The organism is Martelella mediterranea (assembly GCF_021021415.1).
GTDB lineage: Bacteria > Pseudomonadota > Alphaproteobacteria > Rhizobiales > Rhizobiaceae > Martelella > Martelella mediterranea_C.
In genome coordinates this window covers 1-56592 of sequence record NZ_JAINWJ010000030.1, presented here as the reverse complement: position 1 = coordinate 56592, position 56592 = coordinate 1, and the positions used below count along the sequence as shown (strand labels likewise).

The window sequence follows — 56592 nt, the reverse complement described above, 5'->3', positions numbered from 1 at the left end:
GACCCGAGCGTCCTGATCTTCGCCCCTCAGCAGGGGCCAAACATGACCACCGTGAATTTCAAGGTCGTTCCAGCCGATGCCCGAACATCGGATGAAGGTCTCTATATTCACTTCGTGATCGACACCGAGCACTTCGTGGCAATCTGCCTCGATGGCAGAGCGCCCGACGGACCGGTCGCGGCAGTTACGCTCGTCGACCAGTTCATGCAGGATCGAGTCGATGCAATTGTTCGGTTCCGCGATGCTGTCCTCCATCACCGGAGTTCGCCTGACACGCGATTGACGCCGCAACGCAGGCAACGACTCATCGAAAGCCTCCGCGCAATCGACGCACGCCAAGCAGGCGCCACCTATCAGGAGATCGCCGAGGCCGTCTTCGGCGCCGCTCCAGTCAACGCCATCACCTGGAAGTCCACTCCTTTGCGCGACACCGTGATGCGTCGCACCGCCTCTGGTCTCGATCTCGTGGCGGGCGGCTATCGCCGCCTTCTTCTCGGCCACCGACCCGATCAGGGCTAGCGACCGACGAGGGTGCGAATTTTCTTTAGAATCTTCGCACTCCCCCACGCCCTTTCTTCTCCGCCACCGTGACCCTGACGCCCCGCCGATATCCGGCGGCGCCAACAAGGATCACGGAGGCACGATCATGTCCGCAGCCACCGCCGGCATCCCGCCGCGCTATCTGAGAACGCCCGAGGCGGCCCGTTTTCTCAGCCTTTCCGCCCGAACCCTCGAAAAGCACCGCACCTACGGGACCGGTCCTGCCTACCGCAAACTCGGTGGTCGTGTCGTCTATTCCGTCGACGACCTGCAGGCCTGGGCGGAACGTGGCGCCAAGCGATCCACCTCCGACCCCGGCGTCGGCACGGTCCTTCCGGCCAAACGTCATGACGATCCGTCGTCTGCCGAGAACCGCTGATTACTCCCATGACGGCGCGCCCTCGCAGATCGGAACGGGAGCAGCTTGAGCTGTTCCGCGCTCTGCCAAGCGATCTCGCGCCGCGCGATGCGCAGGACCTCATGGCCTATCCATTTTTCTCTCTATCCAAATCCCACCGCGTCGAGCCGATCGACTTCCGCACCGGCGAGATCGCCATCCGCGTGGAAGCCGTGCCCGAGCACGGCATGGCCACGATCTGGGATGCGGACATCCTGATCTGGGCGGCTAGCCAGATCGTCGAGGCGCGCGACAACGGCTTTCGCACGTCGCGCCTGATCGCAACCACCCCATACCAAATCCTGACCTTCATCGGACGTGGCACCGGCGCGCGCGACTATCGCCGGCTGAGGGCCGCGCTCGACCGCCTTCAATCGACCACGGTCGCGACCACCTTGCGGCAACCTCCGGCGAATCCTCGAAGCCGCAATGAGCCCAACTCTGTTGCACCAGCGACCGGTCGGCGCACGCATCGCTTCTCCTGGATCAACGAATGGACCGAGCGCGCCGATGCATTCGGCAATCCCGACGGGATCGAGCTCATCGTGCCGGATTGGTTCTATAAAGCGGTGCTGGACGAGGCGCTCGTCCTCACCATCGACCGCGCCTATTTCGGCCTCACGGGCGGTATCGAACGCTGGCTCTACCGGATCGTGCGCAAGCATGGCGGCAGGCAGAAGCGCGGATGGCGGTTCGACTTCCAGCACCTCTACGTCAAATCCGGAAGCCTCTCGCCGTTCAAGCGCTTCGCCTTCGAACTCCGCGCGATCATCCAGCGCCAGCCGCTGCCAGGCTACTCCCTGTTTCTCGAAATCGAGGCGGGCGGCCGTACGCTGCTCGCCTTCGAGCCGGCGCCCTGTGGACAGGCTGTGGAAGCCGTCGTGCTATCGGGAACCCGCACTATCGTGCCATCGGGAACCGACCCATCGTGCTATCGGGAACCCAAACCGCATCTAACCTCTTCCGCAGAAAGCGGAAATCGACCCCTTAACTTAGAATCTAACAAAGAATCTAACTTTTGTAGGGGCGGGCATTCTGGGGAGAACCACTCTCCGACACACCGAAAAGAGGATGAACGCAGGCAGCAGACGGCGGTCTCCGAACGCGATGACGATGCTGTCTCCAAGAGCGGTCCGGCCCGTACTGGTGCGGGAGACGCTTCATGATTGCGGCGTTCCTCAATCAGAAGGGCGGTGTCGGCAAGACGACGCTCGCCTTGCACCTCGCCGGCGAATGGGCACGAGGCGGACGCACTGTCACCCTGATCGATGCTGACCCGCAGGGATCGGCACTCGACTGGTCGGAAAGGCGCAGCCACGAGAGTCTGCCGCGACGTTTCGGCGTCATTGGCCTGGCGCGGGATACGCTCCACCACGAAGCGCCTGAACTCGCCCGCACTGCCGACAATGTCGTCATCGACGGTCCGCCGCGCGTCGCGGGGCTGATGCGCTCGGCGCTGCTTGCCGCCGACGTCATCCTCATTCCGGTGCAGCCGTCACCTCTCGATGGCTGGGCCTCGGCGGAGATCCTGCGCCTGATCGAGGAGGCGCGGATATTCCGTCCGCAGCTCGCCGTGCGCTTCGTCCTCAACCGTTGTCCGGCACGAACCATCATCGCGCGCGAGACCGGTGATGCGCTCGCCGACCAGGACCCTCCCGCGCTGCGCGCGACGATCGGCCAGCGCGTCATCTTTGCGTCGGCCGCGCGGTCCGGCCGCCTCGTTTGCGAGTGCGATGCAGACAGCATCGCCGCGCGGGAAGTGTCGGCGCTCGCGGCCGAGATCGGAAGGCTCGCACCATGAGCGACCGTCCAAACCGCCGCGCCTTCGCCACGAGACCAGGCGATCCCGAGCAGTGGATCAGGTCCGACGATGCCGCTCCCCGTGACGGCAAGCGGTCCGGGTTCACCGCCCGCCTGACCATCGACATCACGCCCGAGCTGCGCGGGCGCATCAAGATCGCCGCGTTCCAGCGCGGCGTCACCGTCGCCGACATGCTGCGCGAGTTGCTCGAACGCGAATTCCCCAAGCGCGAAGGAGACCCCTCATGACCGGCGCCACAGCCGCAGGTGTCGGCGCCGGCCCGATGCCGTCCGCCCACACTTCCGACGCACTCACGCATGTCGAACTGACCTGGATCGAGGGCGGGATCGAATATTGGATTCGCTTTGGCCGCGAGGCCGGTGAGCGAATCATCGACCGCCGCCGACGGGTCGTCTCCTTCCGGCCGGGCGCCGTCTTCGCCTTCGTGCGTTGGGCGGCGAACGACTACGGCACCGTCATCTCGCGCATCGACATCCTGCGCGCGGTCGCTCCGGGCTCCGCCTATCAGACGCTTCCCTTCGTGCGCCCCGGCGCCGAAATCCTGCTCAAGATCGAAGGCTGGCCGAAGGTCGAGAAGGTGCTCCAGCACATCGACGCGGTGGAAGCCTCGGACGTCGATCCCTGCGACGCCGCCCCCGATCACTGGCGCCATGTGGCGCACCGGATGAGCGCCGGCCACGAGCCGCGTCCCTACACGCAGGAGCGCCACCAGGCCTGGCTCAAGCGGCGGGAGATCGAACGATGACCCGCTTCGGCTACGTCATGCTGACCTACTTCACCGCCATGGGCGTAACCGCGGCCGCCATCGTTCCGACCTCGCTCAAGCTCGTCTGGAATGTGTCGGCCAGCGCACCGATCGGGCTCTACCGCATCGAACCCGCCGCGCATCTCGACGTCCCCGATCTGGTCGCCGTGATGCCGCCCGAGCCGCTCGAGGACTTCATGGTCGAGCGCGGTTATATCGGCCGCGACTTGCCGATCCTGAAGCGCGTCCTCGGGCTGCCGGGACAGCGCATATGCCGGATCGGCCGCACCATCACGGTCGACGGAATCGCGATGGGCGAGGCCCGCGACCGCGATCGCCTGGACCGCCCACTGCCGGTCTGGAGCGGCTGCCGCACCGTCGCCGCCGACGAACTTTTTCTCATGAACTGGCAAGTCTCCGACAGCCTTGATGGGCGGTATTTCGGACCGCTTCCGGCGACGACCGTCATTGGCCGGGCCGTCCCTCTTTACACCGACGAAGACGGCGATGGCCGCTTCGTGTGGCGCGCGCCGACGCGGTGACGACGCACGCCTTCCCGCAATCCCACCGCATTCAAACAGGTGTTCACCATGCCCCAAATCGGACAATTCACGCGCACGGAAAGCGGCTATAGCGGTCGCATGCGCTCGCTGTCCTTCGACTGCGCACTCACCTTCGTCACGGCCGAGAATGCCGACAGCGAGAACGCGCCGGCCTACCGCGTTCATCTCGGCGACGAGACCGGACCCGAGGTCGGCGCCGGCTGGAAACATACCGGCGACCGCGCCGGCACGTTCATCTCCGTCGTCCTCGATGACCCGGCATTCGCGTTTCCAGTGCGTGCCCGGCTGTTCCAGTCGGACGAGGATGGACATGACTGGGGTCTGCACTGGACCCGTCCGAAGAAGCGTGACGAGCAGGACTGATCGATGCCGCTCATCGGTCCGTCAGCAACATTGCGGCGGTGCGGTCCCTGCGGCCGCATCGTGCTCTTTCTCCTTTCCGGCTTGGTCGTCACCACGCTCGACACCGGCAACGCATCCGCACAGCCGGCGCCCGCCGGGCGACCCGAATTCCGCGATCCCATTGCCGCCCATATCGCCAAGGCGGCGCAGCGGTTCGGCATTCCCGAACGCTGGATTGTCGCCGTCATGGGCGCAGAGAGCGCAGGCGATGCGCGCGCGGTCTCCCATGCCGGCGCTCAAGGGTTGATGCAGGTCATGCCGGCGACATGGGATGATCTGCGGATTCGACATCGTCTCGGCTCCGATCCCTTCGACCCGCGCGACAACATCCTGGCGGGCGCCGCCTATTTGCGCGAGATGTACGACCGTTACGGCACGATCCCGGCGATGCTGGCGGCCTACAATGCGGGGCCGGATCGCTATGACGAATACCTCGCGACCGGCCGCCCATTGCCAGCCGAAACGCGCGCCTATGTCGATCTGCTTGCACCGGCGCTGGGCGCAACGGTGCCGTCGCCCGGCGCTCCGGCTGCGCCATCACCGCCGCCCGACTGGCGCGAGGCGCCGCTGTTCGTCCCGCGCTCAGTTGACCGCCGGACAGTCGCGGACCGCGCCATAGTCAAGCAGACGGATGGCACCTCTGCTTCCGTGCCGGTGCAGCGCGATATCGAGGATCATTCCCACCCGAAGACCATCGTCATTGCGCAGGATGATACGGGGGCTGACCCATGACGCGTTGCAGTCCTCATCGCAGGATCTCGGGCTCTGGCGTGTCATGGACTACGCGAGCGGTAGCGGCAGGAATCACAACCGACCGATGGCAGGATAAAAGGGCGCACATTGCGCGCCGGTCGGTCGGTTGTTTTTGTGGGATTTTCTTGGACGCTCCGCACATTGTCCGGCTCTGCCGCAATGTGCGCCGAGCGTTCAACATCCTAGATTTACTGGGTTTTCCGCACATTGCGGAGCGATGCCATGGCCGATGATCGCGAGTTCCGCATTCGGCCTGGCCGTATCCGTTCGACCCGTGCGCAGGCGGCGCGTCCCTTCATCGCCCAGGCGCTGGCGGCCGCGAAGAAGGCAGGCGGCGGCGTCTCGCGATCCGGGCGCATCACGTCCGGCAACCGCTCGCGCTTCGGCCACGGCCAGCGCGCCAGTATCCAGGCCAATCGTCTCATCACCGCGCGCTCGCGCGGCGCGGTCATCAAGGCGCGCGTGGTTCGCCATTCCGGCCGGACGGCGTCGCTCGGCACCCATCTCGACTATCTGCGCCGCGACGGCGTCACCCGAGACGGGGAGAAGGCGCGCCTGTTCGGGCCGGGAGAGGAAGAAGCAGACGGCAGGGCCTTCGCCGAGCGCTGCGAGGACGACAGGCACCATTTCCGCTTCATCGTCTCGCCCGACGATGCTCTGGAGATGTCGGACCTGCGATCCTTAACCAGCGATCTCGTAGGACAGATGGAGAAGGATCTCGGCACCGAACTCGACTGGGTCGCCGTCGATCACTGGAACACCGAATACCCGCATATCCATCTGATCGTGCGCGGCAAACGCGACGACGGCGAGGACCTCGTGATATCGCGGGACTATATCAAGGAAGGCATGCGTGACCGCGCACGCGATCTCATCACCCAGGAACTCGGCCCGCGCACCGATCTCGATATCCGACGGACCCTCGAAAACCAGATCGAGACCGAGCGCTGGACCCAGCTCGACCGTCAGCTTGTGCGCGATGGCCGGCGCACCGGAGTGATCGACCTCGCTCCGCCGCCGGGCGAACAACCGGATGAATTCCATGCGCTGAAGGTCGGGCGCCTGCGCAAGCTGGAAACACTCGGCTTGGCCGAGCAGGTCGGCCCCGGTCAATGGATGATCGGCGACAAGGCCGAGGCGATGCTGCGTGAACTCGGGGAGCGCGGCGACATCATCAGGCGCATGCACCGCGCGTTGACCGAGCGCGGCATTGAGCGTGGATCGGCGGACTACGTGTTGGCAGCCGAAAGCCTCGACGCGCCCATCGTCGGGCGTCTGGTCGAGCGCGGCCTCGATGATGAGATCAAGGGCACGGCCTATGCCGTGGTCGACGGCATCGACGGTCGATCCCATCACTTCAAGCTCGCCGATCTCAGCGCCGCCGGCGATAGCGCGCCGGGCTCGATCGTCGAGCTGCGCGCCTATGACGATTCCCGCGGCCAGCGGCGGATCGCGCTCGCGGTGCGCTCCGATCTCGACATCGAACGGCAGGTGACGGCATCGGGTGCGACCTGGCTCGACCGGCAGAACATCGCGCGCGAGCCGGCCGCGCTGTCAGAAAACGGGTTTGGCGGGGAAGTACGCGACGCTCTCGACAGGCGGGCCGACCACCTCATCGGGGAAGGCTTGGCCCAGCGGCAGGGGCGGCGCATCGTCTTCAGCCGCAATCTCATCGACACGCTCCGCCGGCGCGAGTTGGACGAAATCGGCGAGAAACTAGCGGCGAAGACCGGACAACCGTTCCAGCGTGCAGGTGCCGGCGAGCATGTCGCCGGCGCCTATCGCCAGCGCCTGACGCTCGCCTCTGGTCGCTTCGCGATGATCGACGACGGGCTCGGCTTCCAGCTCGTGCCCTGGACGCCATCGATGGAGAAACATCTCGGCCGCCATATCTCCGGCGTCGCGCGCGGCGACGGTGGTGTAGATTGGAGCTTCGGCCGCAAGCGGGGGCTGGGGCGGTAGTACTCGCAGACGCGCCGACGCTTGTCAGGTCGCCATCAGTCTCACGTTTCGCTGAGCGCCTCGATGATGCGACAATTCGAAATGTGGGTCGCACCGTCGCAGCTTGCGCTGATGCGACGAAGCTGGTCGGCAAGAGATTTGAGATCGGCGATCTTGCGCTCGATCTCGTCGAGATGCTCTCGGGTCAAGGCGTCAACTTCCGCGCAAGGGCGTTCCTCGTCCGAGGACAGAGCGACAAGTTCCTTCACCTGATCCAGAGAGAAGCCCAGCGCCCGGCATCGACGAATGAAGCGAAGCCGGTCCAATTCAGCTTGACCATAGACGCGGTAGTTTCCAGCGCTGCGCCCGGCTTCGGGCAAGAGGCCGATTTTCTCGTAGTAGCGGATCGTCACGACCTTCGTGCCCGTGTGCCGCGCAAGATCGCCAATTTGATAGCCGTCGTCACGCATCGCTTGACCCTATAGTTACTATAGACGCTAGAGAATAGCGCAAAATCGAAAATATAGGACTCGCCTATGGCCTGCTGCTCATCCGAAACCTGTGCCTCGTCGTCCAACAACGGCTCACCGCGCTTTCGCCGTGTGCTCTGGATCGTCCTCGCCATCAATGCCGGGATGTTTATCGCCGAGATCGTGGCTGGCCTTGTCGCCGGCTCCGCGGCGCTTCAGGCCGATGCGCTGGATTTCTTTGCAGACGCCGCGAACTACGCCATCAGCCTGGCTGTTTTCGGGTCAAGCCTGCGTTGGCGCGCTGGAGCGGCATGGGTGAAGGGAGCGTCGATGTGGATCTTCGGGCTCTGGGTACTAGCGACCGTTGTCTGGCACTTGGCCAACGGCTCGGTGCCTCATGCGGCTACGATGGGGATAATCGGCACGCTTGCATTGGTGATGAATGTCGCATGTCTGTTCCTGTTGACGGCCTTTCGAGAAGGGGATGCCAACATGCGCTCTGTGTGGATCTGTTCCCGAAACGACGTGGTCGCTAATGTGGCCGTTCTGCTCGCAGCTCTGGGCGTGTTCGGCACCGGAACAGGCTGGCCGGATTTCGTCGTAGCCAGCCTCATGGCAGTGCTCGCGATCCACGGCGCCGCCACCATCCTCCGAGACGCCTCGCGCGAGTGGCGGGAGGCCGGGCGCGTTCATGGCGTCCACATGTTGCGGTAAAAAGCCGTCTCGTTGATCCGTGGAGACCCTAGTACGCGCTGCAGGTCCCACGCTGCGATCACCTGACCAATTTCGCAGCCAATAATCGGTGCCCCATTTCAACTGACGAATTGTTTTCTTAAGTTTCCGTCCCTCCCGCCGTTGTTTATCCGTTGGTCGCCGTTCTTACGATCCGTGAGAAAATGGACTTGTTGTCCCTGATCTTGCCGCTCAGCGTTCCGATATTTGCGCGAGACTGGAACCATGTCAGGTACGAAAATTCTCTGGGGGCAAATCCTCGTCGTTTTCACCATCGTCCTCACCACTACCTGGGCGGCGACAGAGTGGACCGCCTGGCGCCTAGGCTTTCAGGCGCAACTCGGCGCGCCCTGGTTCGAAGTCGGAGGGTGGCCGATTTACTATCCACCCGCGTTCTTCTGGTGGTGGTATTTCTACGATGCCTATGCCCCTCCGATCTTCATTGAGGGAGCCATCATTGCTGCCTCGGGCGGCTTCCTGGCAATTGCTGTAGCCATTCTTATGTCGGTCTGGCGTGCTCGCGAGGCGCCGAACGTTTTCACCTATGGATCGGCAAGATGGGCGAAAGCTGATGAGATCAAGTCTGCCGGTCTGCTTGGCCCCGATGGCGTCGTCCTGGGTAAGCTCAAGGACGACTATCTTCGGCATGAGGGACCGGAGCATGTGTTGTGCTTCGCGCCGACCCGCTCGGGCAAGGGCGTCGGTCTGGTCATTCCGTCGCTTCTGACCTGGCCGGGCTCGGCCATCGTCCACGACATCAAGGGGGAGAACTGGCAGCTCACGGCAGGCTTTCGCGTCCGGCACGGCCGCGTGCTCCTGTTCGATCCAACCAACCCCGAGTCCTCCGCCTACAATCCTTTGCTCGAAGTTCGACGCGGCGAATGGGAGGTGCGCGACGTTCAGAACATAGCCGACATCCTCGTCGATCCCGAGGGTTCGCTGGAAAAGCGCAATCACTGGGAGAAGACCAGCCACGCACTTTTGGTCGGCGCCATCCTCCATGTCCTTTATGCGGAAAAGGACAAGACACTCGCCGGCGTCGCCGCTCTCCTGTCCGATCCGAAACGCCCCATTGAATCCACGCTCGCCGCCATGATGAAGACGGCGCATCTTGGCGAAGCCGGGCCGCATCCGGTTATCGCCAGCGCGGCCCGCGAACTCCTTAACAAGTCCGACAATGAACGCAGCGGCGTCCTTTCTACCGCCATGTCGTTCCTCGGGCTCTACCGCGATCCTGTCGTCGCGAAGGTGACGCGCCGCTGCGACTGGCGCATCACTGATTTGGTAGGCGGCAAGCGCCCGGCGACACTCTACCTTGTCGTACCGCCCTCCGACATCAATCGGACCAAACCGCTCATCCGCCTCATCCTTAATCAGATCGGCCGGCGGCTGACCGAAGACCTGCAGGCCAGAACCGCGCGGCACAAATTGCTGCTGATGCTGGACGAGTTTCCAGCACTCGGCCGCCTCGACTTCTTCGAGAGCGCGCTCGCCTTCATGGCAGGCTACGGGCTCAAGAGTTTCCTGATAGCGCAGTCGCTGAACCAGATCGAGAAGGCCTACGGGCCGAACAACTCGATCCTCGACAATTGCCACGTCCGGGTGAGCTTCGCCACCAATGACGAGCGAACCGCGAAACGGGTGAGTGATGCGCTCGGTACAGCGACTGAGATGCGGGCGATGAAGAACTATGCGGGGCACAGGCTTTCACCCTGGCTCGGCCATCTGATGGTGTCGCGGCAGGAAACCGCAAGGCCGCTGCTAACGCCAGGTGAGGTCATGCAACTCCCGCCAGCGGACGAAATCGTCATGGTCGCTGGCATATCGCCGATCCGCGCGAAGAAGGTTCGCTACTTTGAGGACCGCCGTTTCGAGGAGCGCATTCTGCCACCGCCATCCATAGCGGACCCTGCCGAAGCCGAAAAAGACGAATGGAGCGCGTTGCCACTACCGCCCAAGCCGACGCTTCACACCGACCGATCTGGCAACGCTGGCAACGACGAGGATACCACCGATTCCGAACGGCGCCGCCAGCCGGAGCTCGGCCGCGCCCAGCCCGTCGAGAAAAAGGAGCCAATCGAAAACGAATTCGAGATCGACCCCTTCGATGATGATCAGGAAGAAGTCGCGCGCAATAGTCGAATGAACCGCACGATGCAGCGCGTGGCGCGACAGGTTTCGCTCGACCCCAACGATGGGATGGATCTCTAGCCCATGTCTGCTCGAAAGAAAAAGACGCAGATCTCAGTCTATCTTGACCCGGACATCATGGCGATGCTGTCGGACTATGCAGCGCGGCGCGAGCAATCGCAGTCGATGATCGCGGAGGCGGCGATCGCCTCCTTTCTTTCACCCGACGATGCTGAAAGGCGCGAGGCCGTCATTGCCAACCGGCTGGATCAGATCGACAGGCGCATCTCCCGTCTGGAACGAGATCTCGGTATCTCTATCGAAACGCTGGCCGTCTTCGTTAGATTCTGGCTCACCACAACGCCGGCACTTCCGGAACCGGCCGCCCAGGCAGCTCGCGCCAGGGCCGCAGAGCGCTACGAGTCTTTCATCACCGCGCTCGGCCGCCGTATCGCCAAGGGACCGAAGCTTCGGCAGGAGATACCGGAAGACGTGGAGAGAGAGGCCAGGTGAGGCCAAAACGAACTCGTGTGAAATGGCCGGACGGGAACGCCTTGGCAATTTCCTATCATGCCAATGAGGCCATCACAGGATTTCTGCCGACCGTCGGGTATCCATGTTAGGGGCTACCTTTAGGCAAGGACGCTACCCTCGCCTCGCAGACCATCAGCAAAGTCATCAATCCCGCGGATTTCTTCCAGATGATGGATGCCGGTCTGCGGCGGCTCATCAAGCATGAGCACGATTGTTTGAGATGCCATCAGCGCAGTGATCTCCGCTTCCTTCCTGGCCTCGAATGACATGAAACGTCGAAACGGCTTTCCTTGCGTTCGACCAACGGCGGTGACCGACAATCCCACCCGGTCCGATCCGACCCGAAACTTTGAAAACAGCCATCTCATAACGCCGCGCATCCCCTGGATCCGACCAAGGTGACCGAGAAGACGCAATCCCCCTGCCGTCACAAGCGGCGTATCGAACGCAAGGCGCGTCGTCACGCGCTCATAGCCGTGGCGCCGCATCAGGACGTGCTGGTCCGCGAAATCGAACGGGACAGATGCTCGTTGAACAGATCGGCTTCCGAACGCGATCCTGCGGATTGCGGATGAGGGATACGGACGCAAGTTCTCCAATGTCCAATTCAACGCGGCCGTTCCATGAGCATCCCCGAGACCGAGGAGGATACCGATCTCTATTTTCTCGACCTGATCCATGCCGTCTGCACAGGCCTGCGCCATGAGATTTGTCAGGCCAGGCGCGAGGCCCACGGAAAGCACGGCCCATCCACCGCTCGCAATCGCAAAGGCCTCGAGCGCCTCAATCCGCCGGAAAAGGTCGTCAGAAGCCGTGATATCGATATAGCCAAGACCCCGCTCCAGAACCGCTTCGGCGAAGGCCGGCCCATCCTGGTCCATGCAAACGACGACAACGTCTATTCCTTCAAGCGCTCCTGACCAGGTTCGCCCGTCGTTCAGGTCGATCGTCGTCCAGCGATAGCCCAGCTTCTCCGCGACGCCTTGGGCGGGCGCACGTCTCCGCCCGCCGATGGTCACGGCAGTGCAGCCCATCTGCCGCAACCGAGCCGCCATGGCGCGTCCGACCTGGCCGTAGCCTCCGACGATCAAGACACTCCGTTTACTCATCGTCAGCGCCTGATCCGATCGAAGGCCGCGCGCGCATCAGGCCGACCGGACATCGAGTTCGCTCATCATGCCGGCGGCCATGTGCGCCATGTGATGACAATGGAGCATCCAAGGCGCGACCTCACCGGCATCGAAGGCAATCGTCACCATCCCCATCGGCGGAACATGCACCGTATCACGGACGGCGCCGGCGATCCGCTGACCATTGACGTCCACGACCTGGAAAGCGTGTCCGTGGAGATGCATCGGGTGCGCCATCATCGACATGTTGTGGAACATCATCTCGACACGCTCGCCCGACATGACCGCGACCGGCGTATGGCTGCCCCAGAGTTGCCCGTTGAGCGACCACACATAAGGGCTCATCTGGCCGCCCAGCATGACCATATGCGTCCGGTCCACCGGCCGATCCGGGAGAGGATTGAGGGCACGGAGCGCCAACTCCGTCGTCATGTCGCCGGAATAGGCCGGATGCTCGGCGTCCGCCGTGGAAGAGATGCGTCGCACCTCGGCGCCGCGCGGGGCAAGCACGATACCGGTCCTTTGCGTTGCGCCTTCGCGCAAGGCCAGGACAGGCAAGACCGATCCGTCTGCTGGCATATCAATCTCGATGTCGAGCCGTTGCCCTTGAGCGAAGCCGAAGCGCGTTCCTTCCATGGGCTCTACGGCATCTCCGTCGACGGCAACCAGGCGACCGACCACCGATCCGAGATCGATCCAGAATGCCGTCATCGACGCCGCGTTGATGGCACGCAGGAGAACGCGTCCACCCCGCTCGACCGCTATCACCTCGGGATCGTCCAGGGTCCGGTCATTGGCGAGATAGGCATCGAATTCGAAGTCGTTGAGATCCATCTCCATTCCGGAGTCGTGGCCCATCCCCGCCATGCCGCCCGACATCGCGTTCGGCATTGGCATGGACATCGGATCGGATTCGTGATGCCCGACGATCCGCCGCGGGAATTCTCCCATGGAGTGGCTACCTTCCTGCACCTCGCCATGCGGCATCGCGCGGCCGGACGTGATCTCCTCAAGGACCTCTTCGCCGGAGCGGAAGGAAAAGTCATGCAGGAAGAGAACGACCTCCTGCCTGTCAGCAGCCAGATCTTCGGCACTTCGAACGATCAGGGGCGCTGCGAGCTGATCGACCTCCTGGGCCGGGACATGGCTGTGCATCCAGAACGTTCCGGTACGGGGCGCAAAATCAAAGGATCGGCTGCCGCCCACCGGAATCATCGGGCTCGTGTTCGACACGCCGTCCTGGGCGTTCGGCGGGATCTGACCATGCCAGTGCACGATGGTCTCGACATCGAGATCGTTCGTGAGGTCGACACGAAAGCGCTGACCGGGATCGAGAATCAGTCCGGGCCTTCCGGAGCCGTCGACAAGACCCAGGACCGAGGCGGCACGGCCGTCGACTTCGATCGTGCGACGCACGGCGCGCAATGTGAGCGCATTGGCCTTGGTGGAAGCTTGCGCGTACACGGTGCCGGGAAGCGACGCCATGATGCCGGCGGCAGCGCCGGATGCCAGGAAACTGCGACGTGAGAGTGGAGCCATTTTGACACCTTGAGCAAAAACGCGTTCAATTCCGAATTCAGAGGTCCAGCCGCCGCAGTCTGAGCGCGTTGGCGATCACCGAGACCGATGACAGCGACATGGCGGCGGCCGCGATCATCGGCGAGAGCAACAGGCCGAAGACGGGGTAGAGCACACCGGCTGCGATCGGCACGCCGGCCGTGTTGTAGACGAAGGCAAAGAACAGGTTCTGCTTGATGTTGCGCAGGGTCGCCTTGGCGAGCTTTCGCGCCCGTACGATCCCTGTGAGATCGCCGCCCAGCAATGTTAGCCCTGCACTTTCCACGGCAACATCGGCGCCCGTGCCCATGGCAATGCCGACATCGGCAGCGGCGAGCGCCGGCGCGTCGTTGACGCCGTCGCCCGCCATGGCCACCGAACGGCCCGCCGCGCGCAACTCGTCGACAAAGGCTTTCTTGCCTTCCGGCAGAACGCCGGCGCGCACGTCGTCGATGCCGAGCTTTGCCGCCACCGCCTCGGCGGTGCGCTGATTGTCGCCGGTCGCCATGATGACGCGCAATCCCTGCGCATGCAGGTCACGGATCGCGGCCGCGGTCGTTTCCTTGATGGGGTCCGCCACGGCGACGATACCGGCAAGGGTGCCGTCTACGGCGACGAACATCGCGGTCTTGCCCTCGGTCCTGAGAGCGTCGGCCTTTTCCTCACCGCTAGCGGCGTCACCGCCGATTGCCTGCATTAGCGCGGTGTTGCCGAGCGCGATGGAGCGGCCGCCCACTGTTCCCGTCACGCCCTTGCCGGTGACGGCTTCAAAGTCCGTGGCCTTGTCGAGTGGCACGCCCCGCTCCCGCGCGCCCTCGAGAATGGCTTCGGCCAATGGATGTTCGGAACCGCGCTCCAAGGCTGCCGCCAATGCGAGAACGTCGTCCTCCGGAATATCCCCAAGGGCGACCACATCGGTCAGCTTCGGCCGTCCCTCGGTCAGCGTTCCGGTCTTGTCGACGATCAGCGTGTCGACGCGCGCCATGCGCTCCAGCGCCTCGGCGTCCTTGATGAGAACGCCTGCCTGCGCGCCGCGTCCCGCCGCCGTGGTGATCGAGATCGGCGTTGCAAGCCCGAGCGCGCAGGGACAGGCGATGATCAGGACCGACACTGCCGCCGCGATTGCGAAGACGAAGGCGGGACTCGGTCCGGCAAAAAGCCAGACGACAAAGGCGAGGATGGCGATGCCGACGACCGTCGGCACGAAGACTTCCGAGACCCGATCGGCCAGGCCTTGAATGGGCGCGCGCGAACGGCGCGCCCCGGCCACCATGTCGACGATCTGCGCAAGCACCGTGTCTGAGCCGACCGCCGTCGCGCGAATCGCCAGCGTGCCGTTCTTGTTGATCGTTCCGCCGGTCACCCGGTCGCCCTCGGTTTTCTCGATGGGGACGGCCTCGCCGGTGATCATACTCTCGTCGATCGAAGACCGGCCCTCGGCCACTTCACCGTCGACCGGCACGCTGTCGCCGGGGCGTACGCGTAGCAGGTCGCCTTCGACAATGTTCTCCAGCGGCGCGTCATATTCGGAGCCGTCGGACAGGATGCGTCGCGCGGTCTTGGGCGCAAGGTCCATCAGCGCCCGGATGGCGTCGCCGGTGCGCTCGCGGGCGCGCAACTCCAGCACCTGACCGACGAAGATCAGCGCGATGATGACGACCGCGGCCTCGTAGTAGGTGCCGACCATGCCCCCCATCCGGTACTGCTCGGGAAAGACGCCGGGCAGGAAGGTCGCGACGAGGGAGTAGAGATAGGCCGCGCCGACACCGAGCGATATGAGCGTCCACATGTTGGGCGATCGGTTCTTTACGGAGTCCCAGCCGCGCTGGAAAAACGGCAGCGCCGCCCACAGCACGATCGGCGTGGCGAGGAGAAACTCTAGGTAGATCGCGATCTGATGGCCGATCCAGTCGCGGACGGGAAGACCGACCAGTTCACCCATCGTCAGGATCACCAGGGGCACCGCAGCGGCGGCGCTGATCCACATCCGCCGCGTGAAATCGGTCAGTTCCTCGCTTGGCTCGTCGGACGGCACCATCGGCTCGAGCGCCATGCCGCATTTCGGGCAGGCGCCGGGTTCGTCACGGACGATCTCCGGATGCATGGGACAGGTCCACTGCGTGCCCTGCGGCGCACGCTTGCCGACCTTCGCCGCGTTGCCCGAGGCGTAAAAATACGGATCGGCATCGAACTTCGTCCGGCAGCCATCGGAGCAAAAGTAGAAGGTGTCACCCCCGAAGTCGCGCATGCGCGCCTCCGGCTTGATCGTCACCGTCATCCCGCAAACGGGATCGGTTGCCGTTTCGCCGGCTTTCGGATCCGGGTGATCATGGCCGGCATGATCGTGGCCATCGTGATTGTGCGACGTTTGGTCGTGATGCTGGTGAGAATGCTGCGCCATTTCGAATGCTTCCTGACTGACTTGGCACACAAGGTAGTGCTTCCAGTAACTGGAAGGTCAAGAGCCTGATTGTCCTTTTATCTTCCAGCTCAGCCCGAATGATGCATGTGACCGGTCGACGGCGGACGAAGCCGCAGGAATACCGCCTCGAAGGCAAAGACGACGGCAATCCCGCCGACGGCAATGACGACGATCGCCGGGTCCGCCTGCCACTTCATCAGTCCAAAGGCTGCGAGCACCACCGCGTCGAGCGTGATCGCCGTCAGCAGGATCCATGACCGGGCGCCGATGACATGCCTGAGGTTCCGGTACACACCCCAGTGGATGACCATGTCCATCACCAGATAGAAGAACGCGCCGAGCGAGGCGATCCGGCCGAGATCGAAGAAGATGGTCAGAAGGCTGGCGATCACCACAGTGTAGACGAGCGTATGATCACGGATCGCCCCTGGCATACCGAAATGGCTGTGCGGCACGAGCTTCATGTCGGTCAGCATGGCCAGCATGCGCGAGACCGCGAAAACGCTGGCGATCAGGCCGGACGCCGTAGCAATCAGGGCCAGAGCCACCGTCAGATAGAAACCAACCTGCCCGAAGGCCGGTGCCGCCGCCTCGGCCAGCGCATAATCCTTGGCGGCGATGATACGATCGAGCGGCAGGCTAGAGCCGACCGCGAAAGCCACAAGGAGATAGACGACGACGCAGATCGCGATCGAGACCACGATGGCGCGGCCGACATTGCGGTGCGGCTCGGTGATCTCGGCGCCGCTGTTGGTGATCGTCGTAAACCCCTTGAAGGCGAGGATAGCGAGCGCAGCTGAAGCCAGAAACCCTCCCGCCCCGGTCTCGCCGCCCGTCGCCTCGAAGGAAAAACCACCGGCCCAAAGCGCCGCAACGCCGAACAATGCGATCCCGAAAACCTTCAGGAACGCCATCACAATAGACAGCAACCCGACCGACCGGTTTCCCGACACGTTCACAAGCCAGGCGAAGACGATGACGGCGACGCCGATGGTCGGCACCAGCCAGCCTGTGGGCTCAATCCCCAATCCCCGCAGCGCATAGGCGGCGAAGGTTCGCGCGACGAGGCTCTCGTTGATGACCATCGACAGCGCCATCAAAAGCGCCGCGCCTGCCGCGACGGTCGTCGGCCCGTAGGCCTTGACCAGGATCATGCCGATGCCACCGGCCGAGGGATAGGCGTTCGACATTTTGACATAGGTGTAGGCACTGAAGGCCGTGACGATGGCGCCGGCAATAAAGGAGAGCGGAAACAGAGGTCCGGCCAGTTCCGCCATCTGCCCGGTCAGAGCGAGGATCCCCGCCCCGATCATGACCCCGGTGCCCATGGCGATGGCGCCAGGCAAAGTGATGCTGTCTTTTTTGTAGTCCGTCATGATCGTCCGCTCGAAATCGCTTTTCCCAGTGTCGGCGAGTGACGCCGAGTCGCTGATCTATTTAAAGGTTCCAGCAACTGGAGGGTCAAGGGTCGGCGGACGGATCAGATCAGGAAGGCCTTGAGCGGCATCCAGATGCCCATGGCCATCATCATGAGGCTTTCGGTCAGGGAGACGAAGCCGAGCGGCACCGAAGAGCTGCCCCCGACACAGGCGCATTTAAGCTCGCGCTTGTCGATGTAGACCGCCTTGAAGATGCTGACAGCCCCGACCGAGCCGATGAACAGCGCCACCGGCGCCGATATCCACACGAGGATGCCGGCCGTCATCAGGATACCGGCCAGCGCCTCGCCAAACGGATAGATCGTGCCATAGGGCACCCACTGGCGCGCCAGCAGGTCGTAGTTGAGGAACATGGTCGAGAAGCTCTCGACATCCTGGAGTTTCTGGATCGCCAGGATGGTCATCGACAGCGAGATGAACCACTCAAGCGCCCGCAGCGTCAGAACCGTGCCGTACTGGTGCCAGGACAGCCCCAGCGCCAGCAGGGCGGCGACCGCGAAAATGGCGATAACCGGCCTGTAGGAGGTGTCGCTTTGCTCCTCCGGCGGCGGATCGATCTCGAAATAGACCCGCAGACCGTCGTAACCACCGACCCGTTCGCCACCGATGAAGGTCTGCGGCGTCGTCTCCACACCTTGGTCCTCCATGAAGGCGTCGGTCTCTTCGCGCGTGGTCAAGTGATGGTCATCAACCTCAAAGCCCCGACGCTTGAGAAGATCCTTCGACTTCAGGCCATAGGGGCAGAGGTGATCGCGCATCACCATGCGATAGAGTCGCGCGGTCCGGGTTCCGTCCTTCGCCATCACCGCCTCCTAGGAGCCCGCGCAGGTGTACTGGCCGCGGAAGCCGGCCTCGTACTCCGCGCCGGCCGTCACTACCAGATCGTAAAGATCGCCGCTGTCGGTCTCATGCAGTTCAGCCGAGAGCGGCTCGGCGGTGAACGTGCCCCCTTCGGGGCCGGTTTCGCTTACGTCAAGGCGAACGAGGTCGCCGCTGATCTTGACCAAAGCAGCCGTTCCTTGCGCGCTCTCGCCCGCGACCATCACGGGCGGGCTGCCCTCGGTATAGGTGAAGCGGCAGGCTGCGCCATCCGGGAAAACCCGAGCGATCTCATCCTCGGTCAGGAACTCCGGATCGACCTTGGAAAGTTCTTCACTGGCGAGCGCTTCCTCAGCGCCGACAAGCTCCGCCGGAGTCGTCGCCGCGCGCTGCGTGGCCTTCCCGTTGGCGTCGATGTCGGCGATCAGATAGCGCATCTCGGCGATCTCCTTGTCCTGGGCGTAGATGATGTCGTCGGCCAGGGTGCGCACCCGCGGATCGGTTATGTTGGCGCGACTCGACGTCATGATCGCGATCGAATGGTGCGGGATCATTGCGCTCATATAGCTGCGGTCCTCGACGGTAACCTGGCTGCGCACGAGCGATAGTGCAGCAGCGAAGACGACAACCGAACCGGCGAAAATGGCGATGTTTGCGGTACGGTTCGCGTACATGGACAGCATGAAGGCGAGCATGATGACCGCCATGGACGCGCCCATCACAAGGGCCATGTAGGCCCGGGTCTCCGACCAGAAGACGTGGCTGAGAAGATAGGTGTTCAGATACATCAATCCGAACATCATCACGGTCGATGTGGCGATCATCGCGAAGAAGCGGCCGTAATGCATGCTTCGTCTCCATGTTTTGTTCGTTTCCCCAATTAACGACCTTCCAGCGCAGGAAGGTTCCAAAGTCGCAAGGGGGCTTGACCTTCCAGTAGCTGGAATCCCTATGTTGCCGTGCATCAGGAGGATGCGCCCATGAACATTGGAGACGTCGCCGAAGCGAGCGGCCTGCCCGCCAAGACGATCCGCTACTATGAGGACATAGGTCTCGTTCGGCCGAAGCGCGGCCAGAACGGCTACCGCGCCTTCAGCGAGGCCGACGTGTACAAACTGGCGTTCCTGTCGCGCGCGCGATCGTTGGGCTTCTCGATCGAAGACTGTCGCTCCCTCATGTCGCTCTACGAGGATCGTGACCGGGCAAGCGCCGACGTGAGAAACATCGCCAGCGATCACCTGGACCGGATCACGTCCAAGATCGCCGAGCTTGAATCGCTCCGCCGCACGCTCGAAACGCTGATCCATCGCTGCCACGGCGACGATCGTCCCGATTGCCCCATACTCGACGATCTTTCGGGAAGCGAGGCGACGCAGTGAACAAGAAAATCGTGGCAGTGGGAGCCATCGCCGTGATCGTGGCTGGTGTTGGAGCCTGGTTCCTGCCCGCGCAGGACGAGCCGGCCCGATCGTCGCAAGCCAGTACGATCGTGCGCCTGCCCGATCTGGAAGGCGCCGCCGCCGATGGCGCGGACCTGTTTGCAGCCAACTGCGCCGTCTGCCATGGCGAGAACGCCACGGGCACGGATCAAGGCCCACCATTCGTCCATCGCATCTATGAACCGAACCACCATGCCGACATCGCCTTCCAAATGGCGGTACAGAATGGCGTGCGCGCCCATCATTGGCGGTTCGGAAATATGCCGCCCGTCGATGGGGTGAACCGAGCCGAGGTCGAAAAGATCGTTGCCTATGTCCGCGCGCTGCAGCGGGCAAACGGCATCGAGTAGTGGAGACAGTGACGACATGCATCTAACAAGACGAACCATGATCTCCGGCCTGGTCGCCACTGCGGCGGCATCGGCTCTTCCGCGCCCGTTGCATGCGCAGACGGAGGCGGCCGAAACACTCACGGCGCGTGCGGCGACTGCGCGCATCGCGCCAGCCGACTATCCGGACACGGCGGTTTGGTCCTATAACGGCGCCGTTCCCGGTGCTCCGATCCGGCTTCGTCAGGGCGAGCGTCTGCGCCGGCTGTTCCGCAACGATCTCGACCAGCCTGGAACCGTTCATTGGCATGGGATTCGAATCGACAATGCCATGGACGGCGTCCCCGGTCTCACCCAGTCCGTCGTCGCGCCTGGCGACAGCTACCTCTACGACTTCGAGCTGCCGGATGCCGGCACCTACTGGTTCCATCCGCATAACCGGGCCTGGGAGCAGATGGCGCGCGGCCTGTCTGGCGCCTTGATTGTGGAAGAGACCAACGGTGCGCCGGAGGTCGATCTCGATGAGGTCTTGCTGATCGACGACTGGCGCCTCTCCGAAGACGGGCAGATCGCCGGCGGCTTCAACGACATGCATGACTGGGCCCATGCGGGCCGCATCGGCAACTGGGTGACCGTCAATGGCACGGGCGGCTGGCGCCGCATGGTCGCACGCAATGCGCGGGTACGCCTTCGCCTCATCAATGCGGCCAATGCCAGAATTTTCAATGTCGCCGCTCAGGGTCTAGAAGGCTGGATCGTCGCGCTCGACGGCATGCCGCTGGACGCGCCCCTGCGCTTCGACCAACTCACTCTCGCCCCGGCGCAGCGCGCTGATCTCGTTGTCGACGTGACCGCAACCGTTGACGAGAAGGCCTATCTCGTAGGGCTTGAGGGCAATTCCGGCTATGCACTGGCGACCTTCGATGTCGACGGCGAAGCGCATGCCGAACGATTGCCTGCACCCAACGCCCTGCCAGCCAATCCGGTGTCTGCTCTCGGTGCGGTCAATGAGGCGCGCCGCATCGAATTGCGAATGGAAGGAGGCGCCATGGGATCAATGCGAGGCGCGACGATGTCCGGCCGTATGATGGGCATGTCCGAACTGGTGAATGCCGGCAAGGTCTGGGCATTCAACGGCATGGCGGACATGCCCGATAATCCTCTTTTCGAAGCGCGCGCAGGAGAGACAGTCAAGGTCGCCATCGTCAATGATACGGCTTGGCCGCATGCCATGCATTTGCACGGACACCATTTCAGACAGGTCTTGCGCGACGGCACGACAGGTCCGCTGAGGGATACGCTGCTGATGGACCGTGACGAGAGTGTCGAGATTGCCTTCGTCGCCGATAATCCCGGTGATTGGCTGCTTCACTGCCACATGCTGGAACATTCCGCCGGCGGAATGATGACATGGCTTCGTGTGACATGAGGTAAATCCAGCCGCACCCTGCAACGGCAGTCAATCGAAGAACCGAGCAACTCGCAAATCTTCCGCAATTTCCGGAAGCAGCCGGGCAGGAACGGATCGCCGTTCTCCTGTTTTCACACGCTACACTACGACGCCGCTAATCCCTTGTTGAATCAACCATAGCTCAGGCTCTTTTAATCATCCCCGCATGGGGATCGTCCGTTTGTCCCCGCTGGAATCGGGGATCGGATGGCAGCCTCACATCACAATTCGGAAGGGATCGCACGCGGCGCACGGATGCTGCGCACCGCGCTCGGTCCGGCCATCGCGACGTTCCTGGAAGATCCCGGCGTCGTCGAGGTGATGCTGAACCCTGACGGGCGGTTGTGGATCGACCGTCTCTCCGAGGGTCTATCCGATACGGGCGAGCGCTTGGCACCGGAAGACGGCGAACGCATCATCCGTCTCGTCGCCCACCACGTCGGCGCCGAGGTTCATACCGGAAGCCCGCGCGTCTCGGCGGAGCTGCCAGGAACGGGGGAGCGGTTCGAGGGGCTTCTGCCGCCGGTCGTTGCTGCGCCAGCTTTCGCGATCCGCAAGCCGGCCGTGGCTGTTTTCTCCCTCGACGACTATGTCGCCGCCGGCATCATGACGGCCGAGCAGGCCTCGGCCCTGCGGGCTGGCGTCGCCGCGCGGGCAAACATCCTCGTCGCCGGCGGCACCTCGACCGGCAAGACCACGCTCACCAATGCGCTGCTGGCCGAGGTCGCGAAGACAGCCGACCGCGTCGTCATCATCGAGGATACGCGCGAACTGCAATGCGCCGCGCCGAACCTCGTCGCCATGCGGACGAAGGACGGCGTTGCCTCGCTCTCCGACCTCGTCCGCTCGTCCCTTCGCCTGCGGCCCGACCGCATCCCCATCGGCGAGGTTCGCGGCAGCGAGGCCCTCGATCTCCTCAAGGCCTGGGGCACCGGCCATCCGGGCGGCGTCGGCACGATCCACGCGGGATCGGGACTCGGCGCGCTGCGCCGGCTCGAGCAACTCATCCAGGAAGCCGTCGTCACCGTCCCCCGCGCATTGATCGCGGAGACCATCGATCTCGTCGCCGTGCTGTCGGGACGCGGCTCCGCGCGCCGGCTCGCAGAGCTCGCCCGCGTCGAGGGCCTCTCGCCCGACGGCGATTATCGCGTCGTTCGAGCGATCGAGACTCCGGACGCACCTCTTCCCACAGCAACCACGAAGGAAAGCTCCCATGAACCAGATCCTGCATAACGTCCGCCAGAGACTGACGACCGCCGCGTCGGCCGCGGTCATCGCCGTTATGATGACGCCTGCCGCGCACGCCTCCGGCTCCTCCATGCCCTGGGAGGCGCCGCTCCAGTCGATCCTCGAATCCATCGAGGGGCCGGTCGCCAAGATCATCGCCGTCATCATCATTATCATCACCGGCCTGACGCTTGCCTTCGGCGACACCTCCGGCGGGTTCCGGCGCCTGATCCAGATTGTCTTCGGCCTCTCGATTGCCTTCGCGGCGAGCTCCTTCTTCCTGTCCTTCTTCTCCTTCGGCGGCGGGGCGCTGATCTGATGGCAGCCGACGAAGGGCACAGCGGGGAACTGCTCGGCTTCTCAGTTCCCGTTCACCGTGCGCTGACCGAGCCAATCCTGCTGGGCGGTGCGCCGCGCGCCATCGCCATCATGAACGGCACGCTGGCCGGTGCGGTCGGTCTCGGTCTGCGGCTCTGGCTGGTCGGCATTGCAATCTGGGCGATCGGACACATTGCGGCGGTCTGGGCCGCCAAGCGCGATCCGCTCTTCGTCGAGGTCGGCCGCCGCCATCTGCGCATTCCCGCGCATCTGACGGTCTGAAGGGGAAGGCGCAGCGATGATGAACCTAGCCGAGTACCGCAACCGCAACACCCGGCTTGCCGATTATCTGCCCTGGGTGGCGCTAGCTGGCAGCGGTATTGTCCTCAACAAAGACGGGAGTTTCCAGCGCACCGCACGGTTCCGCGGCCCGGATCTCGATTCGGCGGTGCCGGCGGAACTGATCGCCGTGGCGGGGCGGCTCAACAACGCGTTCCGCCGTCTCGGCTCCGGCTGGGCGATCTTCGTCGAAGCGCAGCGCCACCCCTCGAACGTCTATCCCGACAGCCGCTTTCCCGATGCGGCCTCCGCGCTGGTCGACGCCGAGCGCAAGGCGAGCTTCGAAGAAGCGGGTGCGCATTTCGAGTCGAGCTATTTCCTCACCTTTACCTACCTGCCACCGGCCGAGGACGCCGCACGCGCCGAGAGCTGGCTTTATGAAGGCCGTGAGACCAAGGGCATCGATCCGCATGAGGTCCTGACCGGCTTCGCCGACCGCACCGACCGCGTGCTCCGCCTCGTCGACGCCTTCATGCCCGAATGCCGCTGGCTCGATGACGCCGAGACCCTAACCTATTTGCACGGCTGCGTCTCGACCAAACGCCATCGTGTCCGCGTCCCCGAGACGCCCATATACCTGGACGCGCTGCTCGCGGACCAGCCGCTCGCCGGCGGGCTGGAGCCCCGTCTCGGTGACGAGCATCTGCGCGTGTTGACGATCACCGGATTTCCGACGGCGACCACGCCCGGCCTGCTCGACGAGCTCAACCGGCTCGCCTTTCCCTATCGCTGGTCGACCCGCGCCATCCTGATGGACAAGACGGATGCGACGAAGCTCCTGACCCGCATCCGCCGGCAATGGTTCGCCAAGCGCAAGTCGATTGCCGCGATCCTCAAGGAGGTGATGACCAACGAGGCTTCGGTCCTGGTCGACACCGACGCGTCGAACAAGGCGGCCGATGCCGATCTCGCCCTGCAGGAGCTCGGCGCGGACTATGCCGGTGTCGCCTATGTCACCGCGACGATGACGGTGTGGGACGCCGACCCGCGCGTTGCCGACGAGAAGCTGCGTCTGGTCGAGAAGGTCATCCAGGGCCGCGACTTCACCGCGATGCCCGAGACCATCAACGCCGTCGATGCGTGGCTCGGCTCGCTGCCCGGACATGTCTACGCCAATGTCCGCCAGCCGCCGATCTCCACGCTCAATCTCGCCCACATGATCCCCCTCAGTGCCGTGTGGGCGGGGCCGGAACGGGATGAGCACCTTGCAGCGCCCCCACTGCTGTTCGGCAAGACCGAGGGCTCGACCCCGTTCCGGTTTTCCCTTCATGTTGGCGATGTCGGGCATACGCTCGTCGTCGGCCCGACAGGCGCGGGCAAGTCCGTGCTGCTGGCGCTCATGGCGCTTCAGTTCCGCCGCTATGCCGGTTCCCAGGTCTTCGCCTTCGACTTCGGAGGCTCGATCCGCGCCGCCGCGCTCGCCATGGGCGGTGACTGGCATGATCTGGGCGGTGGCCTGACCGAAGGCGATGACCAGAGTGTCTCGCTGCAGCCGCTCTCGCGCCTCGAAGAGACGGCGGAGCGGGCTTGGGCGGCCGACTGGCTAGTGGCGATCCTGATGCGCGAAGGCGTCGAGATCACGCCCGAGGTGAAGGAGCATCTCTGGACGGCGCTGACTTCGCTCGCATCCGCGCCTGCTGGGGAACGGACGATCACAGGCCTGGCCGTGCTGCTCCAGTCCAATGACCTGAAGCAGGCGCTCAGGCCCTATTGCGTCGGCGGCGCCTACGGTCGGTTGCTCGATGCCGAGTCCGAGCATCTCGGTGAAGCGACCGTGCAGGCCTTCGAGACCGAGGGTCTGATCGGCACCGGCGCGGCGCCAGCGGTGCTGGCCTATCTCTTCCACCGCATCGAGGACCGGCTCGATGGTTCGCCTACCCTCATCATCATCGACGAGGGCTGGCTGGCGCTCGACGACGAGGGTTTCGCCGGCCAGCTCCGCGAGTGGCTGAAGACGCTCCGGAAGAAGAACGCTTCAGTCGTCTTTGCCACGCAAAGCCTCAGCGATATCGACGGTTCGGCCATCGCGCCGGCCATCATCGAGAGCTGCCAGACACGGTTGCTCCTCCCGAACGAACGCGCGATCGAGCCGCAGATCACCGCGATCTATCGACGCTTCGGCCTCAATGACCGCCAGATCGAGATCCTCGCGCGGGCCACGCCCAAGCGCGACTATTACTGCCAATCGCGGCGCGGCAACCGGCTCTTCGAACTGGGCCTCAGCGAAGTGGCGCTCGCGCTCTGCGCCACCTCCGCCAAGACCGATCAGACCGCAATAGCGCGCATCCTTGCCGAACATGGCCGCACGGATTTCCTCGCCGCCTGGCTGCGGGAGCGCGGCGTCGACTGGGCGGCCGATCTCATTCCCGATCTCAGCAATCTCACCCCCCAGCCCAAGAAGGAGACTGATCATGAAGACACGTAACTCCCGTTCGCGCGCGGCCCGCTTTGCAGCCGCGCTCATCGGCGCGCCAATCGCGACCCTGCCGATGGTGTTGGCGCCACCGGCCTCGGCGGCATGGATCGTCTACGATCCGACAAACTATGCACAGAACGTGCTGCAGGCAGCCCGCGCCCTCGAGCAGATCAACAACCAGATCACACAGCTTCAGAACGAAGCGCAGATGCTGATCAACCAGGCGCGCAACCTGACGAGCCTCCCTTACTCCTCGTTGCAGCAATTGCAGCAGGCGGTCGGGCGCACGCAGTCCCTGCTTCAGCAAGCACAGAACATTGCCTTCGACGTCCAGCAGATCGACCAGGCCTTCCAGCAGAAATACGCCAATATCGGCATGAGCGCTTCCGAGCAGCAGCTCGTCGCCGATGCCCGCTCGCGCTGGGAGAACACCGTCGGCGGCCTGCAGGATGCGATGCGGGTCCAGGCTGGCGTCGTCGGCAATATCGAGACCAACCGCGCCCAGATGGAAGCGCTGGTGGACCAAAGCCAGGGCGCGACCGGCGCGCTGCAGGCGACCCAGGCCGGCAACCAGCTTCTCGCATTGCAGGCACAGCAACTCGCCGATCTCACGGCCGTCATCGCCGCCAATGGCCGCGCCCAGGCACTGACCGACGCCGAACGTGCTGCCGCGGCCGAACAGGGGCGTGTGCAGCGCGAGCGCTTCCTGACGCCCGGCAGCGGCTATCAGCCCGGCAACGCGCAGATGTTCAACAACGGCAACAACTGATCTGGGCCGATGGCCGGAAAGGAGGAAGCGATGGAGGGAAAGACGCTGGCGCGGATCGGGGCGATCGTCTTCGTCGCCTTCGCCATGACGGCGACGGTGATCGAGTTGACGCGCGATGTTGAGCCCGCACGACTGACGCCCGCGCCAGCGCTTGCACCCTCTGTCGATCCGCTGCGCGCTGAGCAGCGCCGCTGCCAGCAACTCGGTGAGCCCGCCGTTCGCGACGCCGAGTGTCTCGCGGTCTGGGCCGAGACCCGCGACCGTTTCCTCGGCCGCGCACCGTCCGACGCTGCATCCAGAGACGAGGAATAAAGTTCCATGGACGATACCGGCGTCATTGACGAATTCCTCGGGGTCTTCACCAGCTATATCGACAGCGGTTTCGGCCTGCTCGGCGGCGAGGTGGCCTTCATCGCCACCACGTTGATTGTGATCGACGTGACGCTCGCCGCGCTCTTCTGGTCCTGGGGCGCCGACGACGACATCATCGCGCGGCTCGTCAAGAAGACCCTGTTCGTTGGCGTCTTCGCCTACATCATCGGCAACTGGAACAATCTCGCCCGCATCGTCTTCGAAAGCTTCGCCGGCCTCGGCCTGATGGCGTCAGGCACTGGCTTCACGGCGGCCGATCTGATGCGGCCGGGCCGTGTCGCCCAAACCGGGCTCGATGCGGCGCGGCCACTGCTCGAATCCATTTCCGACCTGATGGGCTGGGTCGCCTTCTTCGAAAACTTCATCCAGATCGCCTGCCTGCTCTTTGCCTGGGCGCTCGTCCTGCTCGCCTTCTTCATTCTGTCGATCCAACTCTTCATCACACTGATCGAGTTCAAGCTGACGACGCTCGCCGGCTTCGTCCTCATTCCCTTCGGCCTATTCGGCAAGACCGCCTTCATGGCCGAACGGGTGCTCGGCAACGTCATCTCCTCGGGCATCAAGGTGCTGGTGCTGGCCGTCATCATCGGCATCGGCTCGACGCTGTTCTCGCAGTTCACCGCCGGCTTCGGCGGCGTTGCCCCCACAATCGACGAGGCCATGGCCGTGGTGCTCGCGGCACTGTCACTGCTTGGCCTCGGCATCTTCGGGCCGGGCATCGCCAACGGCATCGTCTCGGGCGGCCCGCAACTCGGCGCGGGTGCAGCCGTCGGAACCGGACTTGCCGTGGGCGGCGCTGCCTTGGCTGGCGCGGGTGCTGCGGGTCTCGCCGCCAGAGGCGGTGGCATGGCGCTCTCGGGCACGGCCGCCGCTGCACGCGGCGGTGTTGCAGCAGCCGGTGGTGCCTCAACCGCCTACAGCCTCGGGTCGGCCGGGCAATCCGGTGTGGCCGGCGTTGCCTCCGGTCTCGGCGCGGTGGCGAGCACAGGCGCGAGGGCCGCGACGTCCCCGTTGCGGAGCGCCGCGGCCAGAGCGTCCGGCAGCATGAAACAAAGTTTCCAGTCGGGCGCTCGATCGGCCTTCGAGACGACCGGCGGATCCTTGGGCAGTACCTCCAGCGCCGTAGGTTCCGCCGCAGCTCCATCCTCGCCAACGGACGGTCCGCCTGACTGGGCAAAGCGCATGAAGCGCTCGCAGCGTCTCTCCCACGGCGTCCAGGCCGCCGCGCACGCCGTCCGTTCCGGCGACAGCCACGGCGGCGCCAGTTCTGTCAATCTTTCCGAGGGGAATCGCTCATGAGCTTCTTCAAACGATCCACCACCCATTACGGCAAAGCCCCCGAACCGGAGACGCCATATCAACGCGCGGCCCAGGTCTGGGACGAACGCATCGGTTCCGCCCGCGTGCAGGCCCGCAACTGGCGTCTGATGGCGTTCGGCTGCCTGATCCTCTCCGGCGGCTTCGCAAGCGCCCTGGTCTGGCAGTCCACGACCGGCACCGTCGTGCCCTGGGTCGTCGAAGTCGACAATCTCGGCGAGGCGCATGCTGTCGGCCCCGCGGAGGCCAGCTTCGAGCCAAGCGATCCGCAGATCGCCTTCCATCTCGCACACTTTATCGAGCAGGTGCGCGCGATCCCCGCTGACGCAATCATCGTGCGCCAGAACTGGCTGCGCGCTTACGAGTTCACCACCGATCGCGGAGCGCTGGCGCTCAACGACTATGCCCGCGCCAACGACCCGTTCACGCGGGTCGGACGTCAGCAGATCGCCGTGGAGGTCTCCAGCGTCATTCGTGCCTCGCCGAATTCCTTCCGCGTGGCCTGGACGGAGCGGCACTACGAGAACGGCCAGCTCTCGACGACTGAGAGATGGACAGCGATCCTGACCATCGTCATCCAGCCCCCGCGCGACGCCGAGAGGCTTCGCGCCAATCCGCTCGGCATCTACGTCAACGCCATCAACTGGTCGCGGGAGATGGGTCAATGAGCACGATTGTCCGCAGACCCGCAAACTCGATTTTCCGTAAAGCCGCATTGCCGTTTGTGCTGATTTCCGCATCGGCGCTCGCCGGATGCGCCACCTATCGCCCGCCGGAGATCAGCTACGATGACAGCGTGCCGCCGCAGCCCACGGTCGAGCGACCCGCGGTCGATGAACGGCCGAGACCGCTCCACACGCCGCCGGCCTGGACGGTCGCGCGAGGTGGACAGGCATCTTCCACACCAACGGGACAAGTCGAGAATGCCAATGTGGCCGCCCGAGTCGAGCCTCGCCGGGAGGGCTATTACAACGCCATCCAGATTTACCCCTGGAGCGAGGGGGCGCTGTATCAGGTCTATGCCGCACCGGGCCAAATCACCAACATCGCGCTCGAACCGGGCGAAGCGTTGACCGGCGCCGGGCCGATCGCCGCCGGCGATACCGCCCGCTGGATCATCGGCGATACGGAGAGCGGCTCAGGAACTTCGCGCCGCGTCCATATCCTCGTCAAGCCGACGCGGCCCGACATCGTGACCAACCTGGTCATCACCACCGACCGGCGCACCTACATGATCGAGTTGCGGTCGCGCGACGATCCCTACATGCCCGCCGTCGCCTGGGCCTATCCGCAGCCGCCCGCCACACAGCGCGCCACGCCGACAACTCCGAGGATTCCGGCGGCATCCGCCCGCCACTATCGCTACGGACTGCAGGGCGACAGCCCGCCCTGGCGGCCGGTCTCGGTCTTCGACGACGGGCGACGGGTCTACATCGTCTTCCCAGCCGGGATCGTGCAGGGCGAGATGCCGCCGCTCTTCGTCCTCGGCTCCAACGGCGAGCCGGAGATCGTCAACAGCCGCATCTACCGAAACATCCTGATCGTGGACCGCATTTTCGCGGCGGCCGAGTTGCGGCTTGGCAGTGGCGACCGCCAGCAGACCGTCAGGATCGTGCGAACCGACGGGAGGCCAGGATCATGAGCGACATCGACAACACCAGGGCGGACGATGTGCCGCTCGAAGCACCGTCCGCCGACATCGCCGAACCAATGCGCCTCCGGGGAACCCCGCCGCGCGTCACGCGGCTCTCGCGCCGCGTTCTCGCCGGCCTCGGTCTGGTAGGAGCGCTCGGGGTCGGTGGCGCGCTGATCTACGCGCTTCAGACACCCGACAATGGCGCTGGCAGCGACGAACTTTATTCGACCGAGAACCGCAATACCGCCGACGGATTGAACGAGCTGCCCAGCGACTACACCGGTCCGGTGCTCGGTCCGCCACTTCCCGGCGATCTCGGCCGACCGATCCTCGACGCCCAGGAGCGTGGACAGCCGGTTCCGCCGCCGGCGATCAACGCGCCAGCCGTCGATCCAGAGGAACAACGACGGCTTGCCGAAGAAGAAGCGGCGCGCACCAGCCGGGTGTTCTTCCAGACCGCACCTGGGGCGGCGCGGGAAACATCAGCGCCAAACATCGCAGGGCTCAATCTCGGCAACCAACCGGGCGTCGCACAGAACAACGATCTCGCCTTCCTCAACGCCCCGGTGGACCGACGCACCGTGGCGCTCGACCGCGTCATGCCACCGGCCTCACCCTTTGTGCTGCAAGCCGGGTCCGTCATTCCGGCGGCGCTGATTACCGGCATCCGCTCCGATCTCCCCGGTCAGATCACGGCGCAGGTCACCCAGCACATCTATGACAGTCCGACCGGCAGCATGGTGCTGATCCCGCAGGGCGCACGCATCATCGGTGAGTACAGCAATGACGTCGGCTTCGAGGACCGCCGCGTGCTGCTCGTCTGGAACCGACTAATCTTTCCCAACGGTCGCTCGATAGTGCTCGAACGCCAGCCCGGTGCCGATCCGCAAGGCTATGCGGGACTCGAGGATGGGGTCGATTATCACTGGTGGGATCTGGCTAAGGCCGCCGGCCTTTCGACGCTACTGGCTGTCGGGGCTGAACTTACCATGGATGATGACGAACGCCTTATCCAGGCGATCCGCAACGGTGCCCAGGACACGATCAACGACGCAGGCCAGCAGATCGTCCAGCGCCAGTTGCAGGTCGCACCGACACTGACGATCCGACCGGGCTTCCCCGTGCGCGTCATCGTTACCCGCGATCTCGTCCTCGAACCCTATGGAGGCTGAGTCATGACCACCAAACTGAAGCTCTCATCCGTTCCAGATGACAAACCCGTCAAGCTGACTGTGGAGCTTGCACCGGACGTGTATCGCGATTTGCTCGACTATGCCGCCGTGATGGCGCGCGAGACCGGACAGGCGACACCCGAACCAGCGAAGCTGATTGCGCCTATGCTGCAACGGTTCATGGCGACGGATCGTGCCTTTGCCCGCTTGCGGAAAATCCAGATTCGATCGTCGTGAGCCCAAGTGCTTCCTCAGACCAATCGGAAGAGCCACGACGAACGCGTCCGGCCAGCGTGTGCGCAACGCTGATAAAGCGCCGTAGCGCGGGATTGTCGTTATGGCGGGACCAGACGGCACTGAACGGAACAATGTCGGCAGGATCTGTTAACGGACGCAGTACGAGATGGGGGAGCTTCACATCCACCCAAGCCGCAGACACCAATGTGATGCCCTGTCGAAGGGCAACCAGATTCATCAGAGTCTCCTGCACCACCGCTTTAAACATAACTTCCGGATAGGTGCTGTAGTCGGCAGCCCGACGGATGATATAGTCATGCACCTCGGGTCCGGGTGCACGCCGAGTTACTATAAAGCGCTCGCTTCGCAAGTCAGACCAGTCGAGCTGCCGTCTGTCAGCCAGTTCATGTCCCTCAGCAAGTGCGACGTGTACACGCTCTTTCCAAAGCGGAGAGATTTCACAATCAGCAAGACCGCCTTCGCCGGATAGAAACGCCACATCCAAATCTCGCCTCCTGATCGCATAGACATGCTCGTCACGACCGCCATCCCGGATATCGACCTCGATTTCAGGATGCCGCGCGGCATAGCGACAAACAAGTTCCCGTAGAAACCCTCCAGCGAGCGAGGTGAGAATTCCCACACGCAGCACCCCGATCTCTCCGCGGCCAGCGGCAGTCGCTGCCTTGCGCGCAAGCTCGAGCTGTTCCAGCGCCGGTCGCACATCCCTAAGCAGGCGATGTCCAGCATCAGTCAGCTGTGCACCTGAGACACGACGTTCGAACAACGATACGCCCAGCGCATCTTCAAGCTGCCGAACTGCGCGGCTGACGCTGGACTGTTGCATATGCAGGACGTTTGCAGCCCTGCGGAAACTCCCGTTCTCGGCGGTTGCGACAAAGTGACGAAGATTTCTCAAGTCAATAGCCATTCGCCGCTCTCGCTTTTACTCTAGATATTCCAGTAAAGATGGCGCACTCCGGTTCATTCCCAGTTCGTCGCGTGGCGACGATGGAAGGACGGTTCGCTGCGATGTTCGCCAGCAAGTTGCCCTGGGTCTGGCCTTGGCCGCACGGTTGATCAAACAGGTCGAACTTAGAGACGCTGAATGTGCTGCCGTCCTTACAGTCGAGAGACCAAAGCGTTGCCCGGCAATTGGCCGCGGTACCCCACATCCGAAACGAATGCTTCGCACCTGGCTGAGCCTGTCGTCAGCGAAATATGCACTGCGGGCGTCGGCGATAGCTTCGTCGCGGTCTTGGCGCTTGGCTTGGCCAAGGAAGTGTCCCAGAAGATGCATTGACCTCCGAGATGGCTGCCCGTGATGTCGCCGTCTTGTCGGCTAAGGCGGATCTGCTTCAGGGAATGAGATTGAACGGCCGTATGATGGAATGCGTAGCCAGATGTGCGCGATTGGATCAGAATCCCCACAGGCTGACAGACCAAGATTCGGAAAATCTCTTCGCCTACTCCATGAGCTCCATTCCCAGACGGAGAACTTGATCTCGATCAAGCACGATGCCACCTTCGCAGTATAAGCTTATGGCATGATGGATGATCTGCGCGAAATACGATGAAACACGACATTCAAGAGATAGGAAGGATTGCGCCCAGAGTTTGGGCGTTGTTCTTCATACTCTTACTGATCGTAGCCGGTTTGAGTTCGCACACTGTCCAATCCCATCCTTCGACCGCCCAGACAGAGACCGCTGTAACAAGCGAAATGCTCAACATGTCTGATCTGCTCAGTGATGCAACGCTTAGCGTCTCATCTACGGCAGTCCACTGCCACTCGGCGGCTTCCTGCGCTTTCTTACCGGTGGGCTCTTACACTGTCTTCCATACGGCAAGATCCGGTAAATGGATTCCTAGGCCGCCTCTGTACCACCGATCCACGATTAGCGATCGTCAATTCCGCCCGCCCCGCCTCCCTGCGCACGTCTGATCGACGCGTATGAGGGCTGCGATGCTCTCCGCGCGTCAACACCTATTGACCTCCTTTTGCGCATGGAGCCACCTAAAATGACAGCCCTTTCACGTCCGGATTCCGCCCCCCGCCAAAGCGTCGCTCCCGACGTTGCTACTGTTCAGCGTTTGAATGAGCGCCGCTTCGAGTTCATGCGCTTCTTGCGACGGCGTCTGAGCCATCAAGAGGATGCCGAAGACGCCTTCCAGGACTTCTGCCTAAAGGTGGTGCGTGCCGCGGAAAAGCCTCAGACCACCGCCAAGATCGACGCTTGGCTCAGCCGAGTCTTACGGAATACGCTAACCGATTATTATCGGCGCCGGGCGACACGCCAACGGACCGAGGCGGCTTACGAAGCCGAGACTCATAGTCAAGCGGCACCACCGGAGATGATGCAGTTTCAAAATCCTTGTAGCTGCATCCGGAACCTCGTTCCGACACTCCGGCCAGACTATGCAGAGATTATTCGCCGGGCCGATCTCGACTCGGAATCTCGCGATCGCATCGCACTCGATCTGGGTCTCACTACCAACAATATCGGTGTCCGCCTGCATCGTGCGCGCCGGGTTCTGAAAGAGAGGATCGAGCAGTGCTGTGGCGCGTGCTGTGTAGGCGGGTTCGGGGACTGCGATTGCGCTCCAGAACCGCACGGGAGCCGTCGGAGCAGATGAAATGCGTCAGCGTGTAATGTCGCCTTGGCTGAAGCGTCTCATTGATTGAGATCTGGTGCTGGACGTATCAATCCAACGATACGGCCAGCGCCGTGTTACCGAGCCACGGAGCTTCGCCCATGAGCAAGAAAAACATCCGGAGCGCATCGCCGAATGTGCCGCCGGCTACTGGCCAGCGAAATGCAGACAGCGACTACCGAAGTGTCCTCCACGGCCTTCAGGTCGAACTCGTAAAGCTTCAGAAGCACTTCATCCGCTGCAACGACAAGATTCTCGTTTTGATCGAAGGTCGTGACAGCGCAGGGAAAGATGGTGTGATCAAGCGCATTGTCCGCCATCTGAGTCCGCGTGAGACCCGTGTCGTCGCTTTGGGCAAACCGTCTGACCGTGAGCGTGGCGGATGGTATTTTGAGCGTTACGTCCCGCATCTGCCAGCCCAACAGGAGTTCGTACTCTTCAATAGAAGCTGGTACAATCGCGCTGGAGTTGAGCGCGTAATGGGATTTTGCACCGAAGAAGAATATGAAGAGTTTATGCAGACAGTGCTCGAGTTCGAGCATATGCTAGTCAAATCCGGCATCAAGCTTTTCAAATATTATCTCGACATTAGCAGGGCCGAACAGAAGCGGCGACTGAAAGACCGCCGCGATGATCCGCTTAAGCAGTGGAAAATCAGTCCCATCGACTCCAAGGCTATCGAGAACTGGGCTGCTTACAGCCAAGCTCGGAACGAGATGTTCGCGCGCACTCATAACCCGATCACACCTTGGACCATCGTGCGCGCGGATGATAAGCACTTGGCACGCACCAATCTCATCAAAGATCTGTTGGTGCGCCTACACTACGACGACAAAGATAATTCGGCCCTTCTCGTCAACCCAGACATTGTCCTCCAATACCATGACGCCTATGCGCAGAGCGGTGTGCTCGCGCCATGAAAGATTGTCGAAAAACGCGTTCACCGCTGCTGCAAAAAACTGAACAAACCATCAAGCCGGCGGGCGCTACTGAATATCCAGGGCCACAGGCTAGTTGTCCTCTGCAGCGAAGCGCCGATCATTATGGAATCATGACTCCTGCAGATGATATCGTCAGTCAGCTTCTCGGCGGACGGCAAGAACAACCGAGTCATCAGGGATGACCGCCCTAACGATCGCGCAGATCATTTTGGTCATGCTACTATGGGCTGCCTGCTTTCCGCTCATCACTGCCGGCCTGGACCTCGCTCCGCATCTAACCTTCGCCGCAATGCGGGCGCTACTAGCGGGCCTTACCCTGACACTGCTCGCGCTGGCACTGCACCGGCCGCTGCCGAAGCGATTGGCGCACTGGGTGATGGTCGCCGTCGTAGGATTTGGAGCGACAAGCCTCGGCTTCCTTGGGATGTTTCATGCCGCTGAGTTCGTCTCGCCCGGCATCGCCACGGTGATCGCTAACACCCAGCCAATGCTAGCTGCAATTCTGGCAAGTCTGATCCTTCATGAGCGGCTCACAATAAACGGAAAAATCGGGCTTCTGTTGGGCTTTATTGGCACTCTCATCATTGCCGCGCCTCAGGTCGTTGCCACAGGTCAGCAGACCTATATTTTCGGCGTTGCCTACATCATCCTTGCCGCGCTGGGCGTCACCATAAGCAACGTCGTGATAAAGCGCATCGCCGGCCAGGTCGATCCCCTGATGGCCATGGGATTGCAGATGTTGATTGGCAGCATCCCCCTCATTCTTATCGCCTCTGGAACGGAGGAGCCGACAGCAGTCACATGGTCGCTTACCTTCGTTGGCATCCTGCTCGCCCTCAGCCTCCTCGGAACTGCGCTCGTCTACTGGCTATGGTTCTCGGTGCTTGAGAAAACGCCGCTCAACGGGGCCAATGCCTTTAGCTTCTTGATCCCGATTTTTGGGCTTACGATCGGTGCACTATTTTTTGACGAAACTGTGGGGTGGACGCAGCTGGCGGGCATTATCCTCGTGATCCTCGCGGTCGGACTCGTCTCCCGTCACGGCACGAGATCGGCGAGGGGCGTGGCTGACTAGCGGCTCTGACCCCGACCAAAAATATCTTTAAGCCCGGTCACACCCACCCGATTTTTGCTCTTCAATCGATCAAGAAGCAGGCTTTTAGGAGCGACCGGGACCTCAACGGCTCAGCTTGACCGCTTCTTCTCTCGGCCACTCCCTCCAGAACTGGATTCCGCAGCACTGGACACTGTCTGGACGGACGCCGACTGTCCACCATCCGTCGCACTTTCCGCCTCTATCTCCGCCTGTGCGCAGAACCAATGGTCGAGGTGTTTGCCTTCGGGCCGGTCCTCCCGCTCCCAGATTGCGTATGCGCGCTCCTGGATTTTCGTGTTCATATCGTCACTCATGATGTGTCTCCTTTTTTGAGCGGTTGGCAAGTTTGCTGTCTATCGGCCAAACGAGCTGAGGGGCAGCGTGCTAACGACAAGAGACGCTCAAAGTGAGCCCGCCTTACACGTCACGATCCGAAAATTGGATAGGAAGTGTTGCCGCCTGCGGCGAATCTCGGCGTTTGTATTGCCCCCAGTCAGTGTAAGGACTCAGTCGCCTATACGTCTTATCTGGGTAGCTAAAAGATTAGAGGTGAAAGATGACTTGCGATGATCCGGACGACCGCTCGGAGACCGATGATGACGGTGACGCAGCTGCGAAGGAAGCGGATGCTGCCGTGCGCCGTGCACTTGTGGAGAGTCGTCGGCAGATTCTGGGCTTTTTGCAACGGCGGCTCGGCAATTCCGAAGCCGCAGAGGATGTCCTACAGGCATTCATGCTGAAGGCAATTGAGCGATCGAGCCAATTGCGTGATGTCCGCACGGTCCGTGGCTGGCTGAGCCGGATCCTCGCCACGACGGTCATTGACCATCAGCGTCGCTCCGCCAGACGACGACAGCGGGAGGCCGTAACGAACCCGACTGATCTTGAAGACTTCAAGATCGAGCCTGATGAAGAACTCGACGAAGCGGTGTGCAATTGCCTTTACAAGCTCTTGCCCACGCTCAAACCGGAATACGCCGAGGTGATCTGGCGAGTCGACCTGCTGGGAGAGCCCAGGGAACGTGTGGCGGCAAGCCTCGGAATTTCGCTGAACAACATCACGGTCAGGCTCCATCGCGGCCGCCAAGCGCTGAAAAAGCGGCTTGAGGAGATGTGCCTGACCTGTCCGATCCACGGCTTCCTCGACTGTCACTGCGAAGAGGCGGAACGCACGCGTCGCCGCCGCGAAGAGCTCGCGCGCGCATCCGGACTGTAATGTTGTCCTTCCTGCTTCGTCTGTAGCTCAGGATGGTGGCTCCATTCAGGTTGAATGGCTCTCGCTCCACCCCGACACATATGAAGGACAACGGCAATGAACACGGAATCGAAAACTACCACCTCCGGTTCGGCTGACCGGACCGAACCATCCTGCTGCGGACAGGGAGGTCATCCTCCGGTCAAATCAGAGGCGCCCTCAGTCCGGCCCGAACAGTCTTCCAGACAACAGCGGCCGGAAGACGCGCGCGGGGCATCGAAAGGCTGCTGCTGCGGCAACTGACCAAAAGCTTCGTCGGACAGGACAGGTGTCGCGCATCGCGGCGCCTGTCGACCCGCAACTCATGTCCATCCCACATCGAATGGCGCGCCCGAGGAGTCTGGCCTTGACTAAAGTAACATTGGAGGTCAGCGACCTTTTCGAAGAGCTTGATCATCTCGCGGTCGAGAAGCAGCTGAGCACTGAGACGGGTGTCCGCCGGGCCTCGGCAAACCCCGCTTCCGGCAGCGTGACCGTTGACTTTGATGAGTCAGTCACGAACGTCGAGAGCTTGAAGCGCAAGTTGAATTCCTGCGGTTTTCGCTGCCGTGGGAGCGTGCATCCGCGGCATGTTTGCGAACCGGCAGCATCGGGCCCTACGGCGGTGCTGCCCTCGCAAACGAGCCACGCGGGCCACCGAGGGATGTCTGCGGCTCACGACGAGATGGCGCACGAGATGGGCCATAGTGCCGGCATGGACATGTCCGCCATGGTTCGGGACATGCGCAATCGTTTCTGGATCGCGTTGGTCTTCACGATACCGATCTTCATTTATTCCCCTATGGGTGGCATGTTTACGCCGCCAGCGCCGCCTTTCGGTCTCGACCTCGACCTGTGGCTGTTCTTTCTCGGCAGCATCGCGATCGTCTATCCAAGTTGGCCCTTTTTTACCGCCGCTTGGCGCGCCCTGCGCAATGGCGTGCTCAACATGGCAGTGCTCGTCGTGCTGTCGGTGGGCACCGGCTATGTTTTTAGCGTCGGCTCGACTTTCTTCTTCCCCGGCGTGCAGTTCTACGAGGCGGTCGCAGTACTGCTCGTCTTCATCCTGCTCGGGCATTGGCTTGAGATGCGTGCCCGGGCGGGCGCCTCCGCGGCAATCCGGGCGCTACTTGATCTCGCACCGCCAATGGCGACGGTCCTGCGCGACGGCACCGAGGTCGAAGTGCCCACTTCGGAGGTACAGGCCGGCGAGACTGTGATCATCCGGCCGGGAAACAAAATCCCTGTCGATGGGGAGGTCATCGAGGGAGAGTCGCTGGTGGATGAGTCCATGCTGACCGGCGAGTCGATGCCGGTGAACAAGGGCCAGGGCGACCAAGTGATCGGCGCCACTATCAACAAGAGCGGCAGTTTCCGCTACCGCGCCACCAAAGTTGGGGCCGACACGGCGCTGGCACAGATCGTCAAGCTGGTGCAAGAGGCACAAAACTCCAAGGCGCCGGCCCAGCTCCTCGCTGACCGCGCCTCCCAATGGCTGGTGCTGATCGCCATCCTTATCGGGCTTGCTACTTTTGGCGTCTGGTTCTGGTGGGTCGGCGAGCCGCTACTATTCGCATTGACCTTGACGATCACGGTCTTCGTCATCGCCTGTCCGGACGCTCTGGGGCTAGCGACGCCGATGGCGGTCATGGTTGGAACCGGGCTCGGTGCAACCCACGGGATTCTCTTCAAGAACGCCGGCGCGCTTGAAGAGGCGACCAAGCTCGATACGATTGTCTTCGACAAAACCGGTACATTGACGATGGGCGAACCGCGTGTGGTCGAGGTCATCGCCGCGAAGAATAGCAGCGAAGCGGAAGCGTTGCGCGCCGCTGCGGCCGTCGATCGCGGCTCGGACCATCCCTTGGCGCTTGCGATCGTGAAGCGGGCTGAAGATCTCGACGTGCCGGAAGCGCGCAACTTCCTCAATCTCGAAGGGAGAGGAGCGGAAGCTGAAATCGATGGACGGAAAGTCCTGCTGGGCAACCGTCGATTGATGGACGAGGAGAACGTTGCGCTCGACTCGCTCGGCGCACAAGCAGAACGGCTGAAGGCCGAAGGGCGCACGGTGGTGCATATAGCTCAGGACGGACGGATGCTCGGGATCATTGCGATTGCCGACGCGCCGCGCCCCAGCGCGAAAGCGACCGTCGCCAAATTGCGGGAGCGCGGCGTGTCAGTCGCAATGTTGACCGGCGACAACGAAGGCACGGCGAAACGGATCGCCTCGGAACTTGGCATCGACATCGTTCTCGCTGATGTCCTGCCGGGACAGAAAGCCGAAAAGATCAAGGAGCTGCAAGCGGAAGGCAAGCGTGTCGGCATGGTCGGCGACGGCGTGAATGACGCTCCGGCGCTGACCCAAGCCAACGTCGGTTTCGCCATTGGCGCGGGCACTGATGTGGCGATGGAGAGCGCAGACGTGGTGCTCATGAGGAGCGATCCCTACGACATCGTAGGTGCGATTGAATTGTCGCGCGCAACGCTCCGCAAGATGCATCAGAACCTGTTGTGGGCGGTCGCCTATAACGTGATCGCCTTCCCGGCCGCCGCCGGCGTCTTCTATCCCCTTGTGATCAGCCCAGAGGTGGCGGCGCTGGCAATGTCGGGTAGCTCGGCGCTGGTCGCAGTCAATGCGCTGCTGCTCAAGCGAACGCGCCTGGATGGGGTGACCAGTAGTCGCCGTGACGTGGCCGCGGACTCACGCTCGGCCGATGTGCTCGGATGAGCTGTGGGGGTGGGCGACCAGAGATAACCCGTGAAGCATCACCGGACCCCGCAGCGCCGCTGCGGACAGCGCAGGAGAAACGAATGGACCATGAAAAGAATAGCCGCAGCTTCTTCGCCTCTCGGGCAAATGTAGTTCTGCTGGTCTTCCTCGGAGTGGGTGGTTTCTATCTTGTCTCCGAACACCGGGCGCATCTTATCGGTGCAGTCCCGTTGCTGCTTGCTTTTGGCCTCTGCCTCGGCATGCATTTTTTCATGCATGGCGGGCACGGAAAGCACAAATCTGTCCGCGACGAAGAGGATGCGCAGCCGGGTGGCGGCAAAAAGCCCGGCGGGCATGGACACTGAATTCGCGGAACGGACACAGTTATGATGACTGAAAGCGCCCCCTCCTACGGCCTTTGGTTCCTGGTGGTTCTGAACTCGGCAATATTCATTCTCTTCGCTTTCAGCTTCTTCAAGCCGAAAACGCGCCGCGACTGGCGCTCGTTCGGTGCATTCAGCGCGTTTCTGGTTGCGCTGTTCACGGAGATGTACGGGTTCCCCCTTACTATATACCTGCTCTCAGGGTGGCTTCAGAGCAATTATCCAGGCGTGGACTGGCTGTCGCACGATGCTGGGCATCTGCTCGAGATGCTATTTGGATGGGAGGCGAACCCGCATTTCGGGCCGTTCCACTTGCTGAGCTTCGCCTTCATCGGGGGCGGCTTCGTGCTGATCTCTGCCGCTTGGAAGGTGCTTTATGAAGCCCAACAACGATCCACACTCGCGACGGCGGGCGCCTACAGCTATGTGCGCCACCCTCAATACCTAGGCTTCATTCTCGTCATGTTCGGATTTCTGCTGCAATGGCCGACGCTACTCACGCTCGCGATGTTCCCGGTTCTCGTCATCATGTACATCCGGCTCGCCAAGGGTGAGGAACGCGCCGCGCTGACCGAATTCGGTGACACATATCGTCGTTACATGACCGAAGTCCCCGGTTTTATTCCGAGGTTTGATAGAGTTGTCGCGCGCAGGCCATGGTGAGGAAACGTGGTTTCGTCCAGGGTTCGGTGCCTCGCCGGGAGGAGGCGGCGCTGCAGCATTTCGGGTCCGGCGTCATTGCGACAGATCGCTACACCTCCGGCATGGCGCCGCTTTGGGAAATCCGGCTCGCGTGGATTATGCGGGCCCTCATTCTGGCGACTGGCACCTTTCACCTTCTGCAGAGCGAGGTCCTTTACGGGCTTCTCTGCTTCAGCGCACTGGCACTCATCCTCGCGCCTTCTCTCGTCGCGCACTCCACCAGGCTGACCATTCCGGTAGAGATAGAGCTATTCGTTCTGTGGTGGTTGGTCACCGACATGACGCTTGGCCGCTTTCTGGATCTCTACGGCACACTGCCGTTCTACGACAAAGCTATCCACTTCGGAAACTCCGGACTGCTGGCGATCATTTCGTTCTTAGCAATCTATGCGCTGAAAATGACTTGCCGCATAAGAACCGGCTTCGTCCTGAACCTGACCGGGATCTTCCTGTTGACCCTCGGCGCGGGCGCGCTTTGGGAGATCGTCGAATTCGGGATCGACGCGGTCCTGAACTCCGGCATGCAGGGATCGCCGGTTTTGGCTCCCCTCGAAGACACGATGTGGGACCTTATCGTGGACGGGATGGGCGGCCTTTTCGGCGGCCTCTTGGGCGCCCTCTACATGCGAGGATCGAGGCGCAGCTTGTCGCGCTGGAAATGCTTTGCCGCACGGGTCGGCTCCGCATGAAGACGAAGAGCCCAAGTGCCGGGCCACGCGCCGGATATGCACCGGCCGGCGCTACAAGGCTGAGGATTCGGGGGGAATCGAAAAATTTCACTTTCGCCCGCCGCGCATGACGTAGGTAGACCCGGAACCGAAGCCTGCCCATCCACCACGGTAGAAGTCACCGGGGCCTTGGGCGTGGAGGGTGCCGTGGGGTCTCGCTGACAACTTCTAGGCACCAAAAGGATCGGCATCCGCGTCCATGCGATGTGCCGCTGTAAGGTATTCGGTACTACAGCGTCTTTTCCCGGCAACGGCGCCTTATCGCAATTGGTGGATGCACGAAGACGTGTTGCTGGCAGTTCATTCTTCGCTTCGCCTTCGGTCGAGCACTTCACACGCAGCGAGCGCGTCTCATGCAACGATTTGGTTCTTCGAAGAAGAGGTCCTGAAATGAAGGTAGCCGATCCCGTCTGCGGAAAGACAGTTGATCTCGGAGAGGCTGAGGCGGTCGACTATCGGGGTTGGGCATATTCTTTTTTGCTCCACCGCCTGCCGCGCGGCGTTTCTTCATACGCCAGACCGCTATGCCGAATCGCGTCAAGGTCGCGCCACTCCCCATGGCCAAATCAGAAAGTCACCTCGAACTGCGCAGTGATCGCGCGGACGACACATCCATGTCTGCAGAAGCGAAAAGATGACCACTCAGCCTCATGATCCCACCGCTTATCCAAGTCTAATCGCCCGATCTCCCTTGCCCTCTCTTTCTCGATTTCTCGGCAAACTGATCCAGACCGGCCGCTTGACGATTATCGACACAGCGGGACAGATTCAAAATTTCGGCCCAGGCAACAGCCACCCTTGCGTCACAGTCAGACTTCACGATCCGTTCCTGCCGCTGCGTATTCTCCTTCGACCGTCACTCGCCTTGGGCGAGGCCTACACGGACGGCAGGATCACGATCGAAGAAGGGACGCTACGAGACCTACTACACCTTTGCACCAGTAATTTCGAAGCTGTTGACCAACATGCAATCGGTGCACTACGGAGCGGTCTCGACCGATTGCTTCGCAGGCTCCACCAAGACAATCGGCTCGGGCGCGCACGCGTCAATGTCGCACACCACTACGATCTTTCGGGCGCACTCTACGATCTGTTTCTCGATCAAGATCGGCAGTATTCCTGTGCCTATTTCCACAACGGTGCCGAGACGCTCGAAGAGGCGCAGGAGAAGAAGAAGCGCCATATCATGGCCAAACTGTTGCTCGAGCCAGGCATGCGTGTGCTCGACGTTGGCTCCGGATGGGGCGGCCTCGCTCTGGAGATGGCTCAGACGGCAAGTGTGGACGTCACAGGCTTGACGCTCTCGCAGGAGCAACTCGCCGTCGCAAATAAGCGCGCTGCCGCCGACGGCCTCACCTCTCATGTACGTTTTGCCATGCGGGACTATCGGGATGAGCAGGGAACTTATGATCGGATCGTCTCCGTCGGCATGTTTGAGCATGTCGGGGTGGCGCACTACCGCACCTACTTCGACACGCTGAGCAAGCGGCTGAAATCCGACGGCGTCGCCCTAGTGCATGCAATCGGACGGACTGGACCGCCCGGTTCAACTGATCCTTGGCTGCGGAAGTACATATTTCCGGGCGGTTATTGTCCGTCACTCTCGGAAGTATTGGCAGCGGTCGAGCGGTCGGGGCTTTGGGTAACCGACATCGAGATTCTGCGACTGCACTATGCCGAAACACTCCGGCACTGGTTCGAGCGCTTCCAGGTTAATCGCGACCAAGCCAAAGCAATCTATGACGAGCGCTTCTGTCGCATGTGGGAGTTCTATCTTGCCTCATGCGAAGCGGCGTTCCGCAACGGCCCGATGATGGTGTTTCAGCTCCAGCTCTCGCACCGGCGCGATGCGGTCCCGCTGACGCGCGACTACGTCGCCGCCAAGGGCGGGCAATACACCGTAGCAGAGGACGTCGCCGTATGAGACCGGTCCGCGCAACGTTCGCCCTATGATCGGCGGCCAGCTTCTTCGAATGGGTACCGGGACCACCGGCCTTACCGCTGGAGAGGGTGTCATTCAGCACAGGTGGGCCATCACCCGCTCGGGATGCCTCTGCTGATGCAGCGAAATCACCCAACCAGCCCAGGACCACAATCCATTCCACTCACACCAGAGGAGAAAGACATGAGTACGAGTAGTAGGAGCCGCATTGCCGTCAACGGCTACGGCGTCATCGGCAAGCGCGTCGCCGATGCGGTGACTCAGCAGAATGACATGGACCTTGCGGGCGTGTCGGACGTCAGTGCTGACTGGCGGGCGCGGATGGTGACGCAAAAGGGTTACCGACTCTTCGGCGCTACAGACGAGCACGTGCGTACGATGCAAAATGCCGGGCTCGATGTGGCAGGCGCACTCGACGACCTCCTCGAGACTGCGGACGTGGTCGTCGACTGCACGCCGAAGCATGTCGCGGCGAAAAACGTGGAGCTCTACCGCCAGAAGGGTATCAAATTCATCGTGCAGGGCGGTGAGAAGCACGAAGTAACCGGCCACTCCTTTGTGGCGGAGGCCAGCTACGCGAGCGCTCTGGGTCGCGACAGCACCCGCGTCGTCTCCTGCAACACGACCTCGATGGTACGGACGCTCGCCGCGCTGAAGCACGCCGGCCTGCTCCGCCGCGCCCGCGGCACGCTGATGCGTCGTGCGACCGACCCGTGGGAAAGCCATCTCGGCGGCATCATGAACACTCTGGCACCCGAGCCTGAGATCCCAAGCCATCAGGGCCCCGACGCCCGGAGCGTCGATCCCGAACTCGACGTTGTAACAATGGCGGTGAAGGTTCCGGAGACTCTGGCACACCTGCACTACTGGGCGGTGCAGCTAACACGGCCGGCGGAGAAGGACGAAGTGCTCGAGGCCTTCCGCACATCCCCCCGCATCGCGCTCATCCAGATGGCGGACGGATTGACGGCAATTAATTCGGTCAAGGAACTGATGGCCGATCTCGGCCGGGCGCACGACAACCTCTACGAAGTGGCACTGTGGTCCGACATGTTGAAAGTCGAGGGCGACGAACTCTTCTACGCCTACATGGTGGACAACCAGGCGATTGTTATTCCGGAAACGGTGGACGCGATCCGGGCACTGATTGGTCAGGTGCGCGACCCGCACGAATCCATTGCCAAGACCAATGCCGCGCTGGGAATCGGCGCGATCTTCGATGCGCTGGGAGGACGGTGATGAGGGCAAGGGACATCATGACTACGTCCGTCGTCTCGGCGAAACCGGAGACAACCGTGTCCGAGGTCGCCCGGCTTCTTCTGGAACGGAACATCAGCGCCGTGCCGGTAATCGAGTCAAATGGTCGGCTGGCTGGCATGGTGAGCGAAGGTGATTTCCTCCGCCGCGCCGAGGGCGGCAGCCATCGACACGGCTCGTGGTGGCTACGACTTTTCTCGGGCTCAGGCGAGAACGCGGCGGATTACGTGAAGTCGCACGCTCGCTCCGCCGCCGACGTTATGACCCGCGACGTTGTCACGATCACAGAGGATACGCCCGCCGGCGAGGCCGCGCATCTTTTGGAGACAAAAAGGATAAAGCGTGTACCGGTTCTCCGCGACGGGAAAGTCGTTGGCATCGTCAGCCGCGCCGATCTCCTGCGTGGTTTGGCGGCGCGATGCGATGCTCCCGCGCCTATCGCATCCGTCGAAGATGATGTGATCCGACAGCGAATTCTTGAGGAGATAAGGGCGAGCGACTGGGCGCCAGCCTACGGCGTAAACGTCACGGTCGCCGAAGGCAACGTGCAGATCTGGGGCATTGTCGATTCACCTGAACAGGGAGAAGCGCTTCGTGTCGCTGCCGAGAATGTACCCGGCGTCAAGGGCGTGCAACTGAACGTCAGCGCTATTCCAGCCTTTGGATGGGAATGAAACCGTCCATCCGGCTGAGGGAACCAAGCAGTTGTCACCATTAGATCCCTTCCTCCCGCACAGACGAATCGCCTATTTCTCAATGGAGATCGCCCTCCGTCCGGAGATGCATACCTATTCTGGAGGGCTCGGCGTGCTCGCCGGCGATACCGTCCGGTCTAGCGCCGACCTGGAACTGCCAATGGTGTTCCTGACCTTGGCGAGCCGAGAGGGCTATCTTCGCCAGGAGATCGATAGCAACGGGCGGCAGATCGATCATGCCGATCCATGGAATTTAGAAGATTGGGCGACACCACTGGATGCCATGGTGGCCGTCAGGATCGAAGGGCGCGCTGTTTGGGTACGGCCGTGGCTGCACGTGCTAACCTGTCCGATCGGACATGCGATCCCTGTCCTCCTGCTCGACACTCGGCTCGATCACAATGATCCCGCCGACCGCGAGATCACCGACCGCCTCTACGGCGGTGATGAAGCTTATCGTCTAAAGCAGGAGATCGTGCTTGGGGTTGGCGGCATGCGTGTCTTACACGCACTCGGCTTCGACGTTGAAACCTATCACCTTAACGAAGGCCACGCCGCGCTACTCGCGGCTGCGCTGCTGCGCGAGCATCCGCATCCGAGCGATCGGCCGCGCGATGGTGCGCTGAGCTACGATGCGGACAGAGTGCGCGAGCGCTGTATTTTCACTACCCATACACCTGTCGAAGCGGGCCACGATCGCTTCGACTACGAGAAAGCGGGGCGTCTGCTCAGCGACTTTCTGCCGTTGGACCAGATGAAGCTACTGGCCGGACCGGATCGCCTGAACATGACGCGGCTCGCACTCAATCTGAGCGGCTATGTCAACGGAGTTGCAATACGCCATGCCGAGACCACCCGACGTATGTTCCCCGGCTACGGCATCCGGGCGGTAACCAATGGCGTCCATGCCCCCACTTGGGTACATCCGACCTTTGCCCAGCTGTTTCAGGGGTTCGCCCCTGACTGGGGGCACGATCCGGAGGTGCTTTCTGGGGCGGACCAGCTTTCAGACAACGCTGTCTGGTCAGCGCATCAGGCAGCTAAAGATGAACTACTTGCAGAGGTGCAGCTGTTGACTGGCACGGCGATGCGGCCTGATATTCCGCTCCTCGCCTTCGCCCGCCGCATGACCGGTTACAAGCGCCCCGACCTTCTGTTCACCGATATCGAGCGGTTGCGGGCGATCAGCCGCGAACAGCCGTTCCAACTGGTGATGGCTGGCAAGGCCCACCCACACGACGATGGCGGCAAGACACTGATCGCGGAAATCCACGCCCACATACGCGCCTTGGCCGCCGACATCCCGATCGCCTTTCTACCCAACTACGACATGGCACTTGCGAAGAAACTTGTAGCCGGTGCGGACGTCTGGCTGAACACGCCCCTGCCGCCTTACGAGGCTTCGGGCACGAGCGGGATGAAGGCGGCGCTGAACGGCGTCCTGAACCTGAGTATCCTCGACGGCTGGTGGATCGAGGCCTGGGTCGAAGGAGTAACGGGCTGGGCAATCGGCCACGACGATCAGCGTCACGAAGGCGATGCCCAAAACCTCTATGACAAGCTCGAACGAACGGTTCTGCCGCTCTATTATACCGACCGGGCTCGCTGGCTCCGCATGATGAAGGACTCAATCAGCAAGATCGGTCCCCGCTTCAATAGCCAGCGCATGATGCGCCGATATGCGAGCGAGGCTTATCTCCGCTGACTCCAAGTTTGTCACCGCGCAGATACGTTCTCGTCAATGCCCGGACTCTCGCGACCTCGAGGCGAGACGCCCAATCAGCTTTTCAGCTTCGACGACGGCCAACAGAATGACGCCGACACCGATTACCGTCAGCCCGTCCGTCAAGCTTACCGGCCGCGTTCCGAACACTGCCTGCAGAGGCGGTGCGTAGGTGAAGGCAAGCTGGAGCAGCACAACAACACCGACTCCGACTGCCACTACGGGGGTGCCCAGTACGCCGCTCCAGGTGAGCGACGATCCGTGCTGATAGCGAACACTGAACAGATAGAATATCTCCATGACCACGATGGTATTGACGACCAGAGTGCGCGTTTCCTCCAGCGACGACCCACGCCGTTCGGCCCAGAAGAAGATCCCGAAGGTGCCGATCACAAACAGGACCGATACGAAGACGATGCGCCAGACCAGGAAACCCGAAATCAGCGACTCATCAGCCGCGCGAGGCGGCCGGTGCATAGCGTCGGGCTCGGTCGGCTCAAAGGCCAAGGTGAGTCCCAGCGCGACCGCCGTCACCATGTTGATCCACAGGATCTGTACAGCCGTAATCGGCAACGTCAGTCCAACCAGAAGAGCACCGATCACGGTCAGCGCCTCACCGCCGTTGGTTGGCAAGGTCCAGGCAATCACCTTCTTGAGGTTGTCATAGACTGTACGGCCCTCGCGCACCGCGGCGACGATCGAGGCGAAATTGTCGTCGGCCAGCACCATCTCGGCCGCTTCCTTGGCAGCCTCGGTGCCCTTCTGTCCCATCGCCACACCGACATCGGCCCGCTTGAGCGCCGGCGCGTCGTTCACCCCATCACCAGTCATCGCCAGCACCGCGCCGTCGGCCTGGAGCGCTTCGACCAAGCGCAGCTTGTGCTCCGGCGCGGCGCGCGCGAAGACATCGACGTCACGCGCCCTGCACCGCAGCGTCGCGTCGTCGAGCGCATCCAGCTCCTGCCCCGTCGCAACGGCCTCCGGCTGCTCCAGCCCGAGCAGCCCGGCGATCGCGACGGCGGTCGCCGCATGGTCGCCGGTGATCATCTTGATCCGGATGCCCGCCGCCCGGCAATCGCGCACCGCGGTCACAGCTTCCGCGCGCGGAGGGTCGATAAGCCCGAGCAAGCCGAGCAACGTGAGGCCCCCTTCGACATCGGTGAAAGTGAGATCACTGCTGGCCGAAGATAGTCGCTTGACGGCGACCGCAAGCACCCGCTGTCCGCGTGCCCCGAGCGCCTCCACCCGCACCCGCCAGGCAGCGTGGTCAAGTGGCATATCGCTGACCGGGCCGCGCTGGAGGTCGCACATCGCCAGCACCCGCTCCGGCGCTCCCTTAATACAGATGAAAGCTTCGCCGTCGACGCCATGGTGCAAGGTCGCCATGAAGCGATGCCGGGCGTCGAAGGGGATCTCGTCGTGGCGCGGGATCTCTTTTCTCAATTGCTCGACATCAATTCCGACCTTTGAACCGAATGCGACCAGCGCGCCCTCCATCGGGTCACCATCTACAACCCAACCGATCTCGGTCCGCCGCAACGAGGCATCGCTGCACAGCAGTGCGGCGCGCGCCAAGCCGACAAGAGTGGAGTGCTCCGCCGGCTCGACTTTCTCCTCGCGCAGGCGCACCTCGCCACTCGGATCGTAGCCGGCCCCACCTATCTCGAAGGTGGCCGCGGCAGTCGCTGCCGCCACGACCGTCATCTCATTCCGCGTCAGCGTACCGGTCTTGTCGGTGCAAATAATCGAGACAGAACCCAGTGTCTCGACCGCGGGCAGACGCCGGACAATGGCATCGCGTGCCGCCATGCGCTGAACGCCCAGGGCAAGCGCGATCGTCATCACCGCCGGCAACCCTTCGGGAATGGCGGCCACGGCGACTCCAACCACAACAAGGAAAGCATCCTCGATGGCATATCCGCGGACGAACACGGCAAAAGCGAAGATCGCCACGGAGACGCCAAGAATGGCCACGGTAAGCCGCCGCGCGAAGCTGTCCATCTGGCGCAGAAGCGGCGTCGTTAAAGTCTCGACGGCGTCGACCAGGGCGCTGACGCGACCGATCTCAGTGTCCCCGCCGGTGGCGAAAACGACGCCGGCGCCTTGCCCGGCCGCAACAAGCGTGCCCGAGAACGCTATGGAGGTACGATCGCCGAGCGGCGCTTCGGCCATCACGGGCGCCGGCGACTTCTCAACGGGGACCGACTCGCCAGTCAGCGCCGCCTCTTCGATCCGTAGGCTGCGGCTACGGACGAGGCGCAGATCGGCAGGCACCCGGTCGCCGGGATCGAGCAGGACCAAGTCGCCTGGAACCAGCTCTTCCGCCGCGAGCGTAACGCGGCGTCCCGCACGCACGACCGAGGCGCGCGGTGCCAGCATGCCGCGGATCGCGTCGAGCGCCTGCTCGGCCCGGCCCTCCTGCACGAAGCCGATCACGGCGTTGAGCACCACCACGGCGAGGATCACCGCCGCGTCGATACCGTGTTCAAGCGCCAAGGTGACGGCCGCGGCGACGAGCAGGACATAGATCAGGAGGTTGTCGAACTGGGCGACGAAGCGCCGGATGGCACTGCGCGGCTTGGCGGCCGGCAGGATATTGGGACCATGCGCGGTCAGACGCCGCCCTGCCTCGTTCCCATCCAGTCCGTCGGTGCCCGTTGCCAGCATCAGCTGCACGTCTTCAATCGGGAGGGCATGCCAAGGTCGTGCCGAATTGGAGCCAACGGTTCGCGGATAGTCCGGCGCGGTCGTAACCGCTTGTTCTTGAAGTCTCTCAGTCATGTCATCTTCGGCACTGAAGGCGCCCGCATCTGCGAACGCCTAAAGCAGCGCAGTTGCTGGCTTCGCAGCCTATAGCAAACGGCACCTATTGGGCGGTGTAGCCTCCGTCGATCACCAGTTCTGTGCCGGTCACGAACTTCGACTCATCCGAAGCAAGATAGAGCACGCCATAGGCTATGTCGTCTGGTTCTCCGATATGCCCTACCGGGTGCAGAGCATTCAGAGCCTGACGGCCTTCCTCGACGTCGCCGTGCTCCGCGAGGTAGTTCTCGACCATCGGTGTCCAAATATAGCCGGGATGGACCGAGTTGACACGGATGTTCAGGCCCGCCTTAGCGCAGTAGAGCGCGGTCGACTTGGTGTAGAGTCGCACACCGCCCTTCGACGCGTTATAGGCACCGAGATTTGGATCGCCGACAAGCCCCTCGATCGAGGAGAGGTTGATGATCGAGCCGCCCGGTGGGTCGTTCCGTTTCATCGCCAGGATCGCGTGCTTGGTCCCGAGGAACACGCCGTCAAGATTGACGTTCATCAGCCGATGCCAACGCTCCAGCGTCTCCTCCTCGGGAGGCCCACCCCAGCCGACACCGGCATTGTTGACGAGCACGTCGAGGCGGCCGAAGCGGTCAAGGGTAACCTGTACCACCTCCTCCCAGGCGCTTTCGTCGGAAACGTCGTGATGGAGGTAGAGCACATCGCCGCCGTCCTCGCCGATGATCTGCGCCACCCGCTCACCTTCCTCATCCTTGATGTCGCTGAGGACCACTTTCGCCCCTTCTCGCGCCAACATCCTTGCCGCTGACTCGCCCAATCCCAGCGAAGCGCCCGTTACGATCGCTACCTTGTCTTGCACTCTGCTCATTTTCAAACTCCCTCCAGTCATTCGATGGGCCCCGCTTCTGTGGAGCGACTGACAGCGACGATTGTCGTGCGCGCCTCGAGCCAGATGTTGCTCTGCGCAATCGTGTCTTCGGCCCCGAAAGATGTATCGGCGATGCTTTCGTTCTTCGATGTGTCGATCGCTATGTGCCATCCGCTTCCCGCTGAGGGCGGCATGACAAATCGGCAAGGGGCGAGAGCCGCATTAAAGAGCAGGCAAAGGCTCGCGCCGCTGTCCCGGATGAGGCAGCCGAGCCTGTTGTCGGGCCCGTGCCAATCTGGCTGTTGCCCGGTCGGTTCGAACCATCTGACCTCGACATCCGTGTAGAAGGTTTCGGCCCGCAGGACGGGATGCGCCTTGCGCAAAGCGATCAGTTGCCGGACGAATCGCACGAGTTCCGCATTCCGCCCCGCTAACGACCAGTCGTACCAGGAGACCGTGTTGTCCTGGCAGTAGGCGTTGTTGTTGCCTCCTTGCGTGCGACGGAACTCGTCGCCGCCGAGAAGCATCGGCACGCCGCGAGAGAGCAAGAGCGTGGTGAGCAGGTTCTTGATCTGCCGCAACCGCATCGCCTCGATCTGCGGATCGTCGCTCGAACCTTCGGCGCCGTAGTTATCGCTGTAGTTCTCGTCGAGGCCGTCACGGTTCTCCTCGCCGTTCGCCTCGTTGTGCTTGCGCGTGTAACTGACGAGATCGTTGAGCGTGAAGCCGTCGTGGCTGGTGACGAAATTCACGCTGTTGAGCGGACCTTCGCCACCGTCCTGGTAGAGATCGCTGCTGCCCGCCAGCCGGGTCGCAAGCGCGCCGGTCATGCCCGGATCGCCGCGCCAGAAGCGGCGAACGTCGTCGCGAAAATGGCAGTTCCACTCTGCCCAGCGTCGGCCGGGGAAGTGGCCCACCTGGAACGCGCCGCCGGCATCCCAGGCTTCCGCAATCAGTTTGACGTCGCGCAGGATCGGATCCTCGGCGATCTGTTCGAGCAGCGGTGGGTTCGCCAACAACTTCCCTCGCGCGTCGCGCCCGAGCACCGATGCGAGATCGAATCGGAAGCCGTCGATGTGAAAGTGGACCACCCAGTGTCGCAGGCAATCTACGACCATGTTGCGTACCACCGGATGGTTGCAGTTCAGCGTGTTGCCACAGCCGGTATAATCCGCGTACTCCCCATCCTGTGTCAGGATGTAGTAGATCGTGTTGTCGAGCCCCCGGAAGCTGTAGGTCGGCCCGTTTCTCCCGCCTTCTGCCGTGTGGTTGAAGACGACGTCGAGGATGACCTCAATTCCTGCCCGGTGAAGCTCCCGAACCATTGTCTTGAAGGCGACGAGCTCGCCGCCCGGCGCGACGCTGCCGGAATAGCGGGACATCGGTGCAAACAGGGCGACGGGGTTGTAGCCCCAGTAGTCGCGCAGCCGCTCGCCGGTCAGCGGACCGTTCCGTTCGAGTGCTTCCGGCGCGAAGGCTTGGATAGGCATCAGCTCCAGAGCCGTGATGCCAAGTTCGCGAAAGTAGGGGATCTTCTCGACCACGCCGAGATACTCCCCTTGTCTGTTAACGCCGGAAGACGGGTCAATCGTGAGGCCCCGGACATGGGTCTCATAGAGGATCGTCTTGCTCCAGGGATGGCGGAGCGGTGCGTCCTCGAACCAGTCGAAGCCTTGGTCGGCGACCACGCAGCGGCCGGGCGAGCCGGGAGACAGGTCGGTGACGGAGGCGGCATAGGGATCGAGCAGCGTTCGATCTAGATCGAAGTCATGTCCGTCATCCGGCGAACCGGGCCCATCGGCCTGCAGAGCATAGAACTTCCCGCGAAGGTCACCCGTCAACCGCGCATGCCAGATGTCGCCAGTCCGGTGACGCCGGGCATCGAGCGGTAGTCGAGCGCACGGCTCTCTCTCGTCAGCCGTTCCGTACAGAAGCAGGGTCACGCCCGCGGCGTGCCGGCTGAACACCGCTATGTTCAGGCCGTCACAGCAGTCATGCAGCCCGAGCGGCAGTGGCTCACCGCGCCCGATCCGGACGGTGCCGCTGTCCGAGCCGACGGTTAGGGCGTCGAACCAAGCTATGCGTTCCGTCATCGGTGCGCTCCTCGTCATCATGGCCGTGAACCAGTGTCACCGCCCCTTTCGGCGCGGCGACGACCCTTGCGGCGGGCCGCGTTTCTCTAAGGACGCCAACGACCCTCGCGCCTTACAGCCCCTTCGCCATCTTCCGGAATCGCCATGGCCTTACTCGAGGGTAAAAGAGTTCCCTCAGTGCGCCGAACGCACCCGATACACCACCTCGCCGAGAGGGCGCTCTTCTTGAGGGGGCTGCCGCTAGATGAGGACTACGAGCGTGCCCGGTCACCGCGGGTATCGGGGCAATCCGGAATCAAGATTACGGGCACTCACCATTACAGCGGCACTGTAATGCTCTGCACTTCAGTGCGTCTGTGAAGGTATGTCGGCTCCACCACGGTCAAACGTCCTGATGGTCTGTCTGTGATCGGGCGACTGTTACCCATCAATAAGCGAGTGCAACGAGGAGAAATAGATGTCGGATGCAGCAACCAAACCGAATGACGAACAACCCGCTCCTGCATCACGATTTCCGACCGCTTTCACGATCCTCTTCGGCCTGATCGTCGTCGTTGCCGCGCTGACTTGGTTGATTCCGGCCGGACAGTATGACCGCGCCATGAACGATGCTGTGGGTCGTGAAATCGCGGTTGCGGGGACCTATCAGCAAGTCGAAGCTAACCCGCAGGGCCCGGTTGAGGTCTTACTCGCCCCAATTGCTGGTTTCTATGATCCCGACAGTAATGTCGCAAATGCCATCGACGTTGCGTTGTTCGTATTGCTAATCGGCGGATTTCTCGGCGTCGTTAATGCAACAGGTGCTGTCGACACGGGGATCTCCTCGGCAATGCGAGCTCTTCGTGGTCGCGAAAAGTGGATGATCCCCATCCTTATGGTGCTCTTTGCCGCCGGTGGTACGACCTATGGAATGGCTGAGGAAACGCTCGCCTTCTACCCGATCCTAATCCCGCTCGTTATAGCCGCCGGCTACGATAGCGTGACCGGTGTCGCGATTATCCTGATTGGAGCGGGCATCGGGGTGCTCGGGTCGACGATCAACCCGTTCGCAACGATCATAGCTTCAAACGCCGCGGCCATTCCCTTTACCGGCGGGCTTTTCCTGCGGTTACTGATCCTAATCGGCGGGTTCGTCCTCTCCGCTGCTTTTGTCATGCGTTATGCGGCGCGTGTGAAGGCTGATCCGGCGCGCTCCGTTGTGAGCTCGATGAAGGAGAGCAACGAGCGATTTTTCCTCTCCAAGGATACCGCAACAGGGAGCGACGCCCACCTTACCTCACGGCAGAAGCTGGTGCTGATCGTCTTCGCCGCAACCTTCGCGGTCATGATTTGGGGCGTGTCAACGCAGGGCTGGTGGATGGCTCGGATGGGAGCCCTGTTCCTCGGAGCGTCGCTTGTCGTTGGTATCATCGCGTGGATGGGTGAGAAGCGGTTCACCGCGGCCTTCGTTGACGGCGCGCGCGATTTACTTGGCGTGGCGTTGGTGATCGGGCTGGCCCGCGGCATCGTGGTAATCATGGAGCAGGGACGGATTTCCGACACGATCCTGTACTGGTCGGAGCAGGCAGTCAGCGGACTGTCAGAGGTCGCCTTTATCAACGCTATGTTTGGCATCGAGACGGCAATGAGCTTCCTGGTTCCGTCTTCGTCGGGACTGGCGGTTCTTTCGATGCCCATTCTGGCGCCGCTCGCCGATTTTGCGGGGGTGGGGCGTGACCTTGTTGTCACGGCTTACCAGTCGGCCAACGGACTTGTGAATCTGATCAACCCCACGTTCGCAGTCGTGATCGGAGGCCTCGCTATAGGGCGCGTTCCCTATGAACGCTGGCTCCTATTCATTTGGCCACTGCTGCTAATCCTCGCAGTCTTCATTGTGGCGTCGCTCAGCTTCGCTGCGGTGCTCTGATCCAAAAATTCTAATCAAGGAAGATCCAATGTCCGATCAAAGTTTCGGCGTCCATTCAGAAACCGGAAAGCTGAGGCAGGTTATCGTCTGCCGCCCCGGTCTAGCGCACCGACGGTTGACGCCCTCCAATCGCGAGGAGCTACTGTTCGACGATGTATTCTGGGTCAAGCAAGCCCAGAAGGATCATGACATCTTTTCCAGTCTAATGCGGGATGAGGGCGTCGACGTGCTAGATGTCAACATCCTTTTGGCTGAAACGCTGGACTCCAAGGAAGGTCGTGCCTGGGTGCTCGACCATCGCATTACTGCGGATCAGATCGGCGCCGGCATGAGGTCCGAGCTGCGTGCCTGGATGACCGAATTGCCTAGCGTGAAACTGGCGGAGCATCTGATCGGCGGGCTGACAACTGCCGATCTTCCATTCACGCCGACCGGCCTTTTCGGCAGCTACCTTGGCCATAACGGTTTTATCCTTCCGCCACTTCCCAATGCTCTGTTCACCAGGGACAACTCTGCTTGGATTTATGGAGGAGTTACAGTCAACCCGATGTTTTGGCCGGCGCGCCGTCCAGAAACGCTGCTTAACACTGCAATTTACAAGTTCCACCCGAACTTTGCCGGCAAAGTCACGATACATTGGGGTGATCCAACGCGAGACCATGGCCTTGCAACGCTCGAAGGCGGCGACGTGATGCCGGTTGGAAACCGCACCGTTCTTGTGGGAATGGGCGAACGATCGTCGCCGCAAGGCATCGGTCAACTAGCCAAAAAGCTATTCGCTGACGGTGTCGTCGATCGCGTGGTTGCGTTTCGGATACCCAAGTCGCGGGCCGCGATGCATTTGGATACGATTTTCACGCTCTGTGGAGGGGATGTGGTCACAACCTTCAAAGAGGTCGCGGACGAACTGGTTTGCTATGATATCCGCCCGGGCGAAGGCGAAGCTCCCCTGTCCTTTCGACACGATCCGCGTCCGATCTTTGAGATTGTGGCAGACGTACTTGGCTACCGAAAACTCCAGGTTATCCCGACCGGCGGGGATACCGAAGAAGAACGTGCGCGCGAGCAGTGGAACGATGGCAACAACGTCTTGGCACTGCGCCCTGGCGTGGTCATCGGTTATGACCGCAACGATGACACCAACGCCGCACTAAGAGCTGCTGGCATCGAGGTGCTGGCTATCCCTGGCGCAGAACTCGGTCGAGGCCGCGGCGGCGGACATTGCATGAGCTGCCCCACAATACGCGATGCTGCCTGAACCGAATAGAAAGAAGAACCAATGTCGTTCAATTTGAAGAACCGCAGCTTTCTGACCCTGCGCGATTTCGATGCCCGCGAGATCGCCTTTCTCCTGAAACTCGCTGCCGATCTCAAGGCAGCAAAGTATGCCGGCTACGAGCAGCCGCGACTAAAGGGCAAGGAGATCGCTTGTCTTATGATTTTTCCCGGCTTTTCTGCGAAGAAGAG

At 62.4% G+C, this 56592-nt stretch carries 54 protein-coding genes and 1 pseudogene (1 of these 55 only partly in view); 43 read left to right on the top strand and 12 right to left on the bottom strand.

Annotated features, from left to right (window positions below; genetic code table 11):
- From K7H91_RS17000 to K7H91_RS16950, 11 genes are all read left to right on the top strand, one after another.
- Nucleotides 1-95, top strand: the 3' portion of a protein-coding gene (locus K7H91_RS17000; protein ID WP_230721433.1) for a transcriptional regulator domain-containing protein. 241 nt of this gene lie to the left of the window's left edge; the window shows 95 of its 336 coding nt (coding positions 242-336); its start codon lies off the left edge, out of view; the stop codon is at nt 93-95.
- Nucleotides 43-519, top strand: coding sequence for a DUF2285 domain-containing protein (locus K7H91_RS16995; protein ID WP_230721432.1), 477 nt, complete (start codon nt 43-45; stop codon nt 517-519). The genes K7H91_RS17000 and K7H91_RS16995 overlap by 53 nt, the downstream gene beginning before the upstream one ends.
- 127 nt (nt 520-646) lie before the next feature.
- Nucleotides 647-919 (top strand): helix-turn-helix transcriptional regulator, encoded by a 273-nt coding sequence (locus K7H91_RS16990; protein WP_230721431.1) that lies wholly within the window; start codon nt 647-649, stop codon nt 917-919.
- Between the two features lie 8 nt (nt 920-927).
- Nucleotides 928-2103: a replication initiator protein A gene (locus K7H91_RS16985; protein WP_230721430.1), complete on the top strand. Its 1176-nt coding sequence runs from the start codon at nt 928-930 to the stop codon at nt 2101-2103.
- Complete coding sequence (gene parA / locus K7H91_RS16980; RefSeq protein WP_230721429.1) at nt 2100-2738, top strand: ParA family partition ATPase; 639 nt, start codon at nt 2100-2102, stop codon at nt 2736-2738. Before K7H91_RS16985 ends, parA begins: the two co-directional genes overlap by 4 nt.
- Complete coding sequence (locus K7H91_RS16975) at nt 2735-2986, top strand: hypothetical protein (protein ID WP_230721428.1); 252 nt, start codon at nt 2735-2737, stop codon at nt 2984-2986. The genes parA and K7H91_RS16975 overlap by 4 nt, the downstream gene beginning before the upstream one ends.
- A complete protein-coding gene (locus tag K7H91_RS16970) occupies nt 2983-3504 on the top strand; it encodes a DUF2840 domain-containing protein (RefSeq protein ID WP_230721427.1) in 522 nt (173 codons plus the stop codon). Before K7H91_RS16975 ends, K7H91_RS16970 begins: the two co-directional genes overlap by 4 nt.
- Entirely contained in the window at nt 3501-4046 is a 546-nt protein-coding gene (locus K7H91_RS16965; protein ID WP_230721426.1) for a S26 family signal peptidase, read from the top strand. Before K7H91_RS16970 ends, K7H91_RS16965 begins: the two co-directional genes overlap by 4 nt.
- A gap of 48 nt (nt 4047-4094) precedes the next feature.
- Nucleotides 4095-4430 carry a DUF736 domain-containing protein gene (locus tag K7H91_RS16960; RefSeq protein ID WP_230721425.1) on the top strand — a complete coding sequence of 112 codons (336 nt, stop codon included), beginning with the start codon at nt 4095-4097 and terminating at the stop codon, nt 4428-4430.
- A 3-nt stretch (nt 4431-4433) separates the two neighbouring features.
- A complete protein-coding gene (locus K7H91_RS16955; RefSeq protein WP_230721424.1) occupies nt 4434-5201 on the top strand; it encodes a lytic transglycosylase domain-containing protein in 768 nt (255 codons plus the stop codon).
- Between the two features lie 243 nt (nt 5202-5444).
- Nucleotides 5445-7184, top strand: coding sequence for a relaxase/mobilization nuclease domain-containing protein (locus K7H91_RS16950; RefSeq protein ID WP_230721423.1), 1740 nt, complete (start codon nt 5445-5447; stop codon nt 7182-7184).
- A gap of 41 nt (nt 7185-7225) precedes the next feature.
- On the opposite strand, the gene K7H91_RS16945 is transcribed toward K7H91_RS16950, so the two are convergent.
- A complete protein-coding gene (locus K7H91_RS16945) occupies nt 7226-7633 on the bottom strand; it encodes a MerR family transcriptional regulator (protein ID WP_044410262.1) in 408 nt (135 codons plus the stop codon).
- 66 nt (nt 7634-7699) lie between these two features.
- On the opposite strand from K7H91_RS16945, the gene K7H91_RS16940 reads away from it, so the two are divergent.
- The 3 genes from K7H91_RS16940 to K7H91_RS16930 all read left to right on the top strand — a co-directional run bounded on the left by K7H91_RS16940 (nt 7700) and on the right by K7H91_RS16930 (nt 11008).
- Entirely contained in the window at nt 7700-8347 is a 648-nt protein-coding gene (locus K7H91_RS16940; protein WP_044410265.1) for a cation transporter, read from the top strand.
- Nucleotides 8348-8590: 243 nt separating this feature from the next.
- Nucleotides 8591-10576 carry a conjugal transfer protein TraG gene (locus K7H91_RS16935; RefSeq protein ID WP_230721422.1) on the top strand — a complete coding sequence of 662 codons (1986 nt, stop codon included), beginning with the start codon at nt 8591-8593 and terminating at the stop codon, nt 10574-10576.
- A 3-nt stretch (nt 10577-10579) separates the two neighbouring features.
- Nucleotides 10580-11008, top strand: coding sequence for a CopG family transcriptional regulator (locus K7H91_RS16930; RefSeq protein ID WP_230721421.1), 429 nt, complete (start codon nt 10580-10582; stop codon nt 11006-11008).
- Between the two features lie 119 nt (nt 11009-11127).
- Here K7H91_RS16930 and K7H91_RS16925 read toward each other — a convergent pair whose 3' ends face one another.
- From K7H91_RS16925 to K7H91_RS16900, 6 genes are all read right to left on the bottom strand, one after another.
- Nucleotides 11128-12138 (bottom strand): NAD-dependent epimerase/dehydratase family protein, encoded by a 1011-nt coding sequence (locus tag K7H91_RS16925; protein WP_230721420.1) that lies wholly within the window; start codon nt 12136-12138, stop codon nt 11128-11130.
- 36 nt (nt 12139-12174) lie between these two features.
- Nucleotides 12175-13698 (bottom strand): multicopper oxidase family protein, encoded by a 1524-nt coding sequence (locus tag K7H91_RS16920; RefSeq protein WP_230721419.1) that lies wholly within the window; start codon nt 13696-13698, stop codon nt 12175-12177.
- Nucleotides 13699-13735: 37 nt separating this feature from the next.
- Entirely contained in the window at nt 13736-16117 is a 2382-nt protein-coding gene (locus K7H91_RS16915; protein ID WP_230721418.1) for a heavy metal translocating P-type ATPase, read from the bottom strand.
- Between the two features lie 89 nt (nt 16118-16206).
- The gene (locus K7H91_RS16910) at nt 16207-17514 is read right to left on the bottom strand and encodes an APC family permease (RefSeq protein ID WP_230721417.1); all 1308 of its coding nucleotides are present in this window, start codon (nt 17512-17514) and stop codon (nt 16207-16209) included.
- A 104-nt stretch (nt 17515-17618) separates the two neighbouring features.
- Complete coding sequence (locus K7H91_RS16905; RefSeq protein WP_173427346.1) at nt 17619-18380, bottom strand: glutaredoxin family protein; 762 nt, start codon at nt 18378-18380, stop codon at nt 17619-17621.
- Between the two features lie 9 nt (nt 18381-18389).
- Entirely contained in the window at nt 18390-19244 is an 855-nt protein-coding gene (locus K7H91_RS16900) for a DUF305 domain-containing protein (RefSeq protein ID WP_230721416.1), read from the bottom strand.
- A gap of 132 nt (nt 19245-19376) precedes the next feature.
- Between K7H91_RS16900 and cueR the strand changes: the two genes are divergently transcribed.
- From cueR to K7H91_RS16830, 14 genes are all read left to right on the top strand, one after another.
- Complete coding sequence (gene cueR / locus K7H91_RS16895; RefSeq protein ID WP_044410287.1) at nt 19377-19775, top strand: Cu(I)-responsive transcriptional regulator; 399 nt, start codon at nt 19377-19379, stop codon at nt 19773-19775.
- A complete protein-coding gene (locus tag K7H91_RS16890) occupies nt 19772-20185 on the top strand; it encodes a c-type cytochrome (RefSeq protein ID WP_230721415.1) in 414 nt (137 codons plus the stop codon). Before cueR ends, K7H91_RS16890 begins: the two co-directional genes overlap by 4 nt.
- A 16-nt stretch (nt 20186-20201) precedes the next feature.
- Nucleotides 20202-21593 (top strand): multicopper oxidase family protein, encoded by a 1392-nt coding sequence (locus tag K7H91_RS16885; protein WP_230721414.1) that lies wholly within the window; start codon nt 20202-20204, stop codon nt 21591-21593.
- 228 nt (nt 21594-21821) lie between these two features.
- Entirely contained in the window at nt 21822-22847 is a 1026-nt protein-coding gene (gene trbB / locus K7H91_RS16880) for a P-type conjugative transfer ATPase TrbB (protein WP_044409243.1), read from the top strand.
- Nucleotides 22828-23160 (top strand): TrbC/VirB2 family protein, encoded by a 333-nt coding sequence (locus K7H91_RS16875; protein ID WP_230721413.1) that lies wholly within the window; start codon nt 22828-22830, stop codon nt 23158-23160. The genes trbB and K7H91_RS16875 overlap by 20 nt, the downstream gene beginning before the upstream one ends.
- The gene (locus tag K7H91_RS16870; protein WP_044409237.1) at nt 23160-23441 is read left to right on the top strand and encodes a VirB3 family type IV secretion system protein; all 282 of its coding nucleotides are present in this window, start codon (nt 23160-23162) and stop codon (nt 23439-23441) included. The genes K7H91_RS16875 and K7H91_RS16870 overlap by 1 nt, the downstream gene beginning before the upstream one ends.
- Nucleotides 23442-23457: 16 nt before the next feature.
- On the top strand, nt 23458-25923 hold the full coding sequence (gene trbE, locus K7H91_RS16865) for a conjugal transfer protein TrbE (RefSeq protein WP_230721412.1): 2466 nt from the start codon (nt 23458-23460) through the stop codon (nt 25921-25923).
- Nucleotides 25910-26683: a P-type conjugative transfer protein TrbJ gene (trbJ, locus tag K7H91_RS16860; RefSeq protein ID WP_230721411.1), complete on the top strand. Its 774-nt coding sequence runs from the start codon at nt 25910-25912 to the stop codon at nt 26681-26683. Before trbE ends, trbJ begins: the two co-directional genes overlap by 14 nt.
- 30 nt (nt 26684-26713) lie before the next feature.
- A complete protein-coding gene (gene trbK-alt / locus K7H91_RS16855) occupies nt 26714-26995 on the top strand; it encodes a putative entry exclusion protein TrbK-alt (protein WP_230721410.1) in 282 nt (93 codons plus the stop codon).
- Nucleotides 26996-27001: 6 nt separating this feature from the next.
- A complete protein-coding gene (gene trbL, locus K7H91_RS16850) occupies nt 27002-28354 on the top strand; it encodes a P-type conjugative transfer protein TrbL (protein ID WP_230721409.1) in 1353 nt (450 codons plus the stop codon).
- A complete protein-coding gene (gene trbF, locus K7H91_RS16845; RefSeq protein ID WP_230721408.1) occupies nt 28351-29040 on the top strand; it encodes a conjugal transfer protein TrbF in 690 nt (229 codons plus the stop codon). Before trbL ends, trbF begins: the two co-directional genes overlap by 4 nt.
- Entirely contained in the window at nt 29037-30014 is a 978-nt protein-coding gene (gene trbG / locus K7H91_RS16840) for a P-type conjugative transfer protein TrbG (protein ID WP_230721407.1), read from the top strand. Before trbF ends, trbG begins: the two co-directional genes overlap by 4 nt.
- Nucleotides 30011-31180, top strand: a complete 1170-nt coding sequence (locus K7H91_RS16835) for a TrbI/VirB10 family protein (protein ID WP_230721406.1) — start codon at nt 30011-30013, stop codon at nt 31178-31180. Before trbG ends, K7H91_RS16835 begins: the two co-directional genes overlap by 4 nt.
- A gap of 3 nt (nt 31181-31183) precedes the next feature.
- On the top strand, nt 31184-31417 hold the full coding sequence (locus tag K7H91_RS16830; protein ID WP_189425907.1) for a DUF2274 domain-containing protein: 234 nt from the start codon (nt 31184-31186) through the stop codon (nt 31415-31417).
- Here K7H91_RS16830 and K7H91_RS16825 read toward each other — a convergent pair.
- A complete protein-coding gene (locus K7H91_RS16825) occupies nt 31359-32348 on the bottom strand; it encodes a LysR family transcriptional regulator (protein WP_189425906.1) in 990 nt (329 codons plus the stop codon). The two genes, K7H91_RS16830 and K7H91_RS16825, sit on opposite strands and share 59 nt — an antisense overlap.
- A gap of 1076 nt (nt 32349-33424) precedes the next feature.
- Between K7H91_RS16825 and K7H91_RS25855 the strand changes: the two genes are divergently transcribed.
- From K7H91_RS25855 to K7H91_RS16815, 3 genes are all read left to right on the top strand, one after another.
- On the top strand, nt 33425-34054 hold the full coding sequence (locus K7H91_RS25855; protein ID WP_419197490.1) for an RNA polymerase sigma factor: 630 nt from the start codon (nt 33425-33427) through the stop codon (nt 34052-34054).
- A gap of 119 nt (nt 34055-34173) precedes the next feature.
- Nucleotides 34174-34992, top strand: coding sequence for a polyphosphate kinase 2 (gene ppk2, locus K7H91_RS16820; RefSeq protein WP_189425904.1), 819 nt, complete (start codon nt 34174-34176; stop codon nt 34990-34992).
- A 199-nt stretch (nt 34993-35191) separates the two neighbouring features.
- Complete coding sequence (locus tag K7H91_RS16815) at nt 35192-36088, top strand: DMT family transporter (protein ID WP_189425903.1); 897 nt, start codon at nt 35192-35194, stop codon at nt 36086-36088.
- Nucleotides 36089-36198: 110 nt separating this feature from the next.
- On the opposite strand, the gene K7H91_RS16810 is transcribed toward K7H91_RS16815, so the two are convergent.
- Nucleotides 36199-36423 (bottom strand): DUF2934 domain-containing protein, encoded by a 225-nt coding sequence (locus K7H91_RS16810; protein ID WP_080900803.1) that lies wholly within the window; start codon nt 36421-36423, stop codon nt 36199-36201.
- 242 nt (nt 36424-36665) lie between these two features.
- Here K7H91_RS16810 and K7H91_RS16805 point away from each other — a divergent pair, with 242 nt between their 5' ends.
- The 9 genes from K7H91_RS16805 (at nt 36666) to glgP (ending at nt 47465) form a co-directional block, all read left to right on the top strand.
- Nucleotides 36666-37325 carry an RNA polymerase sigma factor gene (locus K7H91_RS16805; RefSeq protein ID WP_189425902.1) on the top strand — a complete coding sequence of 220 codons (660 nt, stop codon included), beginning with the start codon at nt 36666-36668 and terminating at the stop codon, nt 37323-37325.
- Nucleotides 37326-37710: 385 nt separating this feature from the next.
- Complete coding sequence (locus K7H91_RS16800; RefSeq protein WP_230721405.1) at nt 37711-40071, top strand: heavy metal translocating P-type ATPase; 2361 nt, start codon at nt 37711-37713, stop codon at nt 40069-40071.
- Nucleotides 40072-40154: 83 nt separating this feature from the next.
- Nucleotides 40155-40418: a DUF2933 domain-containing protein gene (locus K7H91_RS16795; protein ID WP_080900802.1), complete on the top strand. Its 264-nt coding sequence runs from the start codon at nt 40155-40157 to the stop codon at nt 40416-40418.
- Nucleotides 40419-40439: 21 nt separating this feature from the next.
- Entirely contained in the window at nt 40440-41099 is a 660-nt protein-coding gene (locus K7H91_RS16790) for a methyltransferase family protein (protein WP_419197489.1), read from the top strand.
- Nucleotides 41093-41827, top strand: a complete 735-nt coding sequence (locus tag K7H91_RS16785) for a hypothetical protein (protein WP_052628764.1) — start codon at nt 41093-41095, stop codon at nt 41825-41827. Before K7H91_RS16790 ends, K7H91_RS16785 begins: the two co-directional genes overlap by 7 nt.
- Before the next feature lie 673 nt (nt 41828-42500).
- A complete protein-coding gene (locus K7H91_RS16780) occupies nt 42501-43790 on the top strand; it encodes an SAM-dependent methyltransferase (protein WP_080900800.1) in 1290 nt (429 codons plus the stop codon).
- A 201-nt stretch (nt 43791-43991) separates the two neighbouring features.
- Nucleotides 43992-45047 carry a type II glyceraldehyde-3-phosphate dehydrogenase gene (locus tag K7H91_RS16775; protein ID WP_044404278.1) on the top strand — a complete coding sequence of 352 codons (1056 nt, stop codon included), beginning with the start codon at nt 43992-43994 and terminating at the stop codon, nt 45045-45047.
- Complete coding sequence (locus K7H91_RS16770; protein WP_269066316.1) at nt 45047-45739, top strand: CBS domain-containing protein; 693 nt, start codon at nt 45047-45049, stop codon at nt 45737-45739. The genes K7H91_RS16775 and K7H91_RS16770 overlap by 1 nt, the downstream gene beginning before the upstream one ends.
- The gene (gene glgP, locus K7H91_RS16765; protein ID WP_419197488.1) at nt 45726-47465 is read left to right on the top strand and encodes an alpha-glucan family phosphorylase; all 1740 of its coding nucleotides are present in this window, start codon (nt 45726-45728) and stop codon (nt 47463-47465) included. The genes K7H91_RS16770 and glgP overlap by 14 nt, the downstream gene beginning before the upstream one ends.
- 33 nt (nt 47466-47498) lie before the next feature.
- On the opposite strand, the gene K7H91_RS16760 is transcribed toward glgP, so the two are convergent.
- From K7H91_RS16760 to glgX, 3 genes are all read right to left on the bottom strand, one after another.
- Complete coding sequence (locus K7H91_RS16760) at nt 47499-50264, bottom strand: HAD-IC family P-type ATPase (protein ID WP_230721402.1); 2766 nt, start codon at nt 50262-50264, stop codon at nt 47499-47501.
- An 85-nt stretch (nt 50265-50349) separates the two neighbouring features.
- Nucleotides 50350-51126, bottom strand: a complete 777-nt coding sequence (locus tag K7H91_RS16755; RefSeq protein ID WP_044404320.1) for an SDR family oxidoreductase — start codon at nt 51124-51126, stop codon at nt 50350-50352.
- A 17-nt stretch (nt 51127-51143) separates the two neighbouring features.
- Complete coding sequence (glgX, locus tag K7H91_RS16750) at nt 51144-53219, bottom strand: glycogen debranching protein GlgX (protein WP_230721401.1); 2076 nt, start codon at nt 53217-53219, stop codon at nt 51144-51146.
- Between the two features lie 457 nt (nt 53220-53676).
- Between glgX and K7H91_RS16745 the strand changes: the two genes are divergently transcribed.
- The 3 genes and pseudogenes from K7H91_RS16745 to K7H91_RS16735 form a co-directional block, all read left to right on the top strand.
- The gene (locus K7H91_RS16745; protein ID WP_230721400.1) at nt 53677-55125 is read left to right on the top strand and encodes a YfcC family protein; all 1449 of its coding nucleotides are present in this window, start codon (nt 53677-53679) and stop codon (nt 55123-55125) included.
- 28 nt (nt 55126-55153) lie between these two features.
- Complete coding sequence (locus K7H91_RS16740; RefSeq protein WP_044411733.1) at nt 55154-56383, top strand: arginine deiminase; 1230 nt, start codon at nt 55154-55156, stop codon at nt 56381-56383.
- A gap of 21 nt (nt 56384-56404) precedes the next feature.
- Nucleotides 56405-56592: pseudogene (locus K7H91_RS16735) on the top strand (hypothetical protein); the annotation flags it as partial.

What these genes read in the sequence shown, in the direction of transcription:
- K7H91_RS16995 (WP_230721432.1), top strand. Translation starts at nt 43, where the DNA reads ATGACCACCGTGAATTTCAAGGTCGTTCCAGCCGATGCCCGAACATCG.
- K7H91_RS16990 (WP_230721431.1), top strand. Translation starts at nt 647, where the DNA reads ATGTCCGCAGCCACCGCCGGCATCCCGCCGCGCTATCTGAGAACGCCC.
- K7H91_RS16985 (WP_230721430.1), top strand. Translation starts at nt 928, where the DNA reads ATGACGGCGCGCCCTCGCAGATCGGAACGGGAGCAGCTTGAGCTGTTC.
- parA (WP_230721429.1), top strand. Translation starts at nt 2,100, where the DNA reads ATGATTGCGGCGTTCCTCAATCAGAAGGGCGGTGTCGGCAAGACGACG.
- K7H91_RS16975 (WP_230721428.1), top strand. Translation starts at nt 2,735, where the DNA reads ATGAGCGACCGTCCAAACCGCCGCGCCTTCGCCACGAGACCAGGCGAT.
- K7H91_RS16970 (WP_230721427.1), top strand. Translation starts at nt 2,983, where the DNA reads ATGACCGGCGCCACAGCCGCAGGTGTCGGCGCCGGCCCGATGCCGTCC.
- K7H91_RS16965 (WP_230721426.1), top strand. Translation starts at nt 3,501, where the DNA reads ATGACCCGCTTCGGCTACGTCATGCTGACCTACTTCACCGCCATGGGC.
- K7H91_RS16960 (WP_230721425.1), top strand. Translation starts at nt 4,095, where the DNA reads ATGCCCCAAATCGGACAATTCACGCGCACGGAAAGCGGCTATAGCGGT.
- K7H91_RS16955 (WP_230721424.1), top strand. Translation starts at nt 4,434, where the DNA reads ATGCCGCTCATCGGTCCGTCAGCAACATTGCGGCGGTGCGGTCCCTGC.
- K7H91_RS16950 (WP_230721423.1), top strand. Translation starts at nt 5,445, where the DNA reads ATGGCCGATGATCGCGAGTTCCGCATTCGGCCTGGCCGTATCCGTTCG.
- K7H91_RS16945 (WP_044410262.1), bottom strand. Translation starts at nt 7,633, where the DNA reads ATGCGTGACGACGGCTATCAAATTGGCGATCTTGCGCGGCACACGGGC.
- K7H91_RS16940 (WP_044410265.1), top strand. Translation starts at nt 7,700, where the DNA reads ATGGCCTGCTGCTCATCCGAAACCTGTGCCTCGTCGTCCAACAACGGC.
- K7H91_RS16935 (WP_230721422.1), top strand. Translation starts at nt 8,591, where the DNA reads ATGTCAGGTACGAAAATTCTCTGGGGGCAAATCCTCGTCGTTTTCACC.
- K7H91_RS16930 (WP_230721421.1), top strand. Translation starts at nt 10,580, where the DNA reads ATGTCTGCTCGAAAGAAAAAGACGCAGATCTCAGTCTATCTTGACCCG.
- K7H91_RS16925 (WP_230721420.1), bottom strand. Translation starts at nt 12,138, where the DNA reads ATGAGTAAACGGAGTGTCTTGATCGTCGGAGGCTACGGCCAGGTCGGA.
- K7H91_RS16920 (WP_230721419.1), bottom strand. Translation starts at nt 13,698, where the DNA reads ATGGCTCCACTCTCACGTCGCAGTTTCCTGGCATCCGGCGCTGCCGCC.
- K7H91_RS16915 (WP_230721418.1), bottom strand. Translation starts at nt 16,117, where the DNA reads ATGGCGCAGCATTCTCACCAGCATCACGACCAAACGTCGCACAATCAC.
- K7H91_RS16910 (WP_230721417.1), bottom strand. Translation starts at nt 17,514, where the DNA reads ATGACGGACTACAAAAAAGACAGCATCACTTTGCCTGGCGCCATCGCC.
- K7H91_RS16905 (WP_173427346.1), bottom strand. Translation starts at nt 18,380, where the DNA reads ATGGCGAAGGACGGAACCCGGACCGCGCGACTCTATCGCATGGTGATG.
- K7H91_RS16900 (WP_230721416.1), bottom strand. Translation starts at nt 19,244, where the DNA reads ATGCATTACGGCCGCTTCTTCGCGATGATCGCCACATCGACCGTGATG.
- cueR (WP_044410287.1), top strand. Translation starts at nt 19,377, where the DNA reads ATGAACATTGGAGACGTCGCCGAAGCGAGCGGCCTGCCCGCCAAGACG.
- K7H91_RS16885 (WP_230721414.1), top strand. Translation starts at nt 20,202, where the DNA reads ATGCATCTAACAAGACGAACCATGATCTCCGGCCTGGTCGCCACTGCG.
- trbB (WP_044409243.1), top strand. Translation starts at nt 21,822, where the DNA reads ATGGCAGCCTCACATCACAATTCGGAAGGGATCGCACGCGGCGCACGG.
- K7H91_RS16875 (WP_230721413.1), top strand. Translation starts at nt 22,828, where the DNA reads ATGAACCAGATCCTGCATAACGTCCGCCAGAGACTGACGACCGCCGCG.
- K7H91_RS16870 (WP_044409237.1), top strand. Translation starts at nt 23,160, where the DNA reads ATGGCAGCCGACGAAGGGCACAGCGGGGAACTGCTCGGCTTCTCAGTT.
- trbE (WP_230721412.1), top strand. Translation starts at nt 23,458, where the DNA reads ATGATGAACCTAGCCGAGTACCGCAACCGCAACACCCGGCTTGCCGAT.
- trbJ (WP_230721411.1), top strand. Translation starts at nt 25,910, where the DNA reads ATGAAGACACGTAACTCCCGTTCGCGCGCGGCCCGCTTTGCAGCCGCG.
- trbK-alt (WP_230721410.1), top strand. Translation starts at nt 26,714, where the DNA reads ATGGAGGGAAAGACGCTGGCGCGGATCGGGGCGATCGTCTTCGTCGCC.
- trbL (WP_230721409.1), top strand. Translation starts at nt 27,002, where the DNA reads ATGGACGATACCGGCGTCATTGACGAATTCCTCGGGGTCTTCACCAGC.
- trbF (WP_230721408.1), top strand. Translation starts at nt 28,351, where the DNA reads ATGAGCTTCTTCAAACGATCCACCACCCATTACGGCAAAGCCCCCGAA.
- trbG (WP_230721407.1), top strand. Translation starts at nt 29,037, where the DNA reads ATGAGCACGATTGTCCGCAGACCCGCAAACTCGATTTTCCGTAAAGCC.
- K7H91_RS16835 (WP_230721406.1), top strand. Translation starts at nt 30,011, where the DNA reads ATGAGCGACATCGACAACACCAGGGCGGACGATGTGCCGCTCGAAGCA.
- K7H91_RS16830 (WP_189425907.1), top strand. Translation starts at nt 31,184, where the DNA reads ATGACCACCAAACTGAAGCTCTCATCCGTTCCAGATGACAAACCCGTC.
- K7H91_RS16825 (WP_189425906.1), bottom strand. Translation starts at nt 32,348, where the DNA reads ATGGCTATTGACTTGAGAAATCTTCGTCACTTTGTCGCAACCGCCGAG.
- K7H91_RS25855 (WP_419197490.1), top strand. Translation starts at nt 33,425, where the DNA reads ATGGAGCCACCTAAAATGACAGCCCTTTCACGTCCGGATTCCGCCCCC.
- ppk2 (WP_189425904.1), top strand. Translation starts at nt 34,174, where the DNA reads ATGAGCAAGAAAAACATCCGGAGCGCATCGCCGAATGTGCCGCCGGCT.
- K7H91_RS16815 (WP_189425903.1), top strand. Translation starts at nt 35,192, where the DNA reads ATGACCGCCCTAACGATCGCGCAGATCATTTTGGTCATGCTACTATGG.
- K7H91_RS16810 (WP_080900803.1), bottom strand. Translation starts at nt 36,423, where the DNA reads ATGAGTGACGATATGAACACGAAAATCCAGGAGCGCGCATACGCAATC.
- K7H91_RS16805 (WP_189425902.1), top strand. Translation starts at nt 36,666, where the DNA reads ATGACTTGCGATGATCCGGACGACCGCTCGGAGACCGATGATGACGGT.
- K7H91_RS16795 (WP_080900802.1), top strand. Translation starts at nt 40,155, where the DNA reads ATGGACCATGAAAAGAATAGCCGCAGCTTCTTCGCCTCTCGGGCAAAT.
- K7H91_RS16790 (WP_419197489.1), top strand. Translation starts at nt 40,440, where the DNA reads ATGATGACTGAAAGCGCCCCCTCCTACGGCCTTTGGTTCCTGGTGGTT.
- K7H91_RS16785 (WP_052628764.1), top strand. Translation starts at nt 41,093, where the DNA reads ATGGTGAGGAAACGTGGTTTCGTCCAGGGTTCGGTGCCTCGCCGGGAG.
- K7H91_RS16780 (WP_080900800.1), top strand. Translation starts at nt 42,501, where the DNA reads ATGACCACTCAGCCTCATGATCCCACCGCTTATCCAAGTCTAATCGCC.
- K7H91_RS16775 (WP_044404278.1), top strand. Translation starts at nt 43,992, where the DNA reads ATGAGTACGAGTAGTAGGAGCCGCATTGCCGTCAACGGCTACGGCGTC.
- K7H91_RS16770 (WP_269066316.1), top strand. Translation starts at nt 45,047, where the DNA reads ATGAGGGCAAGGGACATCATGACTACGTCCGTCGTCTCGGCGAAACCG.
- K7H91_RS16760 (WP_230721402.1), bottom strand. Translation starts at nt 50,264, where the DNA reads ATGACTGAGAGACTTCAAGAACAAGCGGTTACGACCGCGCCGGACTAT.
- K7H91_RS16755 (WP_044404320.1), bottom strand. Translation starts at nt 51,126, where the DNA reads ATGAGCAGAGTGCAAGACAAGGTAGCGATCGTAACGGGCGCTTCGCTG.
- glgX (WP_230721401.1), bottom strand. Translation starts at nt 53,219, where the DNA reads ATGACGGAACGCATAGCTTGGTTCGACGCCCTAACCGTCGGCTCGGAC.
- K7H91_RS16745 (WP_230721400.1), top strand. Translation starts at nt 53,677, where the DNA reads ATGTCGGATGCAGCAACCAAACCGAATGACGAACAACCCGCTCCTGCA.
- K7H91_RS16740 (WP_044411733.1), top strand. Translation starts at nt 55,154, where the DNA reads ATGTCCGATCAAAGTTTCGGCGTCCATTCAGAAACCGGAAAGCTGAGG.